Consider the following 55,454-nt stretch of genomic DNA (forward strand, 5'->3'; position numbering starts at 1 on the left):
CGTCTTCGCATCCGGACCGCGTTCTGTAACGCAGCAAACATTTTTACCGCTGATCGGGCCGCACCATTCCGGCAGATCCTTCCCCATCAGCTCCACGCCCTTCTCCTCAACGTCAGCGACGCCGCCCCCTCCGCCAAACCGCACCATGACGGTCATCACCTGCAGCAGCACCAGCCCCACCAGCACCCCCAACCAGGGGGAGTGCGTTCACCTGGACTCGGATGAGCAGCTCTACCAGGTGATCGGCGTGGATGATCGCCACGACCGCTGCTGGCTGCGGCGCTGGCCCCTCGCCCGCCAGGGCTCCGAGGTCTTTGAAATTTCCCTGCAGCAGATCCGGCCCGCCAGACCCCACCGCTCTTGAATGGTCGCCGTCCGCTGAGCGACATCCCTTGCGCCGGGTTCTGCGCCTGACTCCTCCCCGGCGAGCCCCGGGTCGCCGCGCCCGGCTCCTGGCCGAAGCCACCAGGCTGGCCCTGGCGACCGGGCTGGTCCTGGCCACCGGGCTGGTCCTGACGGGATGCCTTCCCCGTCCGACGGCCGGCAACCGGCTGGTCGTCGCCAGCCGGAACCGCATCGACAGCGTCGATCCGGCCGGGGCCTACACCTTCGGGGCCATGCAGGTGCTCAGCGCCATCGGGGATCCCCTCTACGCCATCGCGCCCGACGGCAGCATCGAACCCCGGCTGGCAGTCGGCCTGCCCGAACTCAGTGGCGACGGCCTGACAGCCCGGGTGGAGCTGCGGCGGGGCGTGCGTTTTCACGACGGCACGCCCTTTGATGCGGCGGCCATGGTGTTCACGCTGGAGCGCTTCCTCGCCATCGGCAAGCTCAGCTACCTCCTGGGCGATCGGGTCAGCGGCGTGCGGGCCGTGGGCCCCCACACCCTCGAACTCCAGCTCAAGCGCCCCTTCGGTGCCCTGGCCGAGCTGCTCAGTGCCGTGAACCTCACGCCGCTCTCCCCCACCGCCTACCGCGACCATGGCCGCCGCCTGCTGAACGAGCGCTTCGTGGGCACCGGCCCCTACCGGCTCACCTTTTTCAGCGACCAGCAGCAACGGCTCGAGCCCTTCGCGGACTACTGGGGGCCGAAGCCCGCCAACGCCGGCATCGACCTGGTCTCGCTGAGCAACTCCACGGCCCTGTTCGGAGCCCTCACCAGTGGTGAGGTGGACGTGCTGCTCTCCACCAGCCTGGAGATCGACCAGCAGGCCGACCTGCGACGCCGCGCCCGCCAGGGACTGCTGCGGGAGGGCAGTGGGCCCGCCCTGGAGATCAGCTACCTCACCCTGCTGACCGACCAGCCGCCCCTCGACGACCCGAAGCTGCGCCAGGCCGTGGCCTACAGCCTCGATCGCCGCACCATCAGTGAACGGGTGACCCTGGGTCTGCGCCCCCCCCTGCGGGACCTGGTGCCTCCCAGCCTGCCGGGGGCCGAACCCACCGCCTGGGTCAGCTACGACCCCGAGCGGGCCCGGAGCCTCTACCGGGAGGCCGGCTACTGCCAGGGCAAGACATTGGCACTGCCGCTCACCTTCCGCTCGAACATCCCCAGCGATCGCCTCTTCGCCCTCACCTGGCAGGCCCAGCTGCGGGAAGATCTCGGCGACTGCGTGGAGCTCGAGGTGAGCGGGATGGAGTCCACCACCGCCTACCGCCAGCTCGGCGAGGGGGCCTTCACCCTGATCCTGCTCGACTGGATGGGGGACTTCCCCGACGCCGACAGTTACCTCGTGCCCCTGCTCGCCTGCGACAGGGAGGAGGGCGACCGCTGCCTGGAAGGGGCCAGCGCCGCCAGCGGCAGCTTCTGGGCCAGCCCCGGTCTGCAGGCAGAGCTGCAGCGCGGTGCCGCCAGCCGGGGGGAGGAGCGGCGGGCCGTGCTGCAGCGGATCCAACGTCTCACCGCCGCCGCCAACCCCTACGTGCCGGTGTGGCTGGTGGCGCCCCGCGCCTGGTCGCAGCGCCAGGTGAGCCAGCCCCGCTTTGACGGCTCCGGGCGCGCGGTGCTGCAGGAGCTGCGGCGGGAGCCGACACGGCCATGAGCCGGCGCAACGCCCTGCTCCAGTACCTGGCCGCCCGCCTGGCGCTGGCCCCGGTGATGCTCTGGCTGATCGCCACCCTGGTGTTCCTGCTGCTGCGCCTGGCCCCTGGGGATCCGATCGACGCCCTGCTCGGCACCCGGGCTCCCGAGGCCGCCCGCGCGGCCCTGCGCAGCCGCCTCGGCCTGGACCAGCCCCTCTGGCACCAGTACGGCCAGTTCCTGATCGACCTGCTGCGCGGCGATCTGGGAACCTCCCTCACCAACCAGGAACCGGTCACCGGAATCATCCGCCAGACCCTGCCCGCCAGCCTCGAGCTCGGCAGCGTCGCCCTGCTGCTGGCCGCCGTCGTGGGTCTGGCCGTGGGCTTCTCGGGCATCGCCCGCCCGGAGGGGAAGCTGGATCTGGCGGGACGCCTCTACGGCATCGGCACCTACGCCCTGCCCCCCTTCTGGGCCGCGATGGTGGTGCAGCTGATCTTCGCGGTCTGGCTCGGCTGGCTGCCCGTTGGCGGGCGGTTCCCCCCCACCCTCCTGCCCCCGGAGGGCAGCGGGTTCTATCTGCTCGACAGTCTGCGCAGCGGCCTGGCCACCGGGCAGTGGAAGCTCCTGGCCGGCACCCTGCGCCATCTCGTGCTGCCGGCCGGGACCCTGGGTCTGCTGCTCAGCGGCATCTTCGCCAACGCCCTGCGGCTGAACCTACGCCGCGCCCTGAGCAGCGACTACGTGGAGGCGGCCCGCAGCCGCGGCCTGGGCGAAGCCCGGGTGGTGCTGCGCCACGCCCTGCCCAACGCCCTGCTGCCGGTGCTCACCATCACGGGGATCACCGTGGCCTCCCTGATCGGCGGTGCCCTGCTGATCGAGGTCACCTACTCCTGGCCGGGCATCGCCTTCCGGCTGCAGGAGGCCATCAGCCAGCGGGACTACCCGCTCGTGCAGGGGATCGTGGTGGTGGTGGCCGCCCTGGTGGTGCTGGTCACGGTGACCGTGGACCTGCTGGTGGCCCTGCTCGATCCCCGCATCCGCTTCTGAGGCCCCGACCGGGCTCAGGGGAGCGTGGAGAACCACCGCTGGGCCTGGGTCCGGTCCAGCACGTAGGCGGTGACACCGTTGTGGACCCGGCGCTGCGGCGAGAGCAGGGTCGGATGCTGCCAACCCTCCAGGAACTCGATGGTGACGGTGAGCAGCAGTTCCTGGACCCGCTGCGGTTCGACCCCCACCAGCTGGTCCCCGAGGTGGAACAGCGCATCCCCGTCACCATCGATCCGCACGGGGGAGAAGTGGCTCCCCCCCTCCACCAGCACCAGGCGGCTGCGCGGATGGCGATTGCCGACGAACAGGGCCAGCTGCTCGGTGACCGGGGGGGTGACGAGATCCAGACTGCCGCCCACCAGCAGCACCGGCAGTTCGAGGTCGGCCAGACCGCGACTGGGCCACAGCAGGCTGCCGAAACCGTTGAAGCTGATCACCCCCCGCAGGGGGATGGCATCCGGGAGCGCGGAGCCGCTCACCGGGAAGGTCGCCCGGGCACCGTCGCCCATCACGTCCGGCAGCTGGCACTGCAGCAGGCGGGAGAGGTTGGTCAGCGGCAGGGACGAGAGGGCCTGGTCGCAGCGCTCGGAAAGCCCCCGCTCCGGAACCATGCCCGCGGCCATGAGCGCGGCCAGGCCGCCGAGGGAGTGGCCGATCAGCACCATCCCCTGCTCCCCGGCCGGCTCGGGGCCCAGGGGCGGGAGCTGCCCATCCCGCCGTGCCGCCAGCACGGCCTGCAGATCCGCCAGCCGGGCGGGCAGGGATTCGGCACCGGGGGGCGGACCCTCCCCTGCCAGGGAGGCCTTGACGGCCCGTTCATCGCTGCCGGGGTGCTCGATCACCACCACGGGCCAGCCGCGCTCGGCCAGGGCCGCACCCAACCAGCTGAGCTGGGTGGTGCTGCCGCCGAGGCCCGGCATCAGCAGCAGCCAGGGCCCCGCCTTGGCACGGCGGGCCGGCCAGATCTCCAGGGGGAGGGGGGAGGGGCGATGGGCCACCGCCAGCTGGACCCGCAGGGGGACCCCCACCCGCTGGCGGCCCAGCACAAGCGTGCGGGATTGGCGGCGTGGCAACGGCAGACGCCGCAGCTGGGCGATGGCCTCGTCCTGGAGCTTCAGTTGCTGGCGCCACTGGCCGGCCAGATCCAGCAGACCATCGATCCGCAGGTTGAGGCGCCTGGGCGGGAGGGCCTGCAGCAGATCGAGGGTGGTGATGGTGTCCTGGCGTTCCAGCAGCTGCCGCAGGGTGGCCATCAGCAGCACGGCCGTGTTGTCCCCCTCCGGTGTGGTGAGCAGGCCGCCCACCTCCCGCAGCATCTGCTCCCCGGTCCAGCTGTTGAGCAGCTGCACGCCGAAGCTCCGATCCCGCAGCAGCGGGGCCCGCAGCAGGCGGACCAATCCGACCCGCGCCTGGGGCTCCAGCAGGTTGAGCCAGAGGGCGAGGGGGGTGGAGCCCCGGCTTGCCGCGCCGGTCCAGGCTTCCAGTTCGTCGAGGTCGAGGGGGAGTTCCAGCCCGTCGAGCCCCACGACCAGCTCCTGGGCCGCCCGTCCGGGCGACGGCAACAGCGGGGGGAGCAGCACCAGCAGACTGGCCACGACCCCGAAAAGGCGGCAAGCGCGTTGTGGCAACAGCCGATCCGGCGAGGAGGGAGAAGCCCGGACTGGCGGGCTGGTGGTTCCAGTTTCCCGCGCCGCTGCGCGAAGTGGCCCTCGTGCGGCTGGTGGGCTCGATCGGAGCCGGTGGAGTCCTCTACCTGACGCCGATGGTCTTTCACCAGGAAGCCTTCAGCGCGGCGAGCGTGACCCAGGGGCTCGCCCTGGCGGCCCTGGCCGGCACCGTGGGACGGTTCCTGAGCGGCTGGCTGCTGGATCGGGGGCTCAACTGCTCGGTGCCGGTGCTGCTGGCGGCGCTCGCCGCCCTCGTCGCCGACAGCCACCTGTTCGCCGCCCGGACGTTCGGCAGCTACCTGCAGGGGCAGCTGCTGCTCGGGATCGCCATGGGGCTGTACTGGCCGGCGATCGAGCTGGCCGTACCCCTGAGCTGCCGCCAGGGGCCAGCGCCGATTCCCTCAGCCCGGGGGTATGCCCTGGTGCGCAGCGCCGATGCGGCGGGAATCGCGGCCGGGGCGCTGCTGGGCGCCCTGCTGGCCGCCGCGGATCGCCTCCGGGGCATCTACCTGGTCGACATGCTGTGCCTGAGCGCCATGGTGCTGCTGCTGCTGCTCCGCCCGCTTCCTGCGCCATTGCGGGCGGAAGGGAGGACAGCCTCGGTGGCCTGGGGCACCTGGCTGCCCCCCCTGCTGCCGGTGCTGGCCGTTGCCCTGCTGGCCACCGCCCTGCCGGCGCTGATGCAGAGCGCGCTCCCCCTGGACCTCGTGCGGGGAGGAATGGAGCGCCAGGCCCTGCCGGAAAGTGTGGGGGCCCTGCTGATCGGCCTGCAGCTGGGGCTGCTGGTGGTGATCCAGTGGCCGGTCGGCCAGGCCCTGGCCAGGCGTCCGGTGGGGCTGGGGTTGGGGATCAGCCTGGGTTGCTTCGCGATCGGCACCGCCCTGCTCGGTCTCTCCGCCCTGAGCCCCCATGGGCTGGGCCTGGTGGTGCTCGCCCAGTTCCCCCTGGCCCTGGGCGAGGCCGCCTTCCTGCCGATCGCCACCGAAGCCGTGATCGAACTCACGCCCCTGGACCATCAGGGGTTGGCCATGGCCCTGTTCTCCCAGTGTTTTGCCATCAGTGCCTTCAGCGCACCGCTGCTGGCCGGCCTGGCCCTCGATCGTTACGGCCATGGGCTGGGGATCTGGTTGACGATGACCGCCCTCTGCCTGGGGGGTCAGCTCCTGGTCAGGCAGATCAGGCCGAGGCCGGAGGCTGCTTGAGGGCCCAGGCCTCGTGGGGCAGAGGCTCGGTGCCGTATTCCCAGTCGTCGTAGTCCGGGTCGTTGCGGATCTTCTGGTGCAGCTCCTTCTGGACGTCGAAGTTGTGAGGGTGATCGGCTGACGGACCGGGGGCCGCAGAGGCGTCGGGGTGCTGGCTCATGGTGTCCACCGCATCTGGAGGCATTCTCGCCGATCTGGTTCACCGATCGGGTCATGCCCGCCGCGGTGCAGCCGACCGACCGTGTGTGATCCCTGGCAGCACGCCCCTCCTGCCCCAGCCGCTCTGGCACCGGCGGGACGGGCGGGGCACACTGAGCCGACAGCCTTCACAAACCGAAGCCTTCCGATCCCAGGCGCGATGCCAGAGCCCGACGCCCTGCAGAGCTCCATCCCCATGGCCTTGAGGGCTCCTGCATCGGTGGGGCAGGCCGGATGAGAACCCCCGGCCTGCTGCGGTCCTGGATCAAGGAGGAACGACGAAGATCCAGGACCGCCCAGCGCCGGAAGATTCCCAGTGGCGTGCTGATGCTGGGCATCACCCTGGCGACCGTGGCAGGGCTCCGCTTCCTCCAGGAACGTCACCGCCACAGCGAGGAAGACGAGGCGATCCTCTCCCTCGTCGATCTCTCGCTCCACTCGCTGCGGACCTCGGCGGCAACGTTGACGGGCTGGAAACCCCTCGGAGCGGCGCTGAGCGGTGGGGGAACCGAGAGCGTGGTCGAGCAACTGCGCACATCCGGTGGGATGCATCCCCGCGATGAGCTGCTCCTGTTCTCCCCTTCCCAGGAGCTGCGGCTGGCGGTACGGCCGGGGGACACCGCCCCCGCCCCCCGACCGGAGAGCCTGCGCTGCGTTCAGGAGCGACTCAAAGCCAGCCGGAACCCTGGGGTCGTCCCGATCGCCTGTGCCGTCGGCGACCGGCGGATCCAGCTGGGGGTGCTGGCCCCCGTCAGCCCCAACCGGTCCGCTGGTGATGGCCCCGGCACCCTGGCGATCCTGCGCCCCATCCATGGGGGGGCACGCAGCGGCGATGGGGAGAGCGGCCTGCGTCAGGCCCTGGCCAGCCGACTGCGCTGGCAGGCAACGCCCCAGCCCGGAGCGATCACCCTGCCCCTCCTGGAGGCGGCACGGACCGTGGCACCGACCATCTCCGCTCCAGATGGCAGGGTCCTGGCCCTGGTGGAGCCCCCTCTGCCCAGGCTCGATCAGCGCTCACTGCTGCCGGATCTCGCCATCGGCAGCCTGATCCTGGCGGCCATCCTCGGCGCGCGGGCCATTCCCATGCTGGAACATCGGCGCCGCCGCTTGCTCCATTACCGGGCCGAGCGCATGGCCAGCCACCGGATCCGCCGCACCAGCCGCAAGCTGGACCTCCTGCTCGAGAAGCTCGGCCACTCCGACAACCCGTCCCGAAGCCAGCCGGTCGAAGACGAGGTGATGGCCAGGCTGTTCGGCAGCTCGGGGGTATCGATCGAAGGCCCACCGCCGCGGAGCCGCCACCTCTCCGCCCAGGTGGAGCACAAGATGACCCAGGTCGCCGCCCGCTACGAGCGTTTCCTGAGCACGGCCCGGGCCCTGGCGTTGTTCGACTCGCTGACCGACCTGCCGAACAGACGCTACTTCTTTGAACGGCTGGAGATCGAATCCCAACAATCCCGACGCAGGAACACGTCGTTCGTGATCATGTTCATTGACGTGGACAAATTCAAGATGATCAACGATACCTACGGCCACCATGTAGGCGACGCAGCCCTGATGGCCGTGGCGGATCGCATGCGCGAGATCTCCCGAAAGGAAGACTTCATTGCCCGCTATGGCGGCGATGAATTCGCGATGATCATGGACCTCTCCGCCATCGAAGACAAAAGCGAGGCAAATCTCAAAGCCCAGGCCTACCAGTTCGCGAGTCGGCTCACGGAGACCCTCAACGAGCCCATGAACATCGCCGGAATGATGCTGCCGATCAGCCTCAGCATCGGCATCACCCTGGTGGACAGCCAGGAAGCAGACCCCGCCGCGGCCATTCAGCGCTCGGACGCTGCAATGTATCAGGCCAAGAAACAGATTGAAAGCCGGATCTCAGTCTTCGATATATCAACGAACCCACATGAACTTGACAGCTACAAGCTATTCGCAGATCTCCAGACTGCCCTCAGCAGGCATGATCTTCGCATTCTCTACCAGCCCATCGTTGAAGTCGGCAAGGGCCTCCATGCCGTGGAAGCCCTCGTCCGCTGGACCCATCCCGAACTCGGCGAGATTCCCCCGGATGTATTGCTCGACATTGCCGACCGTTACAGGTTGACCCTCCCCCTGGGCCTCGAGTTGATCGTGCTCGCCGCCCGGGGCTATGCCTCGATTCGGGCCAGCCTGGGTGGGGAGCCCCGCCTGGCTCTGAACATCAGCGGCAGGCTTCTGAGCCACCCCGACATGGGACAAACGATTCTGAATCTGCTGAACTCCCAGCTGGTTCAACCCGAGCGAGTCACCCTGGAAATCACCGAACAGTCCGTGATGGAAATGGGTCACACAACCGAACAGAACCTTGAGTTTCTTCGGGCCTCAGGCATGCAACTCTCCCTTGATGATTTCGGCACCGGCCACTCCTCTCTCATGCGCCTGATCACCCTGCAACCCAGCGAACTGAAGATTGACAAAGCCTTCGTGGGCTCGCTTCAGACGGACCCCAACGCCATGCGGGTTGTCACGCTGGTGGCCGGCCTCGCCCGGCGCATGAACCTGGGAGTCGTGGCGGAGGGTGTGGAAACCCGGGAGATCTCCCAGCTGCTCCTGGGCCTCGGCATCACCAATCAGCAGGGCTATTACTTTTCCAAAGCCCGCACCTCTGGCGACCTGATCGCGGGAGGCCAGCGGGCCTTCCAGCGCCTGATCCGGCCAGAGGGCTGACCCGGCCAGACAGCTGATCCGACCCTCGACAGCTGGTGGACCGGACGGTGAACGACGACACCCAGGCCGTGAACGACTACACCGACTACACCGACTACACGTTGAACAGAAACTCCATCACATCGCCCTCCGCCACCACATACTCCTTGCCCTCGCTGCGCAGCCAGCCCCTGTTGCGGGCCTCCACCAGAGATCCTGCCTCCAGCAACTGGGCGTAGGCGATGGTCTGGGCGCGGATGAAGCCCCGTTCGAAGTCGGTGTGGATCACCCCGGCGGCCTGGGGCGCGGTCATGCCGGACCGGATGGTCCAGGCGCGCGTCTCCTTCTCGCCGGTGGTGAAGTAGGTGCGCAGACCCAGCAGGGAGTAGGTGGCGCGGATCAGGCTCTGCAGCCCCCCCTCGCTGACCCCCAGTCCCTCCAGGAATTCAGCCCGATCCTCCTCCGGAAGTTCGATCAGCTCGGCCTCGACCTGGGCTGAGATCCGCACCGTCTCCGCCCCCTCCCGGGTCGCCAGGGCCTGCACGGCCGCCACGAAGGCATTGCCGCTGGCCAGGTCGTCCTCACTGACGTTGGTGGCGTAGATGATCGGTTTGGCCGTGAGCAGCCCCAGGGGTTTGACCAGAACGGCCTCCTCCTCAGACAGGGCCACGGTGCGGGCGGCACCGCCGGCTTCGAGCACCGCCTCAATCCGCTCCAGCACGGCATCCTCCAGCTGGGCCTCCTTGCTGGTGCGCACCTGCTTCTTGAGGCGCTCACGCCGCTTCTCCACCTGGGCCAGATCCGCCAGGGCCAGTTCGAGGTTGATCACCTCGGCATCCCGCACCGGATCCACGCTTCCGGCCACGTGGATCACGTCGTCGTCATCGAAGCAGCGCACGACGTGCACGATCGCGTCCACTTCCCGGATGTTCGCCAGGAACTTGTTGCCCAGTCCCTCCCCCTGACTGGCCCCCTTCACCAGCCCGGCAATGTCCACGAACTCGACCCGGGTCGGGATGATCTCCTTGCTGCGGCTCAGGGCGGCCAGCTGCTCCAGACGGGGATCGGGCACGGACACCACGCCCGAATTCGGCTCGATCGTGCAGAAGGGATAGTTGGCGGCCTCCGCCTGGGCATTGGCCACCAGGGCGTTGAACAGGGTCGACTTGCCCACGTTGGGCAGTCCGACGATTCCGGCTTTGAGCATCGGAGGAATCTACGGGCCGCAGCCCACGGCCCCCAGCGGCGAAACTGGGTGCAGCACAGGCCAGGCCGATTCCTACTCTCACCCCTCACCGGCCGACCCCACCGGCGGCGGCGGCCACGCCATCGCCAGCCGTGGTGGCGGCAACGACCCCACGGCCGCTCTGGCGTGGCAGGCGTCGCCTCTGGGCGGGCGCCGCCGCCGCCCTGCTGCTGGTCGCTGGGTTGCTGCTCTGGCAACGGCAGCGGTCGACCACCAGCGCCAACCTGCAGCCCTACACGGTGCTGGCGAAATCCGGAGAACTCCCCGGGGTGGTGAGCGCCTCGGGGGAACTGGAGGCCGAGCAGCGCGTCAATGTCAGCCCCAAGCGCCAGGGGATTCTGGAGGAGCTCTTCGTCGAGGAAGGCGATCAGGTGCAGACCGGTCAGGCCCTCGCCCGCATGGACAGTGGCGATCTGGCTGACCGCATCGACGAACTCAGGGCCCAGCTGCGCTCGGCCGAAGCGGAGCTGGTGCGCAGCCGCAGTGAGCTGGAGCGCAATGAGGGTCTGTACCGCCAGAACGCCATCAGCCTGAGCGACTACAACGCCGTGCGCAGCACCTTCCTGGTCGATCAGGCCGCCGTGGAGGCCGCCCGCCAGCGCCTGGCAGCCCGCCGGGTGGAGCAGGCTGAGCTGATCGTGCGCGCCCCCTTCGCCGGGGTGATCAGCCAGCGCTATGCCGATCCGGGCTCCTTCGTGACCCCCACCACCACCGCGTCCGCCACCGCAGGGGCGACCAGCTCCTCGATCGTGGAGCTGGCCCAGGGCCTTGAAGTGGTGGCCAAGGTGCCGGAGAACGACATCGGTCGGATCCGGCTCGGCCAGCCCGCCACCGTCCGCGTGGACGCTTTCCCCGACCGACGCTTCGCGGCCCGGGTGAAGCGGATCACGCCCCGGGCCGTGAAGCTGAACAACGTCACCTCCTTCGATGTGGTTCTGGAATTCCTCGAGCGCCAGCCGGATCTGCGCATCGGCATGACCGCCGACGTGGGGTTCCAGACCGGTCAGGTCCGCGCCGAGACCCTGGTGCCCACCGTCGCCATCGTCACCGAGGACGGCCGACCGGGCGTGCTGCTGGTGGGCAAGGACCGCCAGCCCACCTTCCAGCCCGTGGAACTGGGCATCAGCAGCGGCAAGGACACCCAGATCATCTCCGGTCTCGAGCCGGGCAGCCGGGTGTTCATCGACCTGCCGCCCTGGTCGAAGAAGAAGCGCTGAGCCGGGATCAGGCGCGCTGGGACCTGAGGAATTCCCGGGCCGCCTGCACGATCCGCCCGCTGGCCTGTCCATCGCCGAAGGGATTGTGGGCCCGCGCCATCGCCTCGTAGGCGGACGCATCGGTGAGCAGGGTGGACGCCTCGGCCACGATCTCGGCGGTGTCGGTGCCGATCAGCCTGGCCGTTCCCGCCTCCACCGCCTCGGGTCGTTCAGTGGTGCGGCGGAGCACCAGCACGGGCTTGCCGAGGGCCGGGGCTTCCTCCTGGAGCCCGCCGGAATCGGTGAGCACCAGGGTGCAGCCCCCCATGGCCGCCACCAGCTGGTCGTAGTCGAGGGGCTCGGTGAGGAAGGCACGCGGATGGGCGCCGAGCAGGGCCTGCAACGGCTCCCGCACGGTGGGATTGCGGTGCAGGGGAAGCACCAGGGCCGTATCCGGAAAGCGCTCCAGCAGCTCGAGAAAGGCACGGCCGATGGCGGTGAGGCGATCCCCCCAGTTCTCGCGGCGGTGCACGGTGGCGAGGATCACCCGTTGCCGCTGCCAGTCGAGGCCGGGCATGGCCAAGGTGGGAGCCTGCTTCGCCATCTGCAGCAGGGCATCGATCACCGTGTTGCCCGTGGTGAGGATCCGCCCCATCACCCCGGAGGCGCGGCAGTTCGCCGCCGACTGCTCGGTGGGAGCGAAGTGCAGCAGCGCCAGCTGGGAGATCAGGCGGCGGTTCGCCTCTTCCGGAAACGGGTCGAAGAGGTTGTCGGTGCGCAGGCCCGCCTCCACGTGCCCCACGGGGATCTGCTCATAGAAGGCGGCCAGGGCCGAGGCGAAGGCCGTGGTCGTGTCGCCCTGAACCAGGACGAGATCGGGACGGTGGCGCGCGAACTCCTCCTTCAGGCCCTGGAGCGCCGCACAGGTGATGTGGGTGAGGGTCTGTTGCGGGGCCATCAGGGCCAGGTCGTGGTCGGCCGTCAGGCCGAAGAGTTCCATCACCTGGGTGACCATCTCCCGGTGCTGGCCGGTGAGCACCACACGCGTGCTGAAGTCCTCCGCCTGCTGGAAGGCCAGGATCACCGGTGCGAGCTTGATCGCTTCCGGCCTGGTGCCCAGCACGATGCTGATGAGGGGCTTGGTCAACACGACCCTGCGAACCGGCGGATCCTAGGAAGCGCACCGGGAGCTGACAGATGGGGCCAGAGCCGCGAAACTTGTGCCGAATTGGGTGCAGTGCATGACGACGTCGCCGTTTCCCCCGTCGCCGTTTCCGCCCTCACCCCCCCCTGCCGGCGAGGCGCCGCCCCCGCCGCTGCCGAGCCCGGCCCCCCCGGCACCCTCCGGGCTCGAGCCCCTCCCGGGTCCACCCCCGGAGAGCAACGCAACCCCTGCGCAGCCGGGCTCCGAGTCCTTCGGGCCGATGCCCCCGAGCCTCGAGGGCCTTGTGCGGCTGGCGAACGAGCGGACCTATTCCGATGTGCACGTGGGGGTGGGTGAGGAACCCCGCTACCGCGCCCGGGGCGACATGCTCCGCACCGGCTGGCCGGTGACCGACCAGGCCACCTTCAACGGCTGGATGCAGGAAATGCTCAGTCCGGCGGAGATCGACCGGTTCCTGCGCGACAAGGAATACGACGGGTCCCACGCCTTCCCCTTCGTGCGGGTGCGGATCAACCTGATGGACTCCCTCCGGGGACCCGCGATGGTGCTTCGCCTGATCCCCCAGAAGATCGCCACCCTCGAGGAACTGAATCTGCCCCCGGTGCTCAGTGAGCTCTGCGCTCGCCCCAAGGGCCTGGTGCTGGTGACCGGCCCCACCGGCTCCGGCAAGAGCACCACCCTGGCCGCGATGGTGGACTGGATCAACACCCACATGCGCCGCCACATCCTCACGATCGAGGACCCGGTGGAATTCGTGCACGAGAGCCGCCTCTCCCTGATCCGGCACCGGGAAGTGGGGCACCACACCAAGGTCTTCCACAACGCCCTGCGGGCCTCCCTGCGGGAGGATCCCGACGTGATCCTGATCGGGGAGATCCGTGACCGGGAAACGCTCTCCACCGCCATCGAGGCCTCCCAGACCGGCCACCTCGTGTTCGGCACCCTGCACACCAACTCCGCGATCAAGACGGTGGAGCGGGTGCTGGGCATGTACCCCCCCAGCGAGCAGGACAGTGTGCGCCGTTCCGTCTCGGAAGCGCTGCTGGGGGTGATCTCCCAGGGTCTGCTCAAGACCACCGACGGCAAGCGTGTCGCGTACCACGACATCCTGATCAACACCGACGCCTGCAAGGACTACATCCAGCGCGCCGAGCTGGACGAGATCGAGGAGATCATGGAACGCAGCCGTTTCGATGGCATGCAGACCTCCAACCAGGCGCTTCTCGCCCTGGTGGAGGCCGGGACGGTGACCGGCGAGGACGCCCTGGCCCAGAGCCTCAAGCCCAACGAACTGGCCCAGGCACTGCGGGGACGGACCTGATCCCCCCTGGGCCTCAGTGGATGGCCAGCCGGGCCAGCAGCAGCACCGCCAGACCGACGGAGAGCCCGAGCATGGCCAGCCGGCCATTCCAGATCTCGGCCTGGGGGGTGAAGCCCCGACGCCAGGCGTTCAGCTCGGTTCGGCTCACGGGCTGGCTGGCTGGCTCCTGGCCCGGGGACTCCGGTTCGGCTGGGGCCATGGGGGTGCCAGCGGGGATAGGTCCAGCCTAGGGGCTTAAAAGCACGGCTCGGTTTCGTAAAGCCGGCCGGCCTGCTCGAGGGGCCATCGGGCGGCCACCCCAAGCCCTGCCGGACTGCGGGCCCCCATGGCCAGACGCTGGCAGGCGGCCACGCCGACCATCGCGGCGTTGTCGGTGCAGTAGGCCAGGGGGGCCAGCCGCCACACCAGGCCATCGCGGCCGCAGCGCTCCGCCAGCAGCCCCCGCAGTCGGGCGTTCGCGGCCACCCCACCGACGAGCACCAGCGTGCCGAGGCCTTCGTCCAGGGCACAGCGACAGCTGCGCTCCACGAGCACCTCCGCCACCACCTGCTCGAAGCTCGCCGCCAGATCCGCGACCGGCAAGGGATCACCGCTCTGCTGCAGCGCCCGCACCTGCCGCAGCATCGCCGTCTTCAGACCGCTGAAGCTGAAGTCGTAGGGATGGAAGCCGCCCTCGGGACGCGAAACACGCCCCTTCGGCAGGGAGAAGCGTCGGGGGTCGCCGGATCGGGCGGCGGCCTGGATCGCCGGCCCGCCGGGATAGCCCAGCTCCAGCAGCCGGGCGACCTTGTCGAAGGCCTCGCCCGCCGCGTCGTCATGGCTGCGGCCGAGGCGGATGTACTGCCCGGGACCATCGACCCGCACCAGTTCGGTGTGGCCGCCGCTGACCAGCAGAACCAGAAACGGCCCCGGAGGCAGGGGCTCCCCCAGCTGCACCGAACAGAGGTGACCCTCCAGGTGATGGACGCCCAGAAAGGGCCGCCCATGCAGACGGGCCAGGGTCCGTCCCGTGACCGAAGCGACCAACAGCGCCCCCAGCAGACCGGGGGCGACGGTGGCGGCGAAGGCATCCAGCTCGGCGAGGGGCAGGCCGGCCTCGGCACTCACCCGGGCCACCAGCTGGGGCAGCGCCTCGACATGGCGGCGGGAGGCGATTTCCGGCACCACCCCACCCCAGCGGGCATGCTCCTCGACCTGGGAGGCCACGGCGCTGGCCAGCACGGTGTGATCCCGCACAATCGCTGCTGCGGACTCGTCACAACTTGTTTCGAGCGCCAGAACCGTGGGCATGGCGTCAGGCGAGGTCCCCTACTGTCCGCGAGTGACATCCTGCCCCGCGGCCCAGCCCTGCAGCAGGTCTCCGCAAGGCAAATTCCCAGGCATCTACCCAGGCATCCCATGCGCCGTCTTCTCCCCCGCCTGTGTGCGGTTCTGCTCTCCGCCTTCCTGCTGTTCGGCCTCGCTCCGGTGGCCCGGGCTGAGGCGTCGGTGGCGGGTCTGACCCCCTGCGCCGAGAGCCCCCGCTTCCAGCAGCGCGCCGCCGGTGCCACGACCGATCAGGCCAAGGCCCGCTTCGCCATGTACAGCCAGGCCCTCTGCGGGACCGATGGCCTGCCCCACCTGATCGTGGACGGCCGCTGGAGCCACGCCGGTGACTTCATCATTCCCGGCATCGCCTTCCTCTACATCGCCGGTTGCATCGGCTGGGCCGGGCGCGGCTACCTGATGGCGATCCGCGGCAGCAAGGACGCCACCATGAAGGAGATCCAGATCGACGTGCCGCTCGCTTTCAAGAGCACCCTGGCCGCAGCGTCCTGGCCCCTGGCCGCCTTCGCCGAATTCAGCGGCAAGAAGCTCACCGAGTCCGACAGCAAGATCACCGTCTCCCCCCGCTGATCAGCCCTTCCCTGGATTCAGGCCTTCTTTGCAAGCCCCAGCTTCGGGCTTTCACGTCCAACCTCTGCCTTCCACCCTGATTCACGCTTGATCCCATGAAGAAATTCCTGACCACGGCTCCCGTGTTCTCGGCCATCTGGTTCACCCTCACCGCCGGAATCCTGATCGAGTTCAACCGCTTCTTCCCCGATCTGCTCTTCCACCCCCTCTGATCCACCGCTCCGACGTCCTGAGGCGGCCTGAGCGCCGTCTTTGCGCCGCCTCAGCGCGGTCCCAGCGCGGTCCCAGCGCGGCAGACAAGTCCGCACCAGCCCTTGTCGGCGGGTCGCCCAGGCCCCCTCCCGGGGGCTTTTTCTGTGCCTGTCCCTGGGTTGGGGCCTCAGCCCAGGTCCATGCACGCTTCCAGTTCCCGTAGGGCTACCTCCAGGTCGTCGTTGACGAGGGTGGCGTCAAATTCCTCCGCCGCGGCGAGTTCGACCCTCGCCCGTTCCAGCCGCCGCTGGATCGCCGCGTCACTGTCGGTGCCCCGCCCCCGGATGCGCCGTTCCAGTTCGCCCAGCGAGGGCGGCCGGATGAACAGCTGAAATGCCGCCGGAAAGCTGCGACGCACCTGACGGGCCCCCTCCAGCTCGATCTCGAGCAACACCGGGCGCCCCTGCGCCAGGCAGTCCTCCACCGGCTGACGGGGCGTGCCGTAGAGGTTCCCCGCGAACTCCGCCCATTCGAGGAAGCCGCCGGCCGCCACCGTCTGCTCGAAGGCCTCGCGGCTGAGAAAGAAATAGTTCTGCCCCTCCAGCTCGCCGGCCCGGGGCTCCCGGGTGGTCGCGGACACCGACAACCAGATCTCGGGGTGCCGTGCCAGCAGCTGGGCCACCAGTGTCCCCTTCCCAACCCCGCTGGGACCGGTGATCACGGTGAGACGGCTCATCGGGGCGGAGAAGGCTGGGCTGCAGAGTAGAAGCCACCGACGACCGGCTTCGCCGCCGCCATGACAAGCCTTCAGCCGCTGGATGTGACCAGCCTCAAGGCGGTGCTGTCGGAGTGGCGCCCGCTGCTGCTGCCCAGCCGGATGGAGAAGGCCCAGCAGGCCGGTCCCTGCTCCGTCCAGCTGGGTCTGCGCCATCTCCAGGGCATGCAGTGGATCGAACTGAGCTGGCAGGCCGAGGCGGCGCGCCTGCACGCCATCCCAGCCCCACCGCGGCAGGGTGATGGGAGCACCCTGGCCCAGCAGCTGCAGCATGGCCTCGGTGGCCTGGCCCTGGTGAGCCTCGAGCAGCCCGGCTGGGAGCGGGTGGTGGAGCTTGGCTTCGCTCGTCGTCCCGGTGAGCTCCCCCAGCGCTGGCTGGTGGTGGAACTGATGGGACGGCACAGCAACCTGCTGCTGCTGGAGCCGGGCCCCAGGGATGGCCGCCAGGTCGTCGCCCTGGGCCGGCAGGTCAGACCCAGCCAGTCGCGGCTGCGGCCGATCGGCACGGGCGACCCCTACCAGCCCCCGCCACCGCTGCCGGGCGACCCTCCCCGCCGGGAGGAACCCTTCGAGAGCTGGCGCCGACGGGTGGCTCTGCTGCCCCTTCCCCTCGAGCGCGCGCTGCGGGAGGCCTACCAGGGCATCAGCCCAGCCCTGGCCCGGGAGCTGGCCCCCGAGAGTTGGCTGCGCGCCCCGGTCACGGACCTCTCGGCCGCGCAGTGGCAGGAGCTCTGGAGCCGCTGGCAGGGCTGGCTCGAAGCGGTGGCCGAGGAACGCTTCGCCTGGCAAGCCCGGAACGGGGGCTACTGCTGCTGGCTGGCTGACGGGCGGGCCGCTGGCCCCGGGAGCCCGCCGCCCCGGCCCGACCGCGGGGCGGCGATGCCCCTGAACACCGCCCTGGCCACCTACTACGGCGACCACCTCGCCAGCCAGACCCTGCAACGGCAGCGGCAGCAGCTCCGCCACCAGCTCGAGCTGCTGCGGGAGCGCGAATCCCGGCAGGCCGAGCAGCAACAGGCGCTGCTGGATGCGGTTCCGGAGAGCGTCTCCCTGCAGCAGCGCGCCGATGGCTTGCTCAGCCAGCCCCAGCCCGGCCGCGCCTGCATCGATGAGGCCCAGAAGCTCTACAGGCTGGCGCGGAAACGCCGCCGCTCGGTGGAGGCCATCACCCCCCGGCTGGAGCGTCACCGCCTGCGACTGGCCTGGATCGACTCCTCACTCACCTTCCTCGAGCAGGCCGACAGCCTGGAGGAGGTCACCGCCCTGCGCCAGGAGGTCACCGACCAGATGGGCCAGGGGAGCCCGGCCAGCCGCCGGCAGCGCCGCGCCAGCGGCACGGAGCCGCGAGGCCAGCCCCAGCCCCTGGAACTGCGCAGCCCGGGGGGCCTGGGGCTGCAGGTGGGCCGCAACCATCGGCAGAACGACTGGATCGCCTTCCGGCAGGCCCGCCGCGGCGATCTCTGGTTCCACGCCCAGGAGTTGCCCGGCAGCCATGTGGTGCTGCGCTGTGCGGAGGCGGCCGCGGATGAAGCCGATCTGCAGGCCGCCGCCGATCTCGCCGCCCACTTCAGCCGCGGCCGCGGCAATCGCCGCGTGCCCGTGGTGATGGTGCCCGCCGAGCAGCTGCAGCGGATTCCCGGTGGCGCCCCGGGCACGGTGCGCCACCGCGGCGGTGAACTGTTCTGGGGGGAGCCGGAGCGGGCTCTTAGCCTGCTCGCAGCACGGCAGCCATGAGCGACAGCGCCTCCGAACAATCTGCGCCTGGACCGGTGGCGCCCCCCCCACCGATCCGCATCGGCGGGGGAGGTGGGGAGCGCAACGACTTCCCCGGGGAGGTCGAGATGAGCCTGATGGAGCATCTGGAGGAACTGCGGCGCCGGGTGCTGCGCAGCCTCCTGGCCCTGCTGCTGGGGGCGGCGGTCTGCCTGGCAGGCGTCAAACCGCTGGTGAAGCTGCTGGAAATGCCGGCCGACGGGATCCGCTTCCTGCAGCTCGCGCCTGGCGAATTCCTGTTCGTCTCGCTCAAGGTCGCCGGCTATGCCGGCCTGATCCTGGCCCTGCCCTACATCCTCTACGAGGGGCTCTCCTTCGTGCTCCCCGGCCTCACCCGGCGCGAGCGGGCCCTGGTGGCCCCGGCCGTGGCGGGATCGGCCCTCCTCTTTGCCGCCGGGCTGGCCTTCGCCTGGTGGGCCCTGGTGCCCGCGGCGCTGCGGTTTCTGGTGAGCTATGGGGCCGACGTCGTCGAGCCCAGCTGGTCGATCGAGCGCTACCTCGACTTCGTGCTGCTGCTGATGGTGGCCACCGCCCTGGCCTTCCAGCTGCCGGTGCTGCAGCTGCTGCTGGGAGCCCTGGGCCTGGTGCGCGCCCGCCGGATGCTGGCCGCCTGGCGCTGGGTGGTGGTCCTCGCCGCCCTGGGGGGAGCGGTGCTGACCCCCTCGACCGACCCGGTCACCATGTTGCTGCTCACCGGTGCCATCTCCGGCCTGTATCTGGTGGGGGTCGGGCTGGTGGCCTTCACCGAGCAGCTGCGCCCCTCCGGCGCCGACTGATCCGCCAGCTCCGGAGGGCCACCCCAGCCCTAGAGCAGGAATTCGCTGGCCCGCTCCGGCGGCAGCTCCAGGGCCAGCCCCATCGCGCGGCCGAGACGGGGCCGCTCGGCCGTGGTGCTCAGCCAGTGGCGCACCTGTCCCGCCACGCCCAGGCCATTGAGCAGACCGGCCAGCTCCTCGAGCTTGGCCCCATAGGCCTCCGGCGTGAGGGGAAAGGACTGCTGCTCCAGATAGGCCCACATGACCTGCAGGTAGAACCGCCCGCGCCGCTGCACCAGCTGCAGGTCGTAGCTCGCCTGCCAGCGGGCCCGCAGCAGGGTGATCAGCTCCTCGGAGGTGAGGGGAGCCTGGGGATCCACCGCCGGGTCCATGGGCCGCGTCTGCTGCGGGAATACCAGCAGAAACTGGCACAGCGGCGCTCCGCAACGGGTTGTTGCAGTGCCTGCCGCACCCGCCGGCCCGGAAGCGGGCGGGACAGGGCAGGCCTTAATGTGGCCGCCACGTTGCTGTGGCCTTCCAAGCCGCCCCGTATGACCCAGATGCCAGCGAGCGCCTCAAGCGGTGATGTGCCCGGAATGGGTCGTCGGCAGTTCATGAACCTGCTGACCTTCGGGTCGGTCACCGGCGTGGCCCTGGGGGCTCTCTATCCGGTGGTCAACTACTTCATCCCGCCCAAGGCCGCCGGCAGCGGTGGCGGGACCGCCGCCAAGGACGAGCTGGGCAACGCCGTGACCGCCAGCGGCTGGCTGAGCAGCCACAAGGAGGGCGACCGCAGCCTGGTGCAGGGCCTCAAGGGCGACCCCACCTACCTGATCGTCGAGGGTGCCGATGCCATCGGCAGCTACGGGATCAACGCCATCTGCACCCACCTCGGCTGCGTGGTGCCCTGGAACAGCGGCCAGAACAAGTTCATGTGCCCCTGCCACGGCTCCCAGTACGACGCCACCGGCAAGGTCGTGCGAGGGCCGGCCCCCCTCTCCCTGGCGCTGGCCCACGTCTCCGTCGAGAACGACAACGTGTTCCTGAGCCAGTGGACGGAAACCGATTTCCGCAACGGCGACAAGCCCTGGTGGGTCTGATCCGCTTTCCCCCTCTGCCCCTGTCGCCCTTCCTGTGATGCGCCGCTCCCTCTCCCGTCTGCTGGGCTCCCTTCTGGGCCTCACCGTTCTGATCGGTGCCGCCAGCCCCAGCTGGGCCTATCCCTTCTGGGCCCAGCAGAACTACGCCAATCCGCGCGAAGCCACCGGCAAGATCGTCTGCGCCAACTGCCACCTGGCCAAGAAGGCCACCCGGGTGGAAGTGCCCCAGGCCGTCTTCCCCGACACGGTGTTCAAAGCCGTGGTGGAGATTCCCTATGACACCGGCGTCCAGCAGGTCTCCGGCGACGGCAGTGCCACCGGTCTGAATGTGGGTGCCGTGGTGATGCTCCCCGATGGCTTCACCCTCGCCCCCCAGGAGCGGCTCAGCGATGAGCTCAAGGAGGAGACCGCCGGCATCTACTACACCCAGTATTCCGACGACCAGCCCAACATTCTTCTGGTCGGCCCCCTGCCCGGCGATCAGCACCAGGAGATCGTCTTCCCCGTGCTCTCCCCGGACCCGGCCCAGGACAGCAGCATCCACTTCGGCAAGTACCAGCTGCACGTGGGCGGCAACCGGGGCCGCGGCCAGGTCTACCCGACCGGTGAAAAGACCAACAACACCCTCTACACCGCCTCCGTGGCCGGCACCGTGGCCGCCATCACCCCCGGCGACGGCGGTGCCACCGTGGTGGCGATCACCGGAACCGACGGGGTCACGGTCGAGGAGACCATTCCGGCAGGGCCCAGCATCATCGCCTCGGTCGGCGATGCCGTCGCCGCCGGCACGCCTCTGACCAACGACCCCAATGTGGGGGGCTTCGGCCAGATGGATGCCGAGGTGGTGCTCCAGAATCCGGTGCGGATCTACGGCCTGCTCGCCTTCTTCGCGGCCATCGCTGTGGCCCAGATCATGCTGGTGCTCAAGAAGCGTCAGGTGGAGAAGGTGCAGGCGGCCGAAGGCATCGTCTGATCTGACTGATCCGACTGATCCAGCTGATCCGACCTCGTTCGCGACCGGGACCCGTTGAGCCTCTCCTTCGCCTTCACCTCTCCGGGGCCCCTGGTCTTCCAGCTGGGCCCCTTGGCGTTGCGCTGGTACGGCCTGCTGATCGCCCTGGCCGTGCTGGCCGGTCTCACCCTCGCCACCCGGCTGGGCAGGCAGCGCGGCATCGAACCAGCCCTCATCGCCGACCTGCTGCCCCTGCTGGTGCTCGGCGCCGTGATCGGTGCGCGGGCCTACTACGTGGCCCTCGAATGGCATCAGTACGCGGCCAACCCGGCTGAGGCCCTGGCCATCTGGCGGGGGGGCATCGCCATCCACGGCGCCCTGATCGGCGGCACCCTCACCACGATCCTCTACTGCCGCTGGCGCCGTCAGGCGTTCTGGCCCCTGCTGGACGTGCTGATGCCCGCGGTGGCCCTGGGCCAGGCCATCGGGCGCTGGGGCAACTTCTTCAATTCCGAGGCGTTCGGCCTACCCACCCAGCTCCCCTGGAAGCTGCGGATACCCCTGGAGAACCGTCCGGCGGAATTCATCGAACAGATGTATTTCCACCCCACCTTCCTGTACGAATCCCTCTGGAACGTGGGGGTCTGCGCCCTGCTGCTGGTGCTGTTCCGCCTCGGCCAGCGGGGCCGCCTCAGCCTCCCCGCCGGCAGCCTCAGCTGTGTGTACCTGATGGCCTACAGCACGGGTCGGGTCTGGATCGAGGGCCTGCGGATCGATCCCCTCTGCCTCTTCTCCCAGCCGCCGTTCTGCGCAGGCGGTCTGCGGATGGCCCAGGTGGTCAGTCTGCTGCTGATCGCCCTGGGCGCCCTCGGACTCTGGTGGCTCTATGGCCGCCGGGGTAGCCTCCCGGACCCCAGCGGACTGAGCCGTTGAACGGATCCAACCGGCCGGACGCCCAACCCACCGTCTGGATCGTCGGGGCCGGTCCCGGTGCCCCGGATCTCCTCACCCTGCGGGCGATGCGGCTGATCGAGCAGGCCGAGGTGCTCGTCTGGACCGACTCCCTGGTCAATCCCCAGATCGCGGCCCTGGCCCCAGCCGGCTGCGAGCGCATCCGCACCAGCACCCTCACCCTCGAGGAGGTGATGGCCATGGTGGTGGAACGGGCCCTGGCCGGCCGCAGGGTGGTGCGCCTCCACGATGGCGATCCCTGTCTCTACGGCGCCCTGGCGGAGCAGATCTGCCGGCTGGCCGACGCTGGCCTGGCCGTGGAGGTGGTGCCGGGTCTGAGTGCCTACCAGGCGGCGGCCTCGGCGCTGCAGCAGGAACTGACGATTCCGGGTCTGGTGCAGACCATCGTGCTGGGACGCGCCGGCGGACGCACGGGCGTGCCCGAGAGCGAGTCCCTGGCGCGGCTCGCCGCGCTGCGCGCCTCCCTCTGCCTCTACCTGAGTGCCCGCCACGTGGAGGAGGTGCAGGCCGAACTCCTGCGCCATTACCCCCCCGACACCCCCGTGGCGATCGGCTACCGCGTCAGCTGGCCGGACCAGTGGCTCCAGGTGGTCCCCCTCACGGCCATGGCCGAGGTCAGCCGGGAACGGGCCCTGATCCGCACCACCCTCTATGTCGTGAGTCCTGCCCTGGCGGCCAGCCGGGAGGCCCGCTCCAGGCTCTACTCAGCCAGCCACAACCACCTGTTCAGGGGCGGCGTCTGAGCTCGGCAGAGCATCGCCGTAGAGCTCCCGCTCGAACCGGGCCCGATCGAAGCGGCAACCCAGACGCTGGACGATGGCCTCGAGATCACGGGCCGCATTGCCCAGGCAGCAGGTCCCTCCAGGCGATGGCGTCACGTTGAACACCAGGCCGGGGCGGGCGGGGATGCTGGCCTCCCCCAGCAGCAACCGCCGCTGCTGCTTGTCGATCAGCTGGGGGCGGACCCCGCCGTAGCCCTCGGCGAAACGCAGATCCTCGAGGCGCATGGAGGGCACGATCTTGCGGGCATCCGCCAGGAAGAGCCGCCGCCGCAGCCAGGGCACCTCGAACAGGAGGTTCTTGATGATGTAGTCGCGGATGTCGGCGACCCGCAGCAGCTGCCACAGCACCGCCAGCACCGCCCAGTCAAGCCGCAGCACCCGCAGGAACTCCCAGAAGGAGGCCGGCCGGTAACGCTCCAGCAGGGGCAGCAGCAGGGCCGTGGGGCCGAAGCGCGTCTTGCCCGGCGCCCGCACATCCGGATCGCCATGGATGGCCGCGAAGGGCAGCTTGTCGTTCTGAACGGTGTAGACCTTCCCCCTGAGCAGATCCGGCGTGAAGTAGAAGCTGCCGGCCACCGGCAGGCAGGCGTACTGGAGGCCAAAGCCCATGGACTGGGCCATCAGCAGGCTGTGGGCGCCGGCGTTCACCACCACATGGCGGGCCCGGATCTCGCCGGCGGGCAGGGCCGATGCAGCGCTGCAGCCGGCCGTCGGCGCCACCGCAACCCGGTAGCCCTCCCCATCGGGCGTGATCCGGGTGACCGTGGTGCCGAGGTGCAGGTCCACCCGCCGGTCGGTTTCCACCGCCGCAGCCCGGGCCTGATCGACGAACGAAGCGGTGAGGGCCTCGTAGTCCACGGCGGTGTAGGTGCTGCGGATGCCGATGGCCACCAGCTCCTCCGGACGGGGATCACCGTCCACCAGGACGACCCGGGGCTCCCATGCCGCAATCTCCTCCTTCTCGAGGAGCTCCATCGCCGGGAAGTGGGGTGAAAAGCGCTGAAAGCGCTCCCGCAGGAAGGCGCATTCCGTCTCCCCCACGCCCAGCACCATCTTCGGGGTGCGGAACACACACCGCTCGCGAGTCGGGGGATCGAGCAGCTCCGCGTAGCGCACGATCATCTCGGCGGTCCGCTTGACCCGCAACGCCTTCTCGAGGGTGTAGTTGGTCTCGATGTCGCCGCAGTGGATGGTCTGGCTGTTGTTGGTGGCGCGGGAGTTGACTGCGGCAAGCCGGTCGTAGCGCTCCAGGAGCGCGATCCGCTTCAAGTCGGTGTAGCGGGCGAGTTCGAACAGCAGCGCCGTGCCGCAGACACCGCCACCGACGATCAGCACATCGACCATGCCGGGTTCCAGGCCTGGGTCGAGCGCGGGGTCTGCCGACCTGCCGGAGGGCTCTGGCGCCTTGCCGGAGGGCTCTGCCGGGGGACGGTCGGGCGGGGGGCAGGCCGGTCGATCAGGGCTGGCGTCAGCGGCTGTGCTCACAGGTCCCGGCGGAGATGGGCCCATGTTCGCCGATGGGGGAGCTGATGGGGCGCCGCTACGGGAGGCGGCCCCGGCCGTGTTTTAAGCTCGATCGCGTCGGGACAGTTCGCTACGGACCCTTCCGACCGACGGGCGATTAGCACAGCGGTAGCGCACTTCCTTCACACGGAAGGGGTCACTGGTTCGAATCCAGTATCGCCCATCTCCACCCTGCACTCCCCAGCAGGCCTCCATCCCCCAGCCGCTCTGCCCATTCCAGCAGGCCTGCACCTCCACGAAGCCCTGGCCACTCCCCCGGCGAGGAGCCCTTCCGGCTTGCGCTTCAGGGCCTGAGCTGCAACCCTGGCCGGCAGAGCCAACTCCTCCCTCTCCACCTGGATCCTGACGATCCCATGAGCGCAGACCCCAACCCGGAACTGCAGCGCCTGGGCCAGTGCCTGCAGGAAGCCCGGTTGCAGCAGGGTCTGAGCATCGAGGAGCTGGCCGGGCGTCTGAACATGGGACCCGAGCAGCTTCAGCATCTTGAAGCCGCCGACAGCAGTGCCCTGCCGGAGCCGGTCTTCGTCATCGCCCAGGCCCGACGGGTGGCCTGCAGCCTTGGGGTGGACATCGATGGGCCGATCCTGGCCTTGCGCCGCAGCGAGGGCTTCGCCGCCGCCAGGCCCAACCGCGACGGCCCAGGCAGTCCGCCCACCGCGTCGTCGTCCCGACCGGCCCGCCACGACCGGACCAGGGTGCCCGTCAGGGCGCTCGGAGGGCTGGCCCTGGCGGCCGGACTGGTCAGCGGCGCTGTGGCGCTGCAGCAGCGGGGCCTGGTGCCCCCGCTGGCCCTGCCCTTCCCACGCCAGCCGGCTGGCCTGGAGCCCGTCGGCAGACCGGCGAGCCCAGCAGCAGAGTCGTCCTCTGCAGAGACGTCAACAGCAGCGGTGGCGGGAACGGCGACGCCCGCAGCCGCCCTGCGCCTTCAGGCCCGCCAGCCCAGCTGGATCGAGGTCCGCACCAGCTCAGGCACCAGCCTCTTCCGCGGCACCCTTGAGGGAGAACAGACCTTCCCGCTCAAGGACGGGGAGCTGCTGGTGCTCGCCGGCCGGCCCGATCTGGTGGACGTGACGGTGGGTGGAGCGCAAGCCAGACCCCTGGGCACCATTGACAAGGTGACCTGGCACCGGTTCAGGGCTCCCGCACCCTGAGCTCCAGCCCACTGGCCTGGGCCACGGTCTCGGCGCAGGACCGCAGACTCCAGCGCTCCAGGCTCAGCTCCCCGGGAGCTTCGCCCGGTGGTGCTTCCAGCGGGATCAGCTCCACCTCCAGCACCCCCGCCTCGGCAGGCAGCACACGGATCGCCTCGATCACCGCAGCCGGCCGCCGGTCGAGGGCGGCGGCGAGCCTCAGCAGCAGCGCCATCGCAGCGACCGTGCGCCGCTCCTCACGCCCTTCGATCAGCTGCCAGGACTCATGCCGCTTCTTCGGCAGGCCGCGGCGGTGGTAGCGGGCGATGGCCGCGACCATCAGATGTTCGGGTTCGGAATAGCCCAGGAGCTCGCCGTGGCGGATCAGGTACCAGGTGTGCTTGTGATAGGCCGAGATGTTGATGCTCTTTCCGCAGGTGTGGAGCTGGGCCGCAGCCCACAGCAGCGCCCGCCCGTCGCCGCTGTCGTCATGCAGGAGTCCGCGGGTCTGGTCGTAGAGGCTCAGGGCATGGCCCGCGACGCGATCGGCCCGGTCCCGGTCGATGCCATAGCTCTGGGCCAGGTGCAGCACGGTGCGTTCCCGGATCGAACTCTGGAAGGAGAAGCGATCGCCGAGCAGGTGGTTGCGGAGCATCCAGTCGACGATCAGCCCCTCCCGCAGAGCCCGATCGCAGACGATCAGCTCCCGGGCGCCGAGCATGCCCATCGCGGTCTGCAGGATCAGGGATCCCGGCACGATGATTTCAGCCCGGCGTTCGTTGATGGCCGCCAGGCCGCGGCGCTGCTCCGGGGTCATCACCACCAGCTGGGCGACGAGCTGGTCGATCCGCTCCTTCGACAGGCGGTAGCCCTGCAGCTTCAGGGCGGGCTTGGCGTCTTCGGCGGCCGCGAGGGCGGCCAGGGCCATGGCCGTTCCGCTGGTGCCCACCAGCCGCGGCGCCTCGCCCGGTCGCAGGGCCCTTCGCAGCTCCGCCACCGCCGGGTCCAGCGCTCCCTGGATGTAGGCCTGGAGGAAGGAGCGCTGCTCGGGAGGCAACGGCTCGACCTGGCAGAACTCCCGCTGCAGGCGGACCGCGCCGATGCGGGTGCTGGAGAGGGTGCGGGCGTCGCGACCGTCGGCGAGCACCAGTTCGGTGGAGCCCCCGCCGATGTCGATGATCATGTGGGGATGGTCCCCGAAGGCCATGCCGGAGAGGACCCCCAGGTAGATCAGGCGGGCCTCCTCGGGCCCGCTCACAAGCTCCACCGGCAGTCCGAGCTGATCATGCAGGACCTGGAGGAACTCGCGGCCGTTGGGGGCCTCGCGAACGGCGCTGGTGGCGGCCGTGACGATCTGCTCGACGCCGTGGCTCTCGGCCAGATCCCTGTCATGGCGGAGGGTACGGAACGCCCGTTCGATCGCCTCCGCGCTGAGGTCGCCCGTTTCCGGGTCACGCTCCCCGAGGCGGGTGGTGGCCTTCTCCGCCAGCAGCACCGAGAAACTGCGCAGCTGCTCATCCACCTCCGCAATCAGCAGATGGATCGAGTTGGTGCCGATGTCGATGGCCGCCACCCGCCGCCGATCTGCCCGCTGGGGGGTTGGGGTCTGGGCCATCGAACTGAGGGCAGCCATGGCGGCGTCAGTTTGCCACTCCCCGGTGACCGGTGCGGCGCGGCCGGTCCCGGCAGCAGGCCTAGCCTTCGCCCCGACGTCGTCACAAGGGGCGTCGTCACAAGGGGGAGACGGCATGGGCAAGGCGGAGCTCGGCCCAGCGGGCCGCAGCAGGGGGGGCGGAGGCGTCGTCAGCAGGCTGGGGGCCTGGCTCGAGCTCGTGCGCTGGCACAAGCCCAGCGGTCGGCTGATCCTGTTGATTCCGGCCGGCTGGAGCCTCTGGCTGCTGCCTGCGGTGCCGCCCCCCCCGGCCCTGGTGGCGGCCATCGTGGTGGGAGGCCTGGCGGTGAGCGCCGCCGGCTGCATCGCCAATGACCTGTGGGATCGCCGCATCGACCCCCTGGTGGAGCGAACCCGCACCCGGCCGCTGGCGGCGGGGCGGGTGGGAACCCTGGAGGCCCTGATGCTGCTCGCGATCAGCCTGGCGGCGGGCCTGGCGGTGGTGCTGTGGGGCCTCCCCGGGGAGAGCCGCGGGCTCTGCCTGGGCCTGGCGATGGCCGCCCTCCCCCCGGTGCTGCTGTACCCCTCCGCCAAGCGCTGGTTCGCCTACCCCCAGCTGGTGCTGGCCCTCTGCTGGGGCTTTGCGGTGCTGATCCCCTGGGCCGCCGCCACCGGATCGCTGGCGGGCGGCTGGCCACTGGCACTCACCTGGCTGGCCACCCTGCTGTGGACCTTCGGCTTCGACACCGTCTACGCCATGGCCGATCACGACGATGACCGCGCCATCGGCATCCGCAGCAGTGCCCTGAGTCTGGGCCGGCGTGCCCCCCTGGTGGTGAGCCTCTGCTACGCGGCCACGGCGCTGGCGCTCGCCCTGGCCGCTGGTTTGAGGGGTCTGGCCCCGGCGAGCTGGCTCGTCTTCGCCGTCGCCGCGCTGGGCATGCTTCGGGAGGGCTGGAGCTTGCGGCGCCCCGGCCTGGGCCGCGGCGACTTCGGCCGCCATTTCAGCCACCAGGTCTGGCTGGGGGGGTTGCTCCTGCTGGCCCTCGTGCTGGGCCGGCTGCCGTGAACCTGCCCGCCCACCAGCCCAGGCCCCTGAGGGAAGGGGATCGCGTGGCCCTGGCGGCGGCCAGCTCGGCCCTGCCGGATCCGGCGGACCTCGGCCGCCTCGAGGCCGGGATCGCCGTGCTGGAGAGCTGGGGACTGGTCGTGGAGCGCCGACCTCTCCACCAGCGCTCCTGGGGCTACCTGGCCGGGAGGGACGCGGAGCGCCGGGCGGACCTGACCCGCGCCGGCGAAGTCGGGGCCGAGCTGCTGGCCTGCCTGCGGGGCGGCTGGGGCGCGGCCCGGCTGCTGGAGCACCCCCTGGCGCTGCCGGCGCGCTGGCTGCTGGGATTCAGCGATGTCACCTCCCTGCTCTGGGCCCAGCTCGCCCAGGGCAACGCAGGAGGGGTGCACGGCCCCCTGCTCACCACCCTGGCGGCGGAACCCCCGTGGAGCCGCGAGCGGCTGCGGGCCTTGCTGTTCGGCGAACCGGTGGCGGATCTGGTCGGGCTGGGGTGGCGCGGCGGGGTGGCCGAGGGCCCGGTGCTGGCCGCCAACCTCACCGTGGCCACGCATCTGCTGGGCACCCCCCACCTGCCCGACCTGCGGGGCGCGATCCTGATCCTGGAGGACGTGGGCGAAGCCCCCTACCGCATCGACCGGATGCTGACCCACTGGCGCCTCTGCGGAGCCCTGCAGCAGCTCGCCGGGATCGGCCTCGGTCAGTTCAGCGGCTGCGACGAGCCCGGTCCTGCCCCGGAGCCCGGGGAGAGCGCCGCAGAGGCCAGGCCGCCACGTCGCTTCAGCCTCGAACAGGTGCTTCGGGAGCGGACGGGTGACCTGGGCATCCCCATACTCGCCGGCCTGCCGGTGGGCCATGAGCCCGGCAACGGGGCGCTGCCGCTGGGCTGGCGAGCGCGGCTCGATGCCGATGCGGGCGTGCTGCGGCTGCTGGGTTAGCTCACCGCTCCGGTCCAGCGAGCTCACCGCGCCTGGAGGCCAGCACCGCGGCAGCCACGACGAGATCGAAGGGGGTGGTGAGCTTGATGTTGGAAGGCGGCGCCTCCAGCACCCCCACGGGCAGATCCAGCCGCTCGAACAGGGCCGCGTCATCGGTGACGCTCCAACCCTCCCGGGCCGCTGTGGCATGGGCCTGGCGCAGCTGGGCGACCGGAAATCCCTGGGGGGTCTGGGCGGCCCAGAGGCCGCTGCGATCCGGGGTGGCGAGGATGGCCCCGCCCCCATCCACCTGCTTGATGGTGTCGGTGACGGGGGTGGCGGCAATGACGGCCCTGCCCGCCTCCACCGCGGCGGCGCAACGGTCCAGCAACTCCGGCTCCACCAGGCAGCGGGCGCCATCGTGGATCAGCACCCCCGTGGCTTCGGCCGGCAGGGCCGCCAGGCCCCGGCTCACCGAGTCCTGCCGCGTCTCGCCGCCCACGATCCACACCACGGGACGGTCGGGGCGGGCCGCGGCGACGATCGCCCGGACGGCCAGCTCATCGACCGGCTGGCCGACGATGCCGATCCAGCGGATGGCCCGGCTGGCCAGGGCCGCCTCCAGCGACCAGGCCAGCACCGGCCTGCCGGCCACGGCGATCAGCAGTTTGTTGCCGGCAGCACCCATCCGGCGGCCGCTGCCGGCGGCGGCGATCAACAGATGCACAGGCGTCTCCCGCGAACAGGCCAGTCCGGAACGGCTCCATACAATCAGGCCGCCGTGCCTGCCCCTGAATGCGCGCCCTGTTTCTGATCCCGGGCGACAGCAGCCTTCAGCTCCAGGCCTTCCCCGCTGTGGGCGCTGTCGCCGACCAGCTGCAGGCCCAGGTCCAGATCGTCTGTCCACCGGAGGCGGTGCCCCTCTGGGGGCTCCATCCGGGAGTCAGCCGCGCCGTTCCGTTCAACTTCGAGGCCGGCACCCTGGCCGACTGGGCCAATCTGCTCGGCACGATCCGCGAGCCCGACTTCCAGCTCTGCATCAACCGCGCCGGCGGACGGCAGGTGGATCTGATGCTCTCGATGAGCCACATCCCCAGCCGCATCGCCAGCGGAGGGTTCTCCGCCACCGAGCGGGTGAAGGAGCCGCAGGGGATCTGGCCCTGCCAGGCGTGGGAGGCCTGGCTCCAGCCGATCGGCGTGCGGCTGGAGGCCGAGGTTTTCCGGCTCACGCTCCCCCCTGCCGAGTTGCGTCAGGCGGCCGCCGAACTGCCCTCGGGGGACGGACCGGTGCTGCTGCTGGCCCCGGCCGGAGGCGAGGGCGACTGGCCCCAGGAGCGCTGGCAGGAGCTCCCCGGCCTGATCCGCCGCAGCCTGCCGAACCTGCGCACGCTGGCGGGCGGCACGGGAACCATCCGCGAGCAGGCTGCGCGGATGGCCAACGCGGACGTGGTGCTGGCCAGCGATCCCGCCAGCATCGAGCTGGCGGTTCTGCTGGGTCTGCCGGTGGTGGCCCTCGGACGGGCGTCCTCGGCGCTGCCCTCCCGGCAGGGTGTCCAGGCCCTTGGCCGGGCCGGTCAGCTCGACGGTCTGACCAGCGCAGAAGTCCTGTCCGCCCTGGGCCTCGCCTGAGCCCGCCCGGGAAGGCGCCGTCCGGGCGTCGCCATACGATCGGCCCCTGACGCATCCCAGTTCCATGGCCATCGCCACGTCCCTCGACGGTCAGGTCGCCCTGGTGACAGGGGCGAGTCGGGGGATCGGCGCCGCCATCGCCCGGGAACTGGCGGCGGCGGGCGCCACCGTGGTGGTCAACTACGCCAGCTCCCCCGATGCCGCCACGGCGGTGGTCGAGGCCATCCAGGGCGCCGGTGGCCAGGCCTGGGCCCACCAGGCCAATGTGGCCGACGAGGCTCAGGTGGAGGCCATGGTCAAGGCCGTGCTTGAGAAGGAAGGCCGCCTGGATGTGCTGGTGAACAACGCGGGCATCACCCGCGACGGGCTGCTGATGCGGATGAAGACCGACGACTGGCAGAGCGTCATCGACCTCAACCTCACCGGCGTCTTCCTCTGCACCCGGGCCGTGAGCCGGCCGATGCTCAAGGCCCGCAGCGGCCGCATCATCAACATCACCTCGGTGGTGGCCCTGTTCGGCAACGCCGGTCAGGCGAACTACAGCGCGGCCAAGGCCGGCGTGATCGGCCTCACGCGCAGCAATGCCGCCGAGTTCGCCGCCCGGGGCGTCACCGTCAATGCGGTGGCCCCAGGCTTCATCGAGAGCGACATGACCGCCGAACTCGACAAGGAACCGATCCTCAAGGCCATTCCCCTGGGACGGATGGGCAGCCCGAGTGAAGTGGCCGGTGCCGTGCGGTTCCTGGCCGCCGACCCGGCCGCGGCCTACATGACGGGCCAGGTGCTGCAGGTGGATGGCGGCATGGTGATGCGCTGAGCCCTAGCCGCCGATCGGCTGGGCCAGTTCCTCCCGCAGCCGCCGGATGCGCTGCAGCAGCCGCAGCCGCCTGCTGCGGGCGGTGAGGGTGAGGTACAGGCGCAGGGGCACGTAGATCAGGGCCATCAGCAAGCCGAGGGCCGTGACCAGCACGAACACCATGGCGTTGGCGCTGCCGGTGGGGTCCATGACGATGGATTCCCCGGCGGCCGTGTCAAGCGCGGACTGCAGCAGCTCCTCCAAGGCTCCTTCGACGGCTCCAGCGAACCCTGGCCAGACCCTATCGGCCCGGTGGCCTCTCGGCCCGTGCTGCATTCGGCTTTCCCCACCAGACCGGGCAACGGTCGCCATGGGAATCTTTCATAAAGGCACCTCTCCGACCCAATGGCCAAGCTGGTCAGCTTTTCCGACGAATCCCGCGCCGCCCTCGAACGGGGTGTCAACGCCCTGGCCGATGCCGTGAAGGTCACCATCGGTCCGAAAGGGCGCAACGTGGTGCTCGAGAAGAAGTTCGGCGCCCCGGACATTGTCAACGACGGCGTGACCATCGCCAAGGAAATCGACCTCGAGGATCCCTTCGAGAACATCGGCGCCAAGCTGATGCAGCAGGTCGCCAGCAAGACGAAGGACAAGGCCGGTGATGGCACCACCACCGCCACGGTCCTCGCCCAGGCCATGGTGCGCGAGGGCATGCGCAACGTTGCCGCTGGAGCCAATCCGGTGGGGGTCCGCCGCGGCATGGAACGGGCCGCGGCCAGGGTCGTTGAGGGCATCGCGGCCAAAGCCCAGGCCGTGGCCGGCGAGGCGATTCGTCAGGTGGCCACGGTGAGCGCCGGTAACGACGAGGAGATCGGCGGGATGATCGCCGACGCGATGGGCAAGGTGAGCGCCGATGGGGTGATCACCGTCGAGGAATCCACCTCCCTGGCCACCGAGCTGGAGATCACCGAGGGGATGGCCTTCGACCGTGGCTACAGCTCGCCGTACTTCATCACCGATCAGGAGCGTCGTGAGTGCGTCTTTGACAACGCCCTGGTCCTGATCACCGACCGGAAGATCAGCTCGATCAACGACCTGGTGCCGGTGCTGGAGGCCGTCTCCAAGAGTGGGCGCCCCCTGCTGATCCTGGCCGAGGAGGTGGAGGGCGAAGCCCTGGCCACCCTGGTGGTCAACAAGAACCGTGGCGTGCTGCAGGTGGCTGCCGTGCGGGCCCCCTCCTTCGGCGACCGGCGCAAGGCCTATCTGCAGGACATCGCCGTCCTGACCGGGGCCACGGTGATCAGCGAGGACCAGGCCATGACCCTGGACAAGGCCCTCCTCCCCGACCTCGGCCAGGCGCGTCGCATCACCATCACCAAGGACAGCACCACGATCGTGGCCACCGATGACCACCAGGCGGCCGTGGCCGACCGGGTGGCCTCCATCAAGCGCGAGCTCGACAACACCGACTCCGACTACGACCGCGAGAAGCTCACCGAACGGATCGCCAAACTTGCCGGCGGCGTGGCGGTCATCAAGGTGGGAGCGCCCACGGAAACCGAGCTGCGGAACCGCAAACTGCGGATCGAAGATGCCCTCAACGCCACCCGTGCCGCCGTGGAGGAGGGCATCGTGGCCGGGGGCGGCACCACCCTGCTTCAGCTGACCCAGGACCTCACGGAACTGGCGGCCGCCTCCCAGGGCGATGAGCGCACCGGTGTGGAGATCGTGCAGCGCGCCCTCGCCGAACCGCTCCAGCAGATCGCCGTCAACGCGGGGATCGACGGCTCGATCGTGAGTGCCGCCGTGCTCAGCAGCGGCAAGGGCTACAACGCCCAGACCGGTGTCTACGAAGACCTGATGGCGGCAGGGATCATCGATGCGGCCAAGGTGACCCGCCTGGCCCTGCAGGACGCCGTGTCCATCGCCTCGCTGCTGATCACCACCGAGGCGGTCATCGCCGACAAGCCGGAACCGCCAGCTCCCCCGGCCCCCGGTGGCGACATGGGCGGTATGGGTGGCATGGGCGGTATGGGCGGTATGGGGATGCCCGGGATGATGTGATCGCCGGCCAGGGCTGCACCCAGCCCTGGCGCTCAGGCCCAGCCTTTTCCCTGCGTCAGGCCCTGGCCTTCGCCATCGCCCCCACGTAGGCAGCCACCTGCAGGTCGACGCCGGTGATCGCCGTGCCCACGACCACCGCGTCGGCCCCCTGCTCCAGCGCGGCACAGGCCTCGGCGGCCGAGCCAATCCCCCCCTCGCAGATCAGGCTCACCGACTGAGGCAACTGGCGGCGCAGCGGGCCCAGCAGATCCCAGGCCGGCGGGGCCTGGCCGGCCGTCTCCTCGGTGTAGCCGTAGAGGGTCGTGCCGACCCAGGCACAGCCGAGCTGCGCAGCCCGCAGGCCGTTCTGGACCGAATCCACATCGGCCATCAGCGGACTCCCCAGCTCGGCGGCGGCCCGTTCGATCAGCGCGGCCAGATCAGCCCCCGCCGGCCTCGGGCGGTCGGTGGCATCGATGGCCACCACGTCGGCACCGGCGGCCCAGACAGCCCGGATCTCTTCCCAGCCCGGGGTGATGTACACCGGGCTGTCGGGGTAGGTTCGCTTCCAGAGCCCCACGATCAGGGCGTGTGGGCAACGACGCCGCACGGCGCCGATGTGCTCGGGACTTTCCAGCCGGACTCCCGTGGCTCCCTGGAGCAGACAGGTCTCCGCCACGGCCGCGATCACCTCGGGATGACGCATCGGGGATCCCTCCGGCGCCTGAACCGACACGATCAGGCCGCTGGGGATGGGCGCAGGGGCCACGGCTCAGCTGGCCTCCGGCAGAACATCGTCATCGTGGAGCCAGGCCCGCAGCCGCGCCAGCGAGGCTGGGGTCGGTGCCGGTGCGCGCCGGGAGACCGGCGACGGCGACACCGCCATCAGCCGGGGAATCAGGGGCTGCTGGGCCGAGGGCGACGGCGCTGACGCCGCGGGGGCGACCGGCTCCCGCAGGATGCCGGCCAGCACGTCCTGCTCCCGGGCGAGATCCTGCAGCCAGGAGGCCTCGCCGAAGGCCTCCGAAGCAGCGAACCCGACCCCCAGGGTGTCCTGCAGAGCAGCCATCGCACCGGAGTCAGGCGTGGAGCGGTCGGTCTCGTCGGCTGGCTCAGGCTGCAGGAACGGCTCGACGCGGGGGGCGACGACCTGATCCAGAACCTGGTCCACCCACTGGTCAACAGACTGAGCAGCCACCGGGGCCGCAAGGCCGACCAGGCCGGCCAGCCAATCCCTGGCCTCCTCACCCTGGCTCCGGCTCAGGGTGCGGTGGATCAGGCGCTCGAGGGCGGCGACACCCCGGCGGTGGACCAGCTGGTCAGCCAGACGCCGGGCCTGGGCAGCCTCGCGTTCGGCGACCGCCCCCAGCAGGCGACCCTCCAGATCGGGCCGGGCTGGCACGGGGAAGCGGGGTGGTCGGGGCACGGTGGCGGCTCGTCAGGTGAGTTTGCGATCCAGCAGGGGCCGGATCAACGCGAACAGCCCGCCCGCCAGGATCGCCAGCACCGCCAGACAGGTGGCAGCATTCAGATCTCCGTAGGGAGCCTGAAGCACCACGGCCGTAAGGGAGAGGTTGCCGGCGTAGGCGGCACGGATCGGTTCAATCGCGAAGGTAAGGGGATTCAGGGCCGCTAGCCAGCCCAGCCACGCCGGCATGAAGGAAATCGGTGCCAAGGCCGTGCTCGCGAACAGCAGGGGCAGGTTCGCGACGAAGATCACGGCAATCAGCTCAATGTGGCCCGGCAGCGCAAACGCCAGACCGAGGCTCAGGGCCGTGACGGCAAACACCAGCAGCAACAGGGTCACCAGCACCAGGAGCAGGCCATTCCCGCCCGGCCAGCCGTATCCCAGCAGGGCCGCCGTTCCCATGATGGCGAGGCTCTGCACCAGGCTCAGGGCCGTGATGTAGAGCACCGAGGCCAGCACGATCGAGCTGCGGGAGCGCAGGGGTGCCACCAGCAGCCGGTTCAGGAAACCGAACTCCCGATCGAACATCACCGGGAGCCCCGCATTCAGAGCCCCGCTGAAGGCCGTGAACACGATCACGCCCGCCCCGAGGAAGCGGCCATAGCTCACGCCGCCGGGCAGCAGGCCGGCCGGAGCCTTGGCGAACAGGGCCCCGAACAGGATCAGCCAGATCAGCGGCTGCAGCACCCCGGCAATCAGAGTGGAGGGCCGGCGCTGGAGCTGCACGAACAGGCGACGGGTCAGCGCCAGGGTCTCCTGGCTGATCTCGGCGAAGGCCGAGCCCCGGGCATCGGGAGCGTCCCCCGTGGCGGGGATGGACGAAGAGGCGGTGGTCATGGCAGGTCAGCGCATGCTCTGTTTGCGTTCAGCCTTGGGATCGCGGATCCCGGCGACGGCCAGTTCGGCGTCCATCAGGGTGCGCCCGGTGGCCTGGAGGTAGACATCATCCAGGCTCGGACGGCTCTGGGCGAGGGCGAAGACGGGCAGATCGGCCTGGGCCAGCTGGCGACGCAGCTGCTCCACCACGCCCCCGTGCTCCACCACGAGGTTGAGGGAATAGCCCTGGGCGCGGTTGACCACCACCTGGCGCACCCCCTGGCAGCCGCGGAGCAGGTCCTGGACCCGGGAGGCCTCCTCCGCGTCGCTGAACTCCCGCACCCGCAGGGTGACCCGATCGCCCCCGAGGGCATCCTTGAGTTCCGACGGAGTGCCTTCGGCGATCACCCGACCGGCTTCGAGGATGGCCAGACGGTCGGCCAGGGCATCCACCTCCTCGAGGTAGTGGCTGCTCAGCAACACGGTGGTGCCGCCGTCGCGCAGACGCCGCAGCACGTCCCAGATGGCGGCACGGCTCTCGATGTCCAACCCCACGGTGGGCTCGTCGAGAACGAGCACCTGGGGGGCGTGCAGCAGTCCCGAAGCCAGATCGAGGCGTCGCCGCATCCCCCCGGAGTAGGTGCCGCAGCGGCGGTCGATCCAGTCGGCCATGCCGAGCAACGCGACGAGCTCCTCGATGCGCCGATCCCGCCCAGCGGGTTTGAGGTGGTACAGATCGCCCTGCAGCTGCAGCAGTTCCCGACCGGTGAGGATCTTGTCGATCGCCACCTCCTGGGCCACGTAGCCGAGCAGGCGGCGCACAGCCCGCGGATCGGTGAGGGGATCGACGCCGGCCACCCGGACCGACCCCTGATCGGGGGCCAGCAGGGTGCAGAGGATCCGCAGGGTGGTGGTCTTGCCGGCTCCATTCGGTCCGAGCAAGCCGTAGAGACTGCCGGCGGGGACCGAGAGCGACAGGCCGTCGAGGGCCTGAACCCGTCTGGGGCCAGTGCCGTAACCCTTGCGGAGGTCTGCGATTTCGATCACCAGCGCCCCTCTCCGTTGGCCATCCCAGCCCATGCCCGCAGATCAGCCGACCAATGTAGGCAGTGCCGCGAGGGGGATGGAGAGCGGCTCGGCCATCGGCAGCCGGGCCATCAGCAGCAGGAGACAGATGCCGAAGAGATAGAAGATCGACCAGCGGAACAGGGAGCGGGCCGCCCTGGGATCCTCGGGTTGGACCTCCAGGGCCCGCACCAGCTGGAGCAGACGGCCATTGAAGGGCAGGACCAGCAGGCCGTAGAAGAGCCCACCCGAGGGGAGCAGCCAGACGCCGGCGAGGCTCAGCGCCACCGTGAGCCAGGCGTAGCCGCGGATCGCCCGGGCCGTGACGACGACGCCGTGCACGACCGGCAGCATCGGAATGCCCACCGAGCGGTAGTCCTCCCGGAGCAGGAGAGCCAGAGCCCAGAAGTGGGCAGGGGTCCAGACCATCACCAGGCTGAACAGCCACCAGCTGGCCAGTCCCAGCTGGCCGCTGGCGGCCGCCGCCCCCACCAGCGGGGGGATCGCCCCCGCCACCCCGCCGATCACGATGTTCTGCGGTGTGCGCGGCTTGAGCAGAGCCGTGTAGAGCAGCACATAGCTGCAGAGGCCCAGCAGCGACAGGCTGGCCGCCAGGGCATTGACCCCGATCAGCAGCACCACCACAGACACCAGGGTGAGCGCCACCGCCAGGGCGAAGGCCTGACGCTGGGCCAGACGGCCCGAGGGCAGGGCACGGCGGCTCGTGCGCTGCATGCGGCCATCGAGATCCTGCTCCCAGAGGCAGTTCAGAACCCCGGCCGCAGCGGAGGCCAGGGCCCCGCCCACCAGGGTGCAGACGGCCATGCCCGGGGCGATGGTCCCGCCACTCACCGCCATGCCCGCCAGGGTCGTGGCCAGCAGAAGGGGGATCAGGCGGGGCTTGGCGACTTCCAGCCAGGCGGGCAACTGCACCGACGGGCGCACCGCCGGCTTGGCCATGGACAGGACCGTGGCACTAACCATGGATCACCTCAGCGAAGGAAGCATCTGCGGACATCGGCCCCGGGGCCGTCATGGCCAGGCCATGGCCCACCACCGCGGCGATCACGGCCACCAGCAGAACGGCCACCAGCTGATGGCCGATCGTGAGCGCCGGCACGGCCAGGCCGAGCCTCAGGGTGCTCACCCCCAGACCGACCTGGGCCAGGACCAGGGCGCCTGCCGTGATGCCGAGCCAGCGGATCCCCCAGCCGCGGGAGCGGAGCAGGACCGTCCCGGCCAGCAGGAGGACCGCCAGAGCGGAGACCTGCGCCATGCGGCGGTGAAACAGCAGCCAGCGGCAGGCCTCGCCCAGGCCGACACAGCGGTCGGCGGCCCACTGGCTGGCCATGGCACCGCCGAGGAGGCACTGGGTGAAGACCATCAGACCCACCACCATCGCGGCCACGGCCAGGCCCCGTGCCTGCGGGGCAGCCTGCTGGGCTCCTGGAAGCGCCGCGGCCGTCACGCGAAGGCCCTGGTGCATGCCACTGACGAGGGCCACCAGCAGCAGGGCCGTGGCCAGGTGGGCGGTGACCAGGGCGGCCGGCAGCAGCTGGATCACCGTGAGGGCCCCGAGCCCGCCCTGCACCGCCACCAGCAGCAGGGCCGCCAGACAGAGGGGCGGCAGCCACGGCGGCAGGCGGCGACGGGCGAACACGCTCACCGCGGCGAGGACCAGCAGGGCGATCCCCACGACGAACGCATCGAGCCGATGGAACCACTCCAGGAAGACCTGGAGGTTCATCTGGCGGCCGGGCAGCAGCGTGCCGTAGCAGAGAGGCCAGTCGGGGCAGGCGAGTCCGGCTTCCATGACACGGGTGGCGCCTCCGATCACCACCAGCACCACCAGGGCCACCACCAGATGGCCACTGAGTCGTTCAAGCCTGCGCACCAGCCCGACGGAAGCCAGTGGTGATGGCGGCGGAAAGGAGGGCCCGAGGCCGGCTGGCATGCGGCGGGTCGCGGCGAAGTCGTGACACCGTAGCGATGGTGTCGCTGTGCCGGGATGGCGATTTGCTCACATCCGGGATTCGCCACATTCAGCCACTGGGATGGCGATGAAAGCGGACAAGAATGTTCCAATCGCCATCATCCCGCAGGCCGGCCTCGCAATCCGCGGCCCCTGCCCATAGGCTGAAACCCAGTACCGAAAACTCCGTGCAAATCCGCACCGCCGTGACCACAGCCCTGGCCAGTGCAGGCCTTGTGGCGACAGGGCTGCTGGTGGGGAATCGAGTCAACTTGCTTCCGGTTGACGCCAGCAGCAATGCGGCCACCTACGATTCACTCTTTAAGGTTTTATTCAGCATTGGCACCACCCTCTTCCTGGGTGTCGCGATCGTGCTGATCTACAGCCTGATGCGTTTCCGGCGGCCTCCCGGTGACGGGGCTGACGGCATCGCCATCGAGGGCAATCTTCCCCTCGAAATCGTCTGGACGGCCATTCCGGCCGTGGTCGTGCTGTTTGTCGGTATCTACAGCTACGACATCTACGAACGGATGGGAGGGATGGCGCCCCTCATGGACCATGCGGCCATGGACCATGCCGCCATGGGCCATGAAGCTATGGATCACGGGGCCATGGCTTCCGCACCGACGCCAGCCCCCCGGATCTGGGGAGGCATCGGGCCCGCCACCACGGCGGCTGATCCCGCAGCCACGACGGTGAATGGAGCGGCGCCCCTTCCCACCCTGCCGGTGGAGGTGACGGCCATGCAGTTCGCCTTCATCTTCCACTACCCCGACAACGGCATCACCAGTGGTGAACTCCATGTCCCCCTGGGCCAGCCCGTCGAACTCCGCATGGAAGCCCGCGACGTGATTCACGCCTTCTGGGTGCCGCAGTTCCGGCTCAAGCAGGACGTGATCCCCGGCCAGACCACCGTCCTGTCCTTCACCGCCACCCGGCCCGGCAGCTACCCGATCGTCTGCGCCGAACTGTGTGGCGCCTACCACGGCGGCATGCGCTCCACCGTGGTGGTGCACGAACCCGAGGCCTTCGAGGCCTGGAGAGCGCAGAACACGCCCCTCACCAGCACATGACTGGACCCCGTCGCCCACCATCCGCCCGTGCACCCGCGGGCAGCCGCTCTGACCGGCATCCTTCCCCTGCACCAGCTCCCTGCCGCTCGCCTGACGTCCGGAGCCGACTCCTCCGATCCCCATGACCCTCGCCAGTCCCAGTCCCCTGCCCACGGGCCTTCAACCCACAGGCTGGCTGCGCTACCTCAGCTTCAGCCTCGACCACAAGGTGATCGGCCTGCAGTACCTGGTCTGCGGCTTCCTCTTCTATCTGGTCGGAGGCGCCCTCGCTGGGGTGATCCGCACCGAACTGGTCAGCCCCATGGCCGACTTCGTCAGCCGTGACACCTACAACGAGGTGCTCACCCTGCACGGCACGGTGATGATTTTCCTGTGGATCGTGCCCGTGGTGAACGGAGGCTTTGGCAATTACCTGATCCCGTTTTATGTGGGTGCCAGGGACATGGCCTTTCCGCGATTGAATGCGGTGGCGTTCTGGATGATTCCGCCAGCCGGAATCCTGCTGATCAGCAGCTATTTTCTGGCCGGAGCAGCTGCCCAATCGGGCTGGACGGCCTATCCGCCGCTCAGCCTCACGACACCGGCAGCTGGCCAGGTGGTGTGGATTCTCAGCGTGCTGCTGCTTGGAGGAAGCTCGATCTTTGGCGCCGTGAACTTCATCGCCACGGTCCTCAAGTTGCGCAGGCCCGGGCTGAAGATGATGCAACTCCCGATGTACTGCTGGGCCATGCTGGGAACCAGCCTGCTGGTGGTGCTCTCCACCCCGGTGTTGGCCGGTGTGCTGATCCTGCTCAGCTTCGACATCATTGCGCACACGGGCTTCTTCAATCCGGTGCTGGGAGGCAATGTGGTTGTTTACCAGCATCTCTTCTGGTTCTATTCCCATCCCGCCGTCTACATCATGGTTCTGCCGGCATTCGGCCTGGTGAGCGAGATTCTCCCGGTGCATGCCCGCAAGCCCCTGTTCGGCTACACCACGATGGTTTATTCCATCATGGCGATCGTCTTTCTCGGGTTGATCGTCTGGGCCCACCACATGTTCACGAGCGGTACACCGCCCTGGATGCGACTGTTCTTCACGATCGCGACATCCTTCATTGCCGTTCCCACCGGAATCAAATTCTTCAACTGGATTGCGACCCTTTGGGGAGGGAAGATTGCGCTGAACTCGGCCATGCTCTTCTCCTGCGGCTTCATTCTCAACTTCGTCTTCGGGGGCATCACAGGCATCACCCTGGCTCAGGTTCCCTTCGACATCCACGTTCACGACACCTACTACGTGGTCGGCCACTTCCACTACATCGTCTACGGAGGCACGGTGTTTGTGATCTTTGCCTCCCTCTACCACTGGTATCCCAAGTTCACGGGACGTCTGCTCAATGAAGATCTCGGCCGCTTCCACTTCGTGCTCACCATGATCGGCTTCCAGCTCTGCTTCCTGCCGCAGCACTGGCTCGGCCTCAATGGCATGCCTCGCCGTGTGGCCGAATACGACCCCGCCTTCACCAGCCTCAACCAGCTGAGCAGTGTGGGGGCCCTGATCATGGCGATCAGCACCCTGCCGCTTCTGGTGAACGTGGTGATCACGGCCATCCGCGGTGAGGAAGCAGGGGACAACCCCTGGAACGCCCGCACCCCGGAATGGCTCACCAGCTCACCCCCACCCGTGGAGAACTGGCGGGGTGAAGCACCCCTTGTCACCGAGCCCTACGGCTACGGCATCCCCCGGGAGGGCACCCCATGACGACCACCACCCCCAATCCCACCGACGACGCCCTGCTGGCGTCCAGCTCCGATCACGGCGACAGCCACGGCCATGCCGACGTGCGCATGTTCGGGCTGACCACCTTCCTGGTGGCCGATGGCATGACGTTCGCCGGATTCTTCGCGGCCTACCTCACCTTCCGCGCCGTCAACCCTCTCCCAGCCGGCAGCACCTACGAGCTGGAGCTGTTGATGCCGACCATCAACACCGTGCTGCTGCTGCTCAGCAGCTTCACCTTCCACCGGGCGGGGCGCGAATGCCGGGCCAACCGCCTCGGGGCCTGCCAGGCCTGGCTGCTGATCACGGCCGGGCTGGGGGCCACGTTCCTCGGTGGGCAGATGCTGGAGTACTTCTCACTGCCCTTTGGCCTCACCGACAATCTCTTTGCCAGCACCTTCTATGCCCTCACCGGGTTTCACGGTCTGCACGTGACCCTGGGGGTGATCTGCATCGCCATCGTGGCGTTCCAGTGCCGCAGCGGCGGCCGCATCTCGGCCCGCAACCACTTCGGCCTGGAAGCCGCCGAGCTCTACTGGCACTTCGTGGACGGCATCTGGGTGGTGCTGTATGGCCTGCTCTATCTCCTCTGACCCTGCCCTGAGTTCCCACCCCCAGCGGCAGCCGCGCTGCTGTTCCGGTTGCCGATGACAGCCGGTCATGGGCACAATCTCACTATGCATGCGTTTTCCAGGTCTCCAGCCATGGCTCGCACGGGTGGCGGTGGTCCGACGCAGATGCTGGAGGGCAAGGCCCTGCTGGACCGGGCCCGTGCCCTCAGCAACCAGCCGGACGATCAGATCGCCCGGGCCTGCGGCTACGTGGGGCCCAGTGGGCGGGTGCTGAGGAAGAGCTTTTACCGCGCTCTCGTGGCGGCCAAGGGCTACCCGGTGCCGGGGGGTCTGGCCTCAGCCGAGGTGGGCGGGGGCCACGCCAAGGGGCGCCAGGCCGAGTTCCGCACGCGGGTGCACGGCAACGGCAACCTGCTGATCGGCAATGCCTACACCCGCCGGATGGGGCTGCAGCCCGGCCAGGAGTTCCGGATCGAGATCCATCAGGAGACCGGTTCGATCTGGCTCCTACCCCTGGACGATCCGGAACAGGACAGCGAGCCGGGGCCCTCGAGTGAAGCGGGTGATCAGGACTGATCAGCCCTGATCGGCGTGGAAGCTGGCGCTGAAGCTGAGCAGATCCACGGCACTGAACACGAAACTGATCCCCACCAGGATGCCGAGCACGCTCAGCAGCGCAGCCTCCGGCAGCCGGAGGATCAGCACACCCAGCACCAGCGTCACGATCCCATTGAGCAGTCCCCAGGCCCAGCCACGAATCTGACGGTGGGCCAGGGACACCACCAGGGCCACCAGCCCTTCCACCAGGAACACCACCCCGATCGCCAGCGCCAGGGTTGCCACAGGGGCCGCCGCGCCGACCGGACCGGAGGCCAGCTGCCTGATCATCGCCAGGCCGGCGAGCACGAAGAGGGTGGACACCACCAGCCTCCAGAAGGCGAGCCAGGGGCTGAGCAGCCGGGCCCGCATCAGGTTGTTGATCCAGCCCACCAGCCCGCCCACCAGGAACAGCAGCGCCACCACCACGGTGACCCAGAGGGAAGCCACCAGGGGGAAGAGGAGCGCCAGAACCCCCAGCACCAGCATCAGCGCCCCTTCCCAGAGGGTGAAGGCCCTCAGGGTCGCGGCATCCAGGGAGCGGCCTGCCTGACCCATCGACCCGCCATGCATCCATCCGGACCCTAGGTCTGCCAGCCATGCTCGGCCAGCCAGGCGGCGTCGAGCCGGGCCACTCCACCGCTTCCCGCACGGCTTCCCGCACCGCTTCCCGCGGCCCTGCTGCCTTCTGCCTGGTCGTGGCGTCCCTGAGCCAGCAGCCTCTCGGTGTACTTGGCCAGGAGGTCGGCCTCCAGATTCACCCCATCCCCCGGCCGCAGGGCGTTCAGGGTGGTGCCGGCCCAGGTGTGGGGGATGACCGCGATCCAGAAGCAGCCCCCATCCGCCCGGCACCCCGCCACCGTCAGGCTGATCCCGTCGACGGCGATGCTCGCCTTCTCGCACACGTAGCGGCCGTAGCCAGGGTCGTCCCAGCCGATCTCGAGCCGCCAGGACGCGCTCTGGCGCTCAATGCTCCGCACGGTGCCCAGGCCGTCCACGTGGCCGCTCACCAGATGCCCGCCCAGCCGATCGGTCAGCCGCAGGGCCGGCTCCAGGTTGACGGCGGCCCGCCGTTCCGCCTTGCCCGCCAGCGTGGAGCGGGCCAGGGTCTCCTCACTGACATCGGCCCGGAAGCCATCGGCCAGCCGCTCCGCCACGGTGAGGCAGACGCCATCCACCGCCACGCTGTCCCCCAGCCCCAGGTCGCCCGGCCCCCAGCCCCCCGCCGCCGGAGACCAGCGCAGGCGCACCCCGCCGGCAGCCCGCTCGATCGACCCCGTGGCCTGCACCAGTCCCGTGAACATCCGCCCGTCCTCCCCTGCTGGCCATAATCAGTCAGAGGGGCACGCCGGGTCATGGTGGAAATGCGGGTCGCCGGAATTGCCCTGGATGCGGCGAGCCGCAGTCCTATCGTGTTGCTGCGCGATCCCTCCGGCCGGCGCCAGGTGCCGATCTGGATCGACCAGGCCCAAGCCCAGAACATCCTGGTGGGCCTCGGCCACGAGCGTCCCCCCCGGCCGCTCAGCCACGATCTGATGGTGGAGCTGCTGGCCGCCGGGAAGCTCCAGCTCGACCGCGTGATCATCCACACGATCGAGGACAGCACCTTCCGGGCCCTGCTCCGGCTCAGCCGCAGCGGCGCAGCGGAGGGCAGCGAGCCGATCGAACTCGATGCCCGGCCCAGTGATGCCATCGCGCTCGCCGTGCGCACCGACACGCCGATCTGGATGCACGAGGAAGTGGTGGCCGACGCCTCGATCCCCGTGGACGCGGAGGCCGACGCCGAAGACCAGAACGAGTTCCGCCGCTTCCTCGACTCGGTCAGCCCGGCGGAACTGGTGCGCCATCTGGGCGAAGCGCAGCGCGAGATCGAACCCGAAGGCGGCGGCGACCAGGCCGCCAGCGACAGCCCCGATCCGGGCCCGAGCGACCTGGGCCCGAGCCATCCACCCGGTGACGCCGGCTAGGCGCCCCTTCGGCCGGGGGCCGGCGGTCTCGGCCTTCACCCTGGGCACGATGCGGGCCCTGGCGAGTCCGGAGCAGATGGAGGCCGTGCTGCGGGCGGCCCTGGACGCCGGGATCAACCATCTGGAAACCGCCCCGGCCTATGGCCCGGCCGAACGCTTCCTCGGCCAGGGGCTGCGGCGGCTCAGGGAGGCGGAGCTCGCTCCCGAAGGTGGCTGGCTGGTCACCAGCAAACTGCTGCCGGGCACCGATCTGGCCACCGGCCAGGCCCAGCTGCGCGCCATCCTGGAGCGCCTGGGGCTCGAACAGCTCACGGGTCTGGCGGTGCATGGCTTGAACACCCCGGAGCACCTGGCCTGGGCCTGCCACGGCGCGGGCGCCGAGCTCCTGGCCTGGGCCCTGGGCGAGGGCCTGGTGCTGCAGGTGGGCTTCTCCAGCCATGGCGCCAGCCCCCTGATCGAGCAGGCGCTGGCCAGCGGGCGGTTCACGTTCTGCTGCCTGCACGTGCATCTGTTCGACCAGACCCGCCTCCCCCTGGCCCGGGCCGCCCTTGCCGACGGCCTCGGCGTGCTGGCCATCTCCCCGGCCGACAAGGGCGGCCACCTCTACGCGCCGTCGCCGGAGCTGCTCGCGGACTGCGCCCCGTTCCACCCCCTGGAGCTGGCCTACCGGTTCCTGCTGGACCAGGGGATCTCCACCCTCAGCCTGGGGGCGGCCCAGCCCGCGGATCTGGCCTGGGCCCGGCAGTGGCAGGCGGGGCGGCTGGCCGGCCTGGGTACCGAGCGGGCGGCAGCCCTGGAGCGGCTCCGGGAGGCCGCCGCCGCCCGGCTGGGCGACACCGGCTGCGGCCAGTGCCGCGCCTGCCTGCCCTGCCCGAATGACGTGCCGATTCCGGAGCTGCTGCGGCTGCGCAATCTGGCCGTCGGCCATGGCATGGAGGGCTTCGCCCAGGAGCGCTACAACCTGATCGGCCGGGCCGGCCACTGGTGGGAAACCCTCAACGCCGAGGCCTGCCGCAGCTGTGGAGCCTGCCTGCCCCGCTGCCCCCGGTCGCTGCCGATTCCGGCGTTGCTGGCCGACACGCACCGGCGGCTGGCGGCCGCGCCACGGCGACGGCTCTGGGGCTGAGGGGAAGCGGCTCAGCGCGGGGCACCGGCCCCGTCGCGGGGGTCCGGTGCCGCGGCATCCCAGAGACTCTGAAGCGCCAGCCGCGCGCCCATCTCCAGGGGGGGGAGGCTCCAGCAGCGCTGCAGCAGGCCAGGTTCCGGCAGCAGCAACGCGGCGATGGCACGCGGGAAGCGGCGCACCACCGGCTCCAGAACCCCCGCCGGCAGGGGGGGAACCCACCCACCGGCCAGCAGGGTGGTCAGCAACGGCTCGGTCAGGGCCTCCGCGAGCCAGGGCAGGGGCGGGAGCTGGGCACTGCCCTGGGGACGCAGCAGCAACTGCCAGGTGAGGGGAGCCCCGCTGGCAGGCCAGATCACCGCGAGGCGCTGGTCCCGCCGCAGCAACGGGACGACCGGGCGCAGGGGGAGCACGGCCGCATCGGCCGCACCGCTGAGCACCAGGTTCAGGCCGTCCTGCTCGTCGTAGGCCAGGGCCTGCTGGCGGAGGCGCCGAACGCGCTCGAAATCGCCTCCCATCAGGGCCATGCAGACGCGTGGGCTGGAGGGGAGCACCAGCCGCCCCCGCAGACTCGGATCCAGCAGCAGGGACCATCCCTCGCCGGCGCGGGCCCGCAGATCGGGGCGGGAGCGCAGCAGGATCACCCAGGGGGCATAGGCCCAGGGGTAGGCCACCGCCGGCGCCGTCTCGCCGCCGAACAGCCGGCTGGCCGGGACGGCCCAGGGAGCCAGCCGGCCCAGCAGGTCCGGAGCCGGGAAGGGTTGCCAGGCCTCCCGCGCCTCGGCCGCCCAGCCGTCACTGAGGCCCACCAGGTCAGGCGGCGGAACCGCCGACCGCGACGCCAGCACCGCGGCGGGCTCATCCAGCTGGCGCGCGCGCCAACCCGCCGGCAGGGCCTTGATCCAGGCGGTCGGCAGGAAGCGGGCCGGCACCCAGAGCTGGGCCCGGGGAGCGGCCCGGCAGCCGCCCAGCAGCAGCGGCAGGCCGGCGGCTGCCCCGGCACCGAGTCCGAGTCTGAGGAGCTCGCGGCGGGACAGGGGCGCAAAGGTGCTGGCCATGGCGCTGACCCTAGGCACCGGCCATCTGGCGGCAGGCCAGGTCGCAGGCCCGGGCCAGGGCGTCCGGCGAGCGGCCGCAGCGTTCCCACACCAGGGCCAGGCCACCGGCCCCGACGCCCTCCTTGACGAAGCCGCGTTCGTAGTCGCGCAGCGGAGCGGCGCTGCAGCCATGGAAGCGGAGCCGGGCCACCTGCAGGCGGGGTTCCACTCCCCAGCGGAGCCCGATCCGCTGGAGCAGCAGCGGCAGATCACTGTCGGGCTCCTCCGCCACCCAGGCCGTGGTGGCCACGCTGAGGCGGGCCGCCAGGCGCTGCCGCTCGCCGGGGGGCGTGAGTGCCAGCGCCAGCGCCAGCACCGCCGCCATCTGGCTCCCGCCGGCGAGCAGGACGGTCACGCCCTGCCCGGCGGCGCCCAGGGCAACCCCGGCGGCCAGGGCCTGCATCGGGTCGCCCACGGCCGCCAGCACCGCCAGGGGATCGTTGCTGGCCGCGGTGCCGGCCCTGCCGGGCCAGGGGGCCAGCCCGGCGGCCGCCAGCCCCCGCGCCGCCAGCCCGCTCTTGAGACCATGGGCACTGGTGCGCAGGCTGCCGCTCACCAGGCCATCGGCCGCCACCCCGAGGCCGCGGAGCACCGCCAGGGCCGTGGTGGTCCCACCGGGCACGCATTCCGCCACCAGCAGGGGCCGGGCCGGCTCGCTGGTAGCGCCCCAGCGGCGTCCGCGCTCCAGCAGGGCCCGAACCCGCACCGGTGCCATGGCGGCACCGCTGCTCAGGCAGCGGGCCGGTCCCTGGCCCTCGGGGCAGGGGAGGCGCAGGTGGGGAACGGCAGGGGCGATCGGACAGCCCGCATCGACCACCAGCAAGTGCTCCAGCAGGCCCAGCTCCCTCAGCACGACGTGGGAGATCAGGGCGGGGCTCACTCCCGCCGGCAGGGGGGGAAGGGCGTGGGGACGGCTCCCTGCCGGCCCCCTGACCACCAGTTCCGCATCGGCGGCCGCGGTGCGGCGGCGCGCGGCCGGCGTCGCCCCTGCGGCGGAGATCCCCGGCACCGCCGCCGTCTCGGTGGCCGCCAGCAGCAACAGCGACCGGGTGCGGGCCCAGTCCTCGATCCCGGCCGGCGGCTCAGGCCGGGGCTCAGAGGGGATCAAGGGCGACCAGGGCCCGCAGGGCAGCCGGCGGTTCGCTGATCGGTGCCTGCAGCCGGGGGAAGATCCAGTAGGCCACGGCGTGCAGGGCCAGCACGACGATCACGTTCTGGACCCACACCAGCAGCACGGCAGCCACCTGCACCTGGCTGAGTTCGATCGCCGCGGCCAGATTGACCAGCCCGGCGAGCTTCTCCAGCAGACCGGCGGCCGCGGTGGTGATCAGCACCCAGAGGTTCTCCCCCACCAGCACGGACAGCACCGCGACCCGCACCAGGAATCCAGCGGTCCCGATCAGGCTGCCCACCAGCCAGCTGAGCCACCAGCTGGTGCGCCGGTGCCAGCACCAGCCCAGCCACAGAGCCAGCAGGCCGTAGGGGAACAGCACCAGCGGGCCGCGGATCGGCCCCATCAGGGCCACCAGCAACAGGGCCGTCACCACCAGACCTTCCAGGGCACAGCGCCAGCCATGGCGGAGCTGCAGCAGGGCCAGGGGCAGGGGCAGGGCAAGCCGGAACAGGGGACTTCCCACCGGCAGGTAGTAGAGCGCCAGCCACAGGAGGCCGGTGGCGGCGGCGAGGTAGGCCGTGTCCATCAGCTGGCGGGCCTGGCGACGGCTCAGGGTGCGGTCGGGGCGGGAGCGCGGCATCAGCGGGGGGCCGGCGCCGGGGCGGTGGTGGCGCTGGGCGCCGCTGCAGCTGGCGCGGCTGGAGTCGGCGCGGCTGGAGTCAGCGCGGGTGCGGGCGCCGCTGAGGCGGAGCCTGGGGAAGGCATCCGCTCGATCATCTCCACCTCGAAGGGCACGCCAGCCGCACGCAGGGCCTGGGTGACGGCTTCCGCCGGCGCCGCCGGATCAGCACCGGAGAGCTTGATCGTGATCCTGTAGGGAGCCGGCGAGAGCACAGGAGCCGGCGGCGGCTTGGCACGCTCCGGCTGGGCCGCGGCCGGCGCTGCGGCGTCGGGGGCGGCGGGAGCGGGGGCGGCGGGAGCGGAGCCCGCCGGGCCGGCGGACGGGGTGGCCGGCGCCGAGGAGAAGCTGCCGGAGAGCTGTTCGCCGAAGGGGGTGCCGCTGCACCCCCCCACGAGCCCGCCCAGACAGAGCAGGAGCCCAGGCCCCAGGCACCGCCAGCGCCACGGCGTGCGCGCCATCAGCCGTCGGCCGCCTTGATCACCCGCACCGCGCTCGCCCGCAGCCTGCCGGTCTTGGTGGTGGCCGGGGGCTTCTTGGCGGCGGGTTTCTTGGCAGCGGGTTTGTTGGCGGCCGACTTGCTCGTGGTGGGTGTCGCGGCGGCGGTCTTCCTGCTGGCGGTGCCGGAGCGTCCCTTGGCCTTGCCGGCGGTGGCCTTCGCCGCCAGCAGCTCCATGGCCTGCTCGAGGGTGATGGTCTCGGCCGTGGTGCCCTCCGGCAGGGACGCGTTGACCTTGCCCTGCTTGACGTAGAGACCGTAGGGGCCATCGAACAACTGCACGGGCTCCTCGGCACCTTCGGGAACGCCGAGATGCTTGAGGGCGGTGCGGCCGCCACGGCCCCGCTTGGGCATGGCCAGCAGCTCCAGGGCGCGGGCCAGGGGGACGCTCAGCACGTCATCCTCAGCCTTGAGCGAGCGGTAATCCTTTTCCCCCTTGCCCTTGTGGTGCACCACATAGGGGCCGAAGCGGCCGAGGCCGGCCTCCACCCGCCCCCCTTCGGGGTGCTCTCCCAGGAGCCGGGGCAGGCGCAGCAGCCCGATGGCATCGGCCAGGGTGAGTTCCTCGGGCTTCTGGCCCTTGGGAAGGGAGGCGCGCTTCGGCTTGGGGTTGTCGTCGCTCACCTGGCCACGCTGCACATAGGGGCCGTACTGGCCGAACAGCAGGTACACCTGCTCGCCCGTCTCGGGGTCCTCACCGAGCGATTCCGGTCCCTCCACCTTCTGGCGGAGCAGCAGTTCGGCCTTGTCGGCATCCAGGTCGGCGGGCGTGATCTCCAGGGGGAGGGTGGCCTTGAGCAGTTCCTCGGTGCCGTCGTCGGCCACCCGCTTGGTCTCGAGGTAGGCCCCGAACCGGCCGATGCGCACCACACAGGGCAGGCCTTCCAGCGCAACCGTCCGGGAGACCCCGGGATCGATGTCGCCTTCCCGCTGCTGCACCTGGACCTCCAGGCCCGCCTCCCCCTTGTAGAACTTCTCGAGGTAGGGCAGCCAGGCCACCTGGCCGTGGGAGATCTCGTCCAGGCTCTGCTCCATCCTGGCGGTGAAGCCCGTGTCGACCAGGTCGGGGAAGTGCTCCTCCAGCAGCGCCGTCACGGCGAAGGCGGTGAAGCTGGGGGTCAGCGAATTGTTCTGGAGGGTCGCATAGCCCCGGTCGACGATCGTGCCGATGATCGAGGCGTAGGTGGAGGGTCGGCCGATCCCTTCCCGCTCCAGGGTCTTGACCAGCGCAGCCTCGCTGTAGCGGGCCGGGGGCTGGGTCTGGTGGCCGAGGGCCTCGACCGCCCTGCAGCTGGGCTGGTCACCGACCGAGAAGGCCGGCAGCAGCACCTCCTGGCCCTCCAGCGCGGCATCCGGGTCGTCGCTGCCCTCCACATAGGCCCGGAAAAAGCCGGGGAAGTCGATGCGCTTGCCGCTGGCACGGAAGCGGGCGGTGCCGAGGCTTCCGCCGGCCACCTCCAGATCCACCGCCAGCATGGTCAGCCGGGCGTCCGCCATCTGGCTGGCCACCGTGCGCTTCCAGATCAGCTCGTAGAGGGCCAGATCGCGCCCGTCCAGGCCGGTCTCGGCGGGGGAGCGGAAGCTCTCGCCCGCCGGCCGGATGGCCTCGTGGGCCTCCTGGGCATTGCGGGCCTTGGTGGAGAACTGCCGGGGGGCTGGGCTGAGGTAGTCCTGGCCGTACTTCTGGGCCACGCAACCGCGGGCCGCCTGGATGGCCTGATCGCTCAGATGCACCGAATCGGTGCGCATGTAGGTGATGAAGCCGCGCTCGTAGAGGCCCTGGGCGGTGCGCATCGTCTCGCGGGCCGAGAGGCGCAGCTTGCGGTTGGCCTCCTGCTGCAGGGTGCTGGTGGTGAAGGGGGCCACCGGCTTGCGGATGGTGGGCTTGGCCTCCACCTCGGCGACGAACCAGGCGCCGCTCTGCACGGCGGCCTGGAGGCTGCGGGCCTCCTCCTCGGAGAGCAGCTTCACCGTGCTGCCGGCCTTGAGGGCACCGGTGCTCTCGTCGAAGTCGGAGCCTCCGGCGATCCGCTCCCCCCCGAGGTGGCTGAGCTTGGCATCGAAGCCGCTGCCCGCCTGCTCGAGCTGGGCCTTCAGATCCCAGTAGCTGCCGCTGCGGAAGGCCCGGCGGGCCCGTTCGCGCTGCACCAGCAGACGCACCGCCACCGACTGCACCCGGCCCGCCGACAGCCCCCAGGCCACCTTCTTCCAGAGCAGGGGGGAGAGGGTGTAGCCCACCAGCCGGTCGAGGATGCGACGGGTCTCCTGGGCGTGCACGAGCTCCATGTCGAGCTCACGGGTCTGGTCGAGCGCCCGGCTGATGGCCTCCTTGGTGATCTCGTGGAAGACCATCCGCTTGACGGGCACCTTCGGCTGCAGGAGCTGCAGCAGATGCCAGCTGATGCTCTCGCCCTCGCGGTCCTCGTCCGTGGCCAGCAGCAGCCGGTCAGCCCCCTTGAGGGCATCCTTGAGCTCCTTGACCACCTTCTTCTTGTCCTTCGGCACCACGTAGAGCGGTTCGAAGTTCTCGGCGGTGTTGACGCCGAGGTTGGCCCACTTCTCACCCTTGTGGGCCGCCGGGATCTCACTGGCGTTGTTGGGCAGATCCCGCACATGGCCCATCGAGGCCTCCACCCGGAAGTCCTTCGGCAGGAATCCACGGATGGTGCGGGCCTTGGTGGGGCTCTCGACGATGACCAGGGTGTGACCCACAGACAGGCGGACGACCGCTTCCCTCTTTATCGCATCGAGCGGCAACTGCGCGCCGCCGGTGCGATGAACCGGAATCAACGCGGCTACAGTCGCGCCGGAAACCTGGCCCTAGAGCTGCTGTGAACTCCCTGCTCGGCGCCCTCCCAACCGTGGCCGACGCCATCGGCAGCGGGGCTGGAACCGTGGGCCTGAACCTGCAGCTCAATGCCGGTGCGATCGCCCCCGAGGTGGCGGTGCTGCTGGCCCTGGTGGCCTGCCTGCTGGTGGATCTGGCCGGCGAGCGTGCCGCCAGCCGCTGGGTCCCACCCCTCTGCTACGCGGGCCTGAGCTCTGCCCTGGTGCTCCTCGCCCTGCAGTGGAACGCACCAGTGCTCGAGCCCTCGTTCCTGGGATCCTTCCTCGCCGACAACCTGGCCATCGCCTTCCGCGGCGTCGTGGCCGCCTCCACCCTGATCTCCCTGCTGCTCAGCTGGCGCTACGTGGAGCGCAGCGGCACCCCGGTGGGGGAGTACGCGGCCATCCTGCTGGCCGCCACCCTCGGCGGCATGTTCCTCTGCGGTGCCACCGACCTGGTGAGCATCTTCATCTCCCTGGAGACCCTGTCGGTCTCGAGCTACCTGCTCTCGGGCTACATGAAGCGGGATGCCCGCAGCTCCGAGGCGGCGCTCAAATACCTGCTGGTCGGTTCCGCTGCCGCGGCGGTCTTCCTCTACGGCGCCTCCCTGCTCTACGGGCTCACCGGCGGAGCCACCGGGCTCGATGCCGTCGCCCTGGCCCTCAAGACCAGTGCCTCCCCGGTCACGGCCCTCGCCCTCGTCTTCGTGCTGGCCACCGTCGCCTTCAAGATTGCCGCCGTCCCCTTCCACCAGTGGACCCCCGACGTCTACGAGGGGTCACCCACGCCGGTGGTGGCATTCCTCTCGGTGGGCTCCAAGGCCGCCGGCTTCGCCCTCGCCGTCAGGATCCTGGTGGGGTGCTTCGAGAGCTTCGACGCCCAGTGGAAACTGCTGTTCACCGTGCTCGCGGTGCTCAGCATGGTGCTGGGCAACGTCGTGGCCCTGGCCCAGACCTCGATGAAGCGGATGCTGGCCTACAGCTCGATCGGCCAGGCCGGCTTCGTGATGATCGGCCTGGTGTGCGGCACCGAGGACGGCTATGCCGCGATGGTGCTCTACATGGCGGCCTACCTGTTCATGAACCTCGGGGCCTTCGCCTGCATCATCCTGTTCTCCCTGCGCACCGGCAGTGACCGCATTGCCGATTACGCCGGTCTCTACCAGAAGGATCCCCTGATCACCCTGGGCCTCAGCCTCTGCCTGCTCTCCCTGGGCGGGATCCCCCCCATGCTGGGGTTCTTCGGCAAGATCTACCTCTTCTTCGCCGGCTGGGCCGACCACCAGTACCTGCTGGTGGTGGTCGGTCTGATCACCTCGGTGGTGTCGATCTACTACTACATCTCCGTGATCAAGATGATGGTCGTGAAGGAGCCCCAGGAAGCCTCCGACGTCGTCAAGGCCTATCCGGCGATCAACTGGTCGGTCACGGGTCTGCCGGCGCTTCGCGCTGCGCTGATCGGCTGCGTGATCGTCACGGCCGTGGGCGGGATCCTCTCCAGCCCGCTGTTCACCTGGGCCGGCGACGCGGTGGCCGGCACTCCGATCCTGCAGCAGGCCCTGGCCAGTGGCGGCAGCTTGTCGATTGGCTGAGCAGCCAGGGGCCGGGACCAGGCTGAGCGAGCCGGGCCTGGCCGCGCTCGTGATGGTCGAGCCGGAGCAGGCCGGTCCCGTCGCCGACCTGCGCAACATCCACAAGGTGTACGGCTCGGGGGACACCGAGGTCCGCGCCCTCGACGGCCTGAGCCTCACGGTCAACCGCGGGGATTACCTGGCGGTCATGGGGGCTTCAGGGTCCGGCAAGAGCACAGCCATGAACATCCTGGGCTGCCTGGATCGTCCCACAGCCGGCAGCTATCGCCTCAACGGCACCCTGGTGGATGCCCTCGATGACGATCAGCTGGCCGACCTGCGGAACCGGGATCTCGGCTTCGTGTTTCAGCAGTTCCACCTGCTGCCCCAGCTCACGGCCCTGGAGAACGTGATGCTGCCCATGGTGTACGCCGGCGTACCCGCCCTGGAGCGGCGCGAGCGGGCCGGCCAGGCGCTCGCCCGGGTGGGTCTGGCCCAGCGCCTCCACAACAAGCCCAACCAGCTCTCCGGTGGTCAGCAGCAACGGGTCGCCATCGCCCGCGCCATCATCAACCATCCGGCGCTCCTGCTCGCCGATGAGCCCACCGGCGCCCTTGATTCCCACACCACCGAGGAGGTCCTCGCCATCTTCGATGAGCTGCACCGCGGCGGGATGACCGTGGTGATGGTCACCCACGAGGACGACGTGGCGGCGCGGGCCGAGCGGGTGGTTCACTTCCGCGACGGACGCATCACCGACTGAGGGGCCCTAGCCCGCCGCAGGCCGGGGCCGCTCCAGGCTCTCGAGCAGCTGGCCCATCAGCAGGGCGATGGCATCGCTTCCCAGGGCTCCCTGGCCCGGGTCGAGGTCACCGGGGTCCACGGCCAGCCAGCCGCCGTCGCCCGGCACCCTCAGCTCGAAATGCAGGTGGGGCCCGGTGCTGAGGCCGGTGCTGCCGACCCGACCGATCACCTCCCCCTGGCGCACCCGATCACCGGGCTTCACGTACAGCTCGCTCAGGTGCCCGTAGAGGGTGCGGCGGCGCGGCCGGTCGTGGTCGATCTCGATGGCCAGGCCGTAGCCACCGGCCAGGCCGCTGCTCACGACATGCCCCCCCAGGGCCGCCACCACCGGCGTGCCCTCGGGCGCCGCCAGATCCCTGCCGGCATGCATCAACCAGCTGCCCAGCAGGGGGTGCAGCCGATAGCCGAAGACGCTGCTGGTGACGGCCGAACCGATCAGGGGAAACAGCAGCCGCCGGTTGCCGTTGCCCGCCACCGGCCCCGGACGGGGAGTGACCGCGAAGACGTCGGACAGACGGAAGTTGGCCCCGGAGCCCGCGAGCAGGGCCGACACCGGCACCGTGAGGGGCGTGGTAATCGGGGCACCGGCAAAGGCGAGCGGCCCGCCTGCGGCAGGATCGAGGCCGCCGCTGGTCTGGCCGGGCCGGCCCCGCCAGCGCACCACCAGCCCACTGCTGCACTCCTGGCTGGAGAGCGCCCCGCTGCGGCAGGCCTGCTGATGGGCCGGAACGTTGAACGGTGTGGAGCGGACACCGCTGCGCAGCCGATCGCGCTCGGCCGGG

54 protein-coding genes, 1 tRNA gene and 1 pseudogene (1 of these 56 only partly in view) are annotated in these 55,454 nt (G+C 70.2%); 30 read left to right on the top strand and 26 right to left on the bottom strand.

Translation table 11 applies throughout. The features are described from left to right. The first annotated feature begins 145 nt into the window (after positions 1-145). Genes ACLNEE_RS02210 through ACLNEE_RS02220 form a run of 3 tightly spaced genes read left to right on the top strand, consistent with a single transcriptional unit; the run spans position 146 to position 3,070 of the window. Positions 146-364, top strand: a complete 219-nt coding sequence (locus tag ACLNEE_RS02210; protein WP_411422205.1) for a hypothetical protein — start codon at positions 146-148, stop codon at positions 362-364. A gap of 28 nt (positions 365-392) precedes the next feature. After that, on the top strand, positions 393-2,042 hold the full coding sequence (locus ACLNEE_RS02215; protein ID WP_411422204.1) for an ABC transporter substrate-binding protein: 1,650 nt from the start codon (positions 393-395) through the stop codon (positions 2,040-2,042). Then, positions 2,039-3,070 (top strand): ABC transporter permease, encoded by a 1,032-nt coding sequence (locus ACLNEE_RS02220; RefSeq protein ID WP_411422203.1) that lies wholly within the window; start codon positions 2,039-2,041, stop codon positions 3,068-3,070. Before ACLNEE_RS02215 ends, ACLNEE_RS02220 begins: the two co-directional genes overlap by 4 nt. Positions 3,071-3,084: 14 nt before the next feature. On the opposite strand, the gene ACLNEE_RS02225 is transcribed toward ACLNEE_RS02220, so the two are convergent. Further along, positions 3,085-4,665 (bottom strand): alpha/beta hydrolase, encoded by a 1,581-nt coding sequence (locus ACLNEE_RS02225; RefSeq protein WP_411422202.1) that lies wholly within the window; start codon positions 4,663-4,665, stop codon positions 3,085-3,087. Between the two features lie 26 nt (positions 4,666-4,691). On the opposite strand from ACLNEE_RS02225, the gene ACLNEE_RS02230 reads away from it, so the two are divergent. Then, on the top strand, positions 4,692-5,939 hold the full coding sequence (locus ACLNEE_RS02230) for an MFS transporter (RefSeq protein ID WP_411422201.1): 1,248 nt from the start codon (positions 4,692-4,694) through the stop codon (positions 5,937-5,939). On the opposite strand, the gene ACLNEE_RS02235 is transcribed toward ACLNEE_RS02230, so the two are convergent. Next, complete coding sequence (locus tag ACLNEE_RS02235; protein WP_412006731.1) at positions 5,914-6,099, bottom strand: hypothetical protein; 186 nt, start codon at positions 6,097-6,099, stop codon at positions 5,914-5,916. The genes ACLNEE_RS02230 and ACLNEE_RS02235 overlap by 26 nt on opposite strands. 272 nt (positions 6,100-6,371) lie before the next feature. On the opposite strand from ACLNEE_RS02235, the gene ACLNEE_RS02240 reads away from it, so the two are divergent. Beyond that, a complete protein-coding gene (locus ACLNEE_RS02240) occupies positions 6,372-8,846 on the top strand; it encodes a putative bifunctional diguanylate cyclase/phosphodiesterase (protein WP_411422199.1) in 2,475 nt (824 codons plus the stop codon). Positions 8,847-8,940: 94 nt separating this feature from the next. On the opposite strand, the gene ychF is transcribed toward ACLNEE_RS02240, so the two are convergent. After that, positions 8,941-10,032 carry a redox-regulated ATPase YchF gene (gene ychF / locus ACLNEE_RS02245; RefSeq protein WP_411422198.1) on the bottom strand — a complete coding sequence of 364 codons (1,092 nt, stop codon included), beginning with the start codon at positions 10,030-10,032 and terminating at the stop codon, positions 8,941-8,943. Positions 10,033-10,166: 134 nt separating this feature from the next. On the opposite strand from ychF, the gene ACLNEE_RS02250 reads away from it, so the two are divergent. Then, on the top strand, positions 10,167-11,288 hold the full coding sequence (locus tag ACLNEE_RS02250; RefSeq protein ID WP_412006732.1) for an efflux RND transporter periplasmic adaptor subunit: 1,122 nt from the start codon (positions 10,167-10,169) through the stop codon (positions 11,286-11,288). A gap of 7 nt (positions 11,289-11,295) precedes the next feature. On the opposite strand, the gene wecB is transcribed toward ACLNEE_RS02250, so the two are convergent. Further along, the gene (gene wecB / locus ACLNEE_RS02255; RefSeq protein ID WP_411422195.1) at positions 11,296-12,414 is read right to left on the bottom strand and encodes a non-hydrolyzing UDP-N-acetylglucosamine 2-epimerase; all 1,119 of its coding nucleotides are present in this window, start codon (positions 12,412-12,414) and stop codon (positions 11,296-11,298) included. A gap of 94 nt (positions 12,415-12,508) precedes the next feature. On the opposite strand from wecB, the gene ACLNEE_RS02260 reads away from it, so the two are divergent. Then, the gene (locus ACLNEE_RS02260) at positions 12,509-13,753 is read left to right on the top strand and encodes a type IV pilus twitching motility protein PilT (RefSeq protein ID WP_411422194.1); all 1,245 of its coding nucleotides are present in this window, start codon (positions 12,509-12,511) and stop codon (positions 13,751-13,753) included. A 13-nt stretch (positions 13,754-13,766) separates the two neighbouring features. Here ACLNEE_RS02260 and ACLNEE_RS02265 read toward each other — a convergent pair whose 3' ends face one another. Further along, a complete protein-coding gene (locus tag ACLNEE_RS02265; protein ID WP_411422193.1) occupies positions 13,767-13,952 on the bottom strand; it encodes a high light inducible protein in 186 nt (61 codons plus the stop codon). 35 nt (positions 13,953-13,987) lie between these two features. Further along, a complete protein-coding gene (tsaD, locus tag ACLNEE_RS02270; protein ID WP_411422192.1) occupies positions 13,988-15,043 on the bottom strand; it encodes a tRNA (adenosine(37)-N6)-threonylcarbamoyltransferase complex transferase subunit TsaD in 1,056 nt (351 codons plus the stop codon). A 108-nt stretch (positions 15,044-15,151) separates the two neighbouring features. Between tsaD and ACLNEE_RS02275 the strand changes: the two genes are divergently transcribed. Then, on the top strand, positions 15,152-15,649 hold the full coding sequence (locus ACLNEE_RS02275) for a Photosystem I reaction center subunit III (RefSeq protein ID WP_411422256.1): 498 nt from the start codon (positions 15,152-15,154) through the stop codon (positions 15,647-15,649). Between the two features lie 95 nt (positions 15,650-15,744). Further along, positions 15,745-15,861: a photosystem I reaction center subunit IX gene (gene psaJ, locus ACLNEE_RS02280; protein ID WP_411422191.1), complete on the top strand. Its 117-nt coding sequence runs from the start codon at positions 15,745-15,747 to the stop codon at positions 15,859-15,861. A gap of 167 nt (positions 15,862-16,028) precedes the next feature. Here psaJ and gmk read toward each other — a convergent pair whose 3' ends face one another. After that, complete coding sequence (gmk, locus tag ACLNEE_RS02285) at positions 16,029-16,577, bottom strand: guanylate kinase (protein WP_411422190.1); 549 nt, start codon at positions 16,575-16,577, stop codon at positions 16,029-16,031. A gap of 60 nt (positions 16,578-16,637) precedes the next feature. Between gmk and ACLNEE_RS02290 the strand changes: the two genes are divergently transcribed. Both ACLNEE_RS02290 and tatC read left to right on the top strand, forming a co-directional pair. After that, complete coding sequence (locus ACLNEE_RS02290) at positions 16,638-18,350, top strand: Rqc2 family fibronectin-binding protein (protein ID WP_411422189.1); 1,713 nt, start codon at positions 16,638-16,640, stop codon at positions 18,348-18,350. Positions 18,351-18,385: 35 nt separating this feature from the next. Continuing rightward, complete coding sequence (tatC, locus tag ACLNEE_RS02295; RefSeq protein WP_412006733.1) at positions 18,386-19,165, top strand: twin-arginine translocase subunit TatC; 780 nt, start codon at positions 18,386-18,388, stop codon at positions 19,163-19,165. A 29-nt stretch (positions 19,166-19,194) separates the two neighbouring features. Here the strand turns inward: tatC and ACLNEE_RS02300 are convergent, their stop codons facing one another. Further along, entirely contained in the window at positions 19,195-19,536 is a 342-nt protein-coding gene (locus tag ACLNEE_RS02300) for a DUF3067 family protein (protein ID WP_411422187.1), read from the bottom strand. 168 nt (positions 19,537-19,704) lie between these two features. Here ACLNEE_RS02300 and petC point away from each other — a divergent pair, with 168 nt between their 5' ends. From petC to cobM, 4 genes are read left to right on the top strand one after another with little or no spacing between them, the layout of a single operon-like run. Continuing rightward, positions 19,705-20,244 carry a cytochrome b6-f complex iron-sulfur subunit gene (petC, locus tag ACLNEE_RS02305; protein ID WP_411422255.1) on the top strand — a complete coding sequence of 180 codons (540 nt, stop codon included), beginning with the start codon at positions 19,705-19,707 and terminating at the stop codon, positions 20,242-20,244. Between the two features lie 37 nt (positions 20,245-20,281). Beyond that, on the top strand, positions 20,282-21,217 hold the full coding sequence (petA, locus tag ACLNEE_RS02310; protein ID WP_411422186.1) for a cytochrome f: 936 nt from the start codon (positions 20,282-20,284) through the stop codon (positions 21,215-21,217). A 54-nt stretch (positions 21,218-21,271) separates the two neighbouring features. After that, entirely contained in the window at positions 21,272-22,129 is an 858-nt protein-coding gene (gene lgt, locus ACLNEE_RS02315) for a prolipoprotein diacylglyceryl transferase (protein ID WP_411422185.1), read from the top strand. Further along, a complete protein-coding gene (cobM, locus tag ACLNEE_RS02320) occupies positions 22,126-22,911 on the top strand; it encodes a precorrin-4 C(11)-methyltransferase (RefSeq protein WP_411422184.1) in 786 nt (261 codons plus the stop codon). Before lgt ends, cobM begins: the two co-directional genes overlap by 4 nt. On the opposite strand, the gene ACLNEE_RS02325 is transcribed toward cobM, so the two are convergent. Beyond that, on the bottom strand, positions 22,873-24,435 hold the full coding sequence (locus ACLNEE_RS02325; RefSeq protein WP_412006734.1) for an FAD-dependent oxidoreductase: 1,563 nt from the start codon (positions 24,433-24,435) through the stop codon (positions 22,873-22,875). The two genes, cobM and ACLNEE_RS02325, sit on opposite strands and share 39 nt — an antisense overlap. A gap of 130 nt (positions 24,436-24,565) precedes the next feature. Between ACLNEE_RS02325 and ACLNEE_RS02330 the strand changes: the two genes are divergently transcribed. After that, positions 24,566-24,637: transfer RNA gene (locus ACLNEE_RS02330), tRNA-Val, on the top strand. A 190-nt stretch (positions 24,638-24,827) separates the two neighbouring features. Continuing rightward, the gene (locus tag ACLNEE_RS02335) at positions 24,828-25,625 is read left to right on the top strand and encodes a helix-turn-helix domain-containing protein (protein WP_411423509.1); all 798 of its coding nucleotides are present in this window, start codon (positions 24,828-24,830) and stop codon (positions 25,623-25,625) included. Here the strand turns inward: ACLNEE_RS02335 and ACLNEE_RS02340 are convergent. Beyond that, positions 25,606-27,219 (bottom strand): Ppx/GppA phosphatase family protein, encoded by a 1,614-nt coding sequence (locus ACLNEE_RS02340; protein ID WP_411423508.1) that lies wholly within the window; start codon positions 27,217-27,219, stop codon positions 25,606-25,608. The two genes, ACLNEE_RS02335 and ACLNEE_RS02340, sit on opposite strands and share 20 nt — an antisense overlap. Positions 27,220-27,352: 133 nt before the next feature. Between ACLNEE_RS02340 and ACLNEE_RS02345 the strand changes: the two genes are divergently transcribed. Beyond that, positions 27,353-28,285, top strand: coding sequence for a 4-hydroxybenzoate polyprenyltransferase (locus ACLNEE_RS02345; protein ID WP_412006735.1), 933 nt, complete (start codon positions 27,353-27,355; stop codon positions 28,283-28,285). Next, positions 28,282-29,220: a S66 peptidase family protein gene (locus tag ACLNEE_RS02350; protein WP_411423506.1), complete on the top strand. Its 939-nt coding sequence runs from the start codon at positions 28,282-28,284 to the stop codon at positions 29,218-29,220. The genes ACLNEE_RS02345 and ACLNEE_RS02350 overlap by 4 nt, the downstream gene beginning before the upstream one ends. Position 29,221: 1 nt before the next feature. Here ACLNEE_RS02350 and ispD read toward each other — a convergent pair whose 3' ends face one another. Continuing rightward, on the bottom strand, positions 29,222-29,926 hold the full coding sequence (gene ispD, locus ACLNEE_RS02355) for a 2-C-methyl-D-erythritol 4-phosphate cytidylyltransferase (protein WP_411423505.1): 705 nt from the start codon (positions 29,924-29,926) through the stop codon (positions 29,222-29,224). 68 nt (positions 29,927-29,994) lie between these two features. Between ispD and ACLNEE_RS02360 the strand changes: the two genes are divergently transcribed. Next, on the top strand, positions 29,995-30,828 hold the full coding sequence (locus ACLNEE_RS02360) for a glycosyltransferase family 9 protein (protein WP_411423504.1): 834 nt from the start codon (positions 29,995-29,997) through the stop codon (positions 30,826-30,828). Between the two features lie 64 nt (positions 30,829-30,892). Continuing rightward, a complete protein-coding gene (gene fabG, locus ACLNEE_RS02365) occupies positions 30,893-31,645 on the top strand; it encodes a 3-oxoacyl-[acyl-carrier-protein] reductase (RefSeq protein WP_411423503.1) in 753 nt (250 codons plus the stop codon). Positions 31,646-31,648: 3 nt separating this feature from the next. Here fabG and ACLNEE_RS02370 read toward each other — a convergent pair whose 3' ends face one another. Beyond that, complete coding sequence (locus tag ACLNEE_RS02370; protein ID WP_412006736.1) at positions 31,649-31,888, bottom strand: hypothetical protein; 240 nt, start codon at positions 31,886-31,888, stop codon at positions 31,649-31,651. Between the two features lie 141 nt (positions 31,889-32,029). On the opposite strand from ACLNEE_RS02370, the gene groL reads away from it, so the two are divergent. Next, positions 32,030-33,688 carry a chaperonin GroEL gene (gene groL / locus ACLNEE_RS02375; protein ID WP_411423501.1) on the top strand — a complete coding sequence of 553 codons (1,659 nt, stop codon included), beginning with the start codon at positions 32,030-32,032 and terminating at the stop codon, positions 33,686-33,688. A 55-nt stretch (positions 33,689-33,743) separates the two neighbouring features. On the opposite strand, the gene ACLNEE_RS02380 is transcribed toward groL, so the two are convergent. From ACLNEE_RS02380 to ACLNEE_RS02405, 6 genes are read right to left on the bottom strand one after another with little or no spacing between them, the layout of a single operon-like run. Continuing rightward, positions 33,744-34,436 (bottom strand): N-acetylmannosamine-6-phosphate 2-epimerase, encoded by a 693-nt coding sequence (locus ACLNEE_RS02380; protein WP_411423500.1) that lies wholly within the window; start codon positions 34,434-34,436, stop codon positions 33,744-33,746. Between the two features lie 3 nt (positions 34,437-34,439). After that, positions 34,440-35,069, bottom strand: a complete 630-nt coding sequence (locus ACLNEE_RS02385) for a hypothetical protein (RefSeq protein ID WP_412006737.1) — start codon at positions 35,067-35,069, stop codon at positions 34,440-34,442. A gap of 36 nt (positions 35,070-35,105) precedes the next feature. Further along, the gene (locus tag ACLNEE_RS02390; RefSeq protein WP_411423498.1) at positions 35,106-35,972 is read right to left on the bottom strand and encodes an ABC transporter permease; all 867 of its coding nucleotides are present in this window, start codon (positions 35,970-35,972) and stop codon (positions 35,106-35,108) included. 6 nt (positions 35,973-35,978) lie between these two features. Then, positions 35,979-37,031 carry an ABC transporter ATP-binding protein gene (locus ACLNEE_RS02395; RefSeq protein ID WP_411423497.1) on the bottom strand — a complete coding sequence of 351 codons (1,053 nt, stop codon included), beginning with the start codon at positions 37,029-37,031 and terminating at the stop codon, positions 35,979-35,981. 9 nt (positions 37,032-37,040) lie between these two features. Beyond that, entirely contained in the window at positions 37,041-38,000 is a 960-nt protein-coding gene (locus ACLNEE_RS02400; RefSeq protein WP_411423496.1) for a heme o synthase, read from the bottom strand. Beyond that, complete coding sequence (locus tag ACLNEE_RS02405; protein WP_412006738.1) at positions 37,993-38,910, bottom strand: COX15/CtaA family protein; 918 nt, start codon at positions 38,908-38,910, stop codon at positions 37,993-37,995. The genes ACLNEE_RS02400 and ACLNEE_RS02405 overlap by 8 nt, the downstream gene beginning before the upstream one ends. Before the next feature lie 266 nt (positions 38,911-39,176). Here ACLNEE_RS02405 and ACLNEE_RS02410 point away from each other — a divergent pair, with 266 nt between their 5' ends. The 4 genes from ACLNEE_RS02410 to ACLNEE_RS02425 all read left to right on the top strand — a co-directional run bounded on the left by ACLNEE_RS02410 (position 39,177) and on the right by ACLNEE_RS02425 (position 42,971). Next, positions 39,177-40,061, top strand: coding sequence for a cytochrome c oxidase subunit II (locus ACLNEE_RS02410; RefSeq protein ID WP_411423494.1), 885 nt, complete (start codon positions 39,177-39,179; stop codon positions 40,059-40,061). Between the two features lie 121 nt (positions 40,062-40,182). After that, on the top strand, positions 40,183-41,805 hold the full coding sequence (gene ctaD, locus ACLNEE_RS02415) for a cytochrome c oxidase subunit I (RefSeq protein WP_411423493.1): 1,623 nt from the start codon (positions 40,183-40,185) through the stop codon (positions 41,803-41,805). Further along, positions 41,802-42,416, top strand: coding sequence for a cytochrome c oxidase subunit 3 (locus ACLNEE_RS02420; protein WP_411423492.1), 615 nt, complete (start codon positions 41,802-41,804; stop codon positions 42,414-42,416). The genes ctaD and ACLNEE_RS02420 overlap by 4 nt, the downstream gene beginning before the upstream one ends. A 111-nt stretch (positions 42,417-42,527) precedes the next feature. Beyond that, positions 42,528-42,971 (top strand): AbrB family transcriptional regulator, encoded by a 444-nt coding sequence (locus ACLNEE_RS02425; RefSeq protein WP_411423491.1) that lies wholly within the window; start codon positions 42,528-42,530, stop codon positions 42,969-42,971. Here the strand turns inward: ACLNEE_RS02425 and ACLNEE_RS02430 are convergent, their stop codons facing one another. Together ACLNEE_RS02430 and ACLNEE_RS02435 are read right to left on the bottom strand one after the other, a co-directional pair. Next, on the bottom strand, positions 42,972-43,550 hold the full coding sequence (locus tag ACLNEE_RS02430; RefSeq protein ID WP_411423490.1) for an HdeD family acid-resistance protein: 579 nt from the start codon (positions 43,548-43,550) through the stop codon (positions 42,972-42,974). It lies immediately after the preceding gene. Between the two features lie 26 nt (positions 43,551-43,576). Next, positions 43,577-44,296 carry a riboflavin synthase gene (locus ACLNEE_RS02435; protein ID WP_411423489.1) on the bottom strand — a complete coding sequence of 240 codons (720 nt, stop codon included), beginning with the start codon at positions 44,294-44,296 and terminating at the stop codon, positions 43,577-43,579. 51 nt (positions 44,297-44,347) lie between these two features. Between ACLNEE_RS02435 and ACLNEE_RS02440 the strand changes: the two are divergent. Beyond that, positions 44,348-44,848: pseudogene (locus ACLNEE_RS02440) on the top strand (bifunctional nuclease family protein); the annotation flags it as partial. A gap of 97 nt (positions 44,849-44,945) precedes the next feature. Beyond that, the gene (locus tag ACLNEE_RS02445; protein WP_411423488.1) at positions 44,946-46,085 is read left to right on the top strand and encodes an aldo/keto reductase; all 1,140 of its coding nucleotides are present in this window, start codon (positions 44,946-44,948) and stop codon (positions 46,083-46,085) included. A gap of 11 nt (positions 46,086-46,096) precedes the next feature. Here the strand turns inward: ACLNEE_RS02445 and ACLNEE_RS02450 are convergent, their stop codons facing one another. From ACLNEE_RS02450 to topA, 5 genes are read right to left on the bottom strand one after another with little or no spacing between them, the layout of a single operon-like run. Further along, entirely contained in the window at positions 46,097-47,140 is a 1,044-nt protein-coding gene (locus ACLNEE_RS02450; protein ID WP_411423487.1) for a type 2 periplasmic-binding domain-containing protein, read from the bottom strand. A gap of 10 nt (positions 47,141-47,150) precedes the next feature. Continuing rightward, positions 47,151-48,287, bottom strand: coding sequence for a nicotinate-nucleotide--dimethylbenzimidazole phosphoribosyltransferase (locus ACLNEE_RS02455; RefSeq protein WP_411423486.1), 1,137 nt, complete (start codon positions 48,285-48,287; stop codon positions 47,151-47,153). Next, the gene (locus tag ACLNEE_RS02460; RefSeq protein ID WP_411423485.1) at positions 48,274-48,933 is read right to left on the bottom strand and encodes a DUF2232 domain-containing protein; all 660 of its coding nucleotides are present in this window, start codon (positions 48,931-48,933) and stop codon (positions 48,274-48,276) included. Before ACLNEE_RS02460 ends, ACLNEE_RS02455 begins: the two co-directional genes overlap by 14 nt. Then, the gene (locus ACLNEE_RS02465) at positions 48,933-49,433 is read right to left on the bottom strand and encodes a hypothetical protein (protein ID WP_412006739.1); all 501 of its coding nucleotides are present in this window, start codon (positions 49,431-49,433) and stop codon (positions 48,933-48,935) included. Before ACLNEE_RS02465 ends, ACLNEE_RS02460 begins: the two co-directional genes overlap by 1 nt. Beyond that, positions 49,433-52,183, bottom strand: coding sequence for a type I DNA topoisomerase (gene topA, locus ACLNEE_RS02470; protein ID WP_411423512.1), 2,751 nt, complete (start codon positions 52,181-52,183; stop codon positions 49,433-49,435). Before topA ends, ACLNEE_RS02465 begins: the two co-directional genes overlap by 1 nt. Positions 52,184-52,365: 182 nt before the next feature. Here topA and ACLNEE_RS02475 point away from each other — a divergent pair, with 182 nt between their 5' ends. Together ACLNEE_RS02475 and ACLNEE_RS02480 are read left to right on the top strand one after the other, a co-directional pair. Next, the gene (locus tag ACLNEE_RS02475; RefSeq protein ID WP_411423511.1) at positions 52,366-53,889 is read left to right on the top strand and encodes an NAD(P)H-quinone oxidoreductase subunit N; all 1,524 of its coding nucleotides are present in this window, start codon (positions 52,366-52,368) and stop codon (positions 53,887-53,889) included. A 52-nt stretch (positions 53,890-53,941) separates the two neighbouring features. Further along, a complete protein-coding gene (locus ACLNEE_RS02480) occupies positions 53,942-54,631 on the top strand; it encodes an ABC transporter ATP-binding protein (protein ID WP_411421632.1) in 690 nt (229 codons plus the stop codon). A 6-nt stretch (positions 54,632-54,637) separates the two neighbouring features. Here ACLNEE_RS02480 and ACLNEE_RS02485 read toward each other — a convergent pair whose 3' ends face one another. Then, positions 54,638-55,454, bottom strand: the 3' portion of a protein-coding gene (locus ACLNEE_RS02485; protein ID WP_411421624.1) for a M23 family metallopeptidase. Its footprint extends 371 nt past the window's final position; 817 of the gene's 1,188 nt are visible here — the last part of the coding sequence; its start codon lies off the right edge, out of view; the stop codon is at positions 54,638-54,640.

It is taken from the genome of Aphanothece stagnina RSMan2012, from assembly GCF_046764815.1.
Classification (GTDB): Bacteria; Cyanobacteriota; Cyanobacteriia; order PCC-6307; family Cyanobiaceae; genus NIES-981.

Coding starts and splice junctions, on each gene's coding strand:
- ACLNEE_RS02210 (WP_411422205.1), top strand. CDS start 146: ATGACGGTCATCACCTGCAGCAGCACCAGCCCCACCAGCACCCCCAAC.
- ACLNEE_RS02220 (WP_411422203.1), top strand. CDS start 2,039: ATGAGCCGGCGCAACGCCCTGCTCCAGTACCTGGCCGCCCGCCTGGCG.
- ACLNEE_RS02235 (WP_412006731.1), bottom strand. CDS start 6,099: ATGAGCCAGCACCCCGACGCCTCTGCGGCCCCCGGTCCGTCAGCCGAT.
- ACLNEE_RS02240 (WP_411422199.1), top strand. CDS start 6,372: ATGAGAACCCCCGGCCTGCTGCGGTCCTGGATCAAGGAGGAACGACGA.
- ychF (WP_411422198.1), bottom strand. CDS start 10,032: ATGCTCAAAGCCGGAATCGTCGGACTGCCCAACGTGGGCAAGTCGACC.
- ACLNEE_RS02260 (WP_411422194.1), top strand. CDS start 12,509: ATGACGACGTCGCCGTTTCCCCCGTCGCCGTTTCCGCCCTCACCCCCC.
- ACLNEE_RS02265 (WP_411422193.1), bottom strand. CDS start 13,952: ATGGCCCCAGCCGAACCGGAGTCCCCGGGCCAGGAGCCAGCCAGCCAG.
- tsaD (WP_411422192.1), bottom strand. CDS start 15,043: ATGCCCACGGTTCTGGCGCTCGAAACAAGTTGTGACGAGTCCGCAGCA.
- ACLNEE_RS02275 (WP_411422256.1), top strand. CDS start 15,152: ATGCGCCGTCTTCTCCCCCGCCTGTGTGCGGTTCTGCTCTCCGCCTTC.
- psaJ (WP_411422191.1), top strand. CDS start 15,745: ATGAAGAAATTCCTGACCACGGCTCCCGTGTTCTCGGCCATCTGGTTC.
- gmk (WP_411422190.1), bottom strand. CDS start 16,577: ATGAGCCGTCTCACCGTGATCACCGGTCCCAGCGGGGTTGGGAAGGGG.
- ACLNEE_RS02290 (WP_411422189.1), top strand. CDS start 16,638: ATGACAAGCCTTCAGCCGCTGGATGTGACCAGCCTCAAGGCGGTGCTG.
- ACLNEE_RS02300 (WP_411422187.1), bottom strand. CDS start 19,536: ATGGACCCGGCGGTGGATCCCCAGGCTCCCCTCACCTCCGAGGAGCTG.
- petC (WP_411422255.1), top strand. CDS start 19,705: ATGCCAGCGAGCGCCTCAAGCGGTGATGTGCCCGGAATGGGTCGTCGG.
- petA (WP_411422186.1), top strand. CDS start 20,282: ATGCGCCGCTCCCTCTCCCGTCTGCTGGGCTCCCTTCTGGGCCTCACC.
- ACLNEE_RS02335 (WP_411423509.1), top strand. CDS start 24,828: ATGAGCGCAGACCCCAACCCGGAACTGCAGCGCCTGGGCCAGTGCCTG.
- ACLNEE_RS02340 (WP_411423508.1), bottom strand. CDS start 27,219: ATGGCCCAGACCCCAACCCCCCAGCGGGCAGATCGGCGGCGGGTGGCG.
- ACLNEE_RS02345 (WP_412006735.1), top strand. CDS start 27,353: ATGGGCAAGGCGGAGCTCGGCCCAGCGGGCCGCAGCAGGGGGGGCGGA.
- ACLNEE_RS02360 (WP_411423504.1), top strand. CDS start 29,995: ATGCGCGCCCTGTTTCTGATCCCGGGCGACAGCAGCCTTCAGCTCCAG.
- fabG (WP_411423503.1), top strand. CDS start 30,893: ATGGCCATCGCCACGTCCCTCGACGGTCAGGTCGCCCTGGTGACAGGG.
- groL (WP_411423501.1), top strand. CDS start 32,030: ATGGCCAAGCTGGTCAGCTTTTCCGACGAATCCCGCGCCGCCCTCGAA.
- ACLNEE_RS02390 (WP_411423498.1), bottom strand. CDS start 35,972: ATGACCACCGCCTCTTCGTCCATCCCCGCCACGGGGGACGCTCCCGAT.
- ACLNEE_RS02395 (WP_411423497.1), bottom strand. CDS start 37,031: ATGGGCTGGGATGGCCAACGGAGAGGGGCGCTGGTGATCGAAATCGCA.
- ACLNEE_RS02400 (WP_411423496.1), bottom strand. CDS start 38,000: ATGGTTAGTGCCACGGTCCTGTCCATGGCCAAGCCGGCGGTGCGCCCG.
- ctaD (WP_411423493.1), top strand. CDS start 40,183: ATGACCCTCGCCAGTCCCAGTCCCCTGCCCACGGGCCTTCAACCCACA.
- ACLNEE_RS02420 (WP_411423492.1), top strand. CDS start 41,802: ATGACGACCACCACCCCCAATCCCACCGACGACGCCCTGCTGGCGTCC.
- ACLNEE_RS02425 (WP_411423491.1), top strand. CDS start 42,528: ATGGCTCGCACGGGTGGCGGTGGTCCGACGCAGATGCTGGAGGGCAAG.
- ACLNEE_RS02430 (WP_411423490.1), bottom strand. CDS start 43,550: ATGGGTCAGGCAGGCCGCTCCCTGGATGCCGCGACCCTGAGGGCCTTC.
- ACLNEE_RS02435 (WP_411423489.1), bottom strand. CDS start 44,296: ATGTTCACGGGACTGGTGCAGGCCACGGGGTCGATCGAGCGGGCTGCC.
- ACLNEE_RS02450 (WP_411423487.1), bottom strand. CDS start 47,140: ATGGCCAGCACCTTTGCGCCCCTGTCCCGCCGCGAGCTCCTCAGACTC.
- ACLNEE_RS02460 (WP_411423485.1), bottom strand. CDS start 48,933: ATGCCGCGCTCCCGCCCCGACCGCACCCTGAGCCGTCGCCAGGCCCGC.
- ACLNEE_RS02465 (WP_412006739.1), bottom strand. CDS start 49,433: ATGGCGCGCACGCCGTGGCGCTGGCGGTGCCTGGGGCCTGGGCTCCTG.
- ACLNEE_RS02480 (WP_411421632.1), top strand. CDS start 53,942: ATGGTCGAGCCGGAGCAGGCCGGTCCCGTCGCCGACCTGCGCAACATC.